The organism is Psychrobacter sp. M9-54-1 (assembly GCF_016613355.1).
GTDB lineage: Bacteria > Pseudomonadota > Gammaproteobacteria > Pseudomonadales > Moraxellaceae > Psychrobacter > Psychrobacter faecalis.
Genome location: NZ_JADGFW010000003.1, coordinates 1 through 57,671, shown reverse-complemented (window position 1 = coordinate 57,671; position 57,671 = coordinate 1). Strand labels below are relative to the sequence as shown.

Here is a 57,671-nt window from a genome sequence, read left to right as displayed (position 1 = left end):
TTTAAAGTAGGTGAGTCCATTCTTTTTTCTCCGTGGGTAATATCCCTATAAGTCTTTATTAAGTTATTGTTTTCTATCAAGCAAGTCAAAAACCATCTGAGTATTAATTTATACCTATAAAGTATAGATTTTGACGTAACTTAATAAAGGGCGGTGACATGTGGTAAAAGAGAAAAGCACCTACATATCCTTTAGATATGCAGGTGCTTTTCTTAAACCAAATGAAAGATTTAAGCTCTTATTTGTTAGACTATTTTTTTATTACTAAAAAATCTGATGGTATCCGTAACTCTATTAGTCATGAAAATATTGTTTGATTAATTGATTGAACACGTCAGGCTGTTCAATATTTGAAATATGTGAAGCATCGATAGTCGCAAGCTTAGCATTAGGGATGTGTTCGACCATATATTGACCATCGGCAACCGTCGTCACTGGATCTTTAGAACCTGCAACCACCGTAACTGGCACGCGGATATCTTTTAGCTGTTCACGTGTATCAGCGTCAGATAATGCCTCGCAGCAGCTGGCATAACCCTCGCTACTGCCAGCTACGAGAGCGTCAGATAATGCTTTAACTACATCTGGATAATCATCGATAAAACTTGCTGTAAACCAACGCGAAGCAGCTGTCGATGCAATAGGTTCTAATCCTTTCTCACGTACCAATTTTGCCCGATCTACCCAAGCATCCTCATTGCCAATCTTCGCGGCGGTATTGCAAAGCATTAAGTGATGGAAGCGGTCAGGGTAATTGATAGCTAACCATTGACCCGTCATTCCGCCCATAGAGATGCCACAAAAAGACGCTTTATCGATGTTTAGATAATCAAGCAAATCAATAACGTCTTGTCCAAGCTGATCTAAACGATAAGGGCCTTTTGGTGCGGAAGATTTACCATGGCCACGGGTATCGTAGCAGATAATAAAGTAATCGTTTTGTAAGGCATCGATTTGCGGCTGCCACATATGATAGCTAGTGCCCAAAGAGTTAGAAAATATCAGAGCAGGATTGCTGCTATCGCCAAAAGTGGCATAGTTTAGGGCAACGTCTTTGTTGTCAAATATGGGCATCATTATTATCCTTTTTAATCATGGTAATGTCATTGCAGTAGTAATGGTGGGTGGTTTGAGCGATATTTATGAATAGCACTATCTAATCGTTGACAACCCGTTCAATAATCATCGCAATGCCTTGTCCAACCCCAATACACATCGAGCAAATAGCATAACGCTTATCAGTTTTCTCAAGTTGATTGAGTGCTGTTAAAATTAAACGTGCGCCTGAGGCACCGAGTGGATGACCAAGGGCAATGGCACCACCATTAGGGTTGACGCGCGCGCTGTCATCAGCTAACCCTAAGTCACGCGTACAAGCGAGAGCTTGAGCGGCAAAGGCTTCGTTTAATTCAATGACATCCATCTCATCAAGTGACAGTCCAGTTTTTACCAGTAGTTTTTTTATCGCTGGTGCTGGAGCAAAGCCCATAATACGTGGCTCAACGCCTACCGTAGTTGAGGCCACAATACGTGCACGCGGTTTTAGATTGAACTTTTTCACCGCTTGCTCTGATGCCACTAAAAAAGCCGCTGCGCCATCATTGATACCTGACGCATTGCCAGCCGTCACGGTGCCATCTGAGGTGACGATAGGGCGCAGTTTGGTCAACTTCTCAAGCGTGGTATCAGCGCGAGGGTGTTCATCGGTATCGACAGTGATAGGCTCGCCTTTGCGTTGCGGGATGCTGACTGGAGTAATCTCATCTTTGAAAAACCCTGCCTTTTGCGCCGCTGCGGTCCGTTGTTGACTACGTAGGGCAAAAGCATCTTGGTCAGCGCGATTGATATTGAATTGTTCTGCGACATTTTCAGCAGTTTGCGGCATGGTCTCCGTGCCATACAATTCGTCAAGCTTTGGATTGATAAAGCGCCAGCCCATGGTTGTATCTTCAAGCGTTTGACTACGATCAAAGGGTTTATTTGCTTTACCCATTACCAATGGCGCACGGCTCATGCTCTCAACGCCACCTGCGATAATCAAATCAGCTTCACCGGCTTTGATGGCGCGTGCCGCTATCGCTAACGCATCCATTGACGAGCCGCATAAGCGATTCACGGTAGTGGCAGGCACTTGATAAGGTAGGCCAGCTAGTAACGACGACATACGCCCGACGTTGCGGTTGTCTTCACCGCTCTGATTAGCACAGCCGTAAATAACGTCATCTACTTGTACCCAATCGACATTGGTATTACGTTCGATTAGCGCCTTGATAGGGATAGCCCCTAAATCGTCAGCGCGTATCTGTGCTAGAGCGCCGCCGTAGCGTCCAAAAGGGGTGCGAATGGCATCGATAATATAAGCATCATTTAAACCAGTGATTGAATCAGTCATCATCCTTGTCCTTTTTATTATTTTGAATTTGTAGCATCAATTAGCGTCGCACCCGTCAATGCTTGTAAGTCCGCAAAGCTTAAGCCATCGACCATTTCAGTGACGGCTAAACCTTTATCAGTGACATCAATGACACATAAGTCAGTATAAATACGATCAACACAGTTTTTGCCAGTCACAGGGTAGGTAAGCTTGCTAACGATTTTAGGGTCGCCAGTCTTGGTGGTGTGATTGGTCATCACAAAGACTTTTTTGGCACCGACGGCTAAATCCATAGCGCCGCCAACAGCCGGTATTGCATCTGTCGCACCGGTGCTCCAATTGGCTAGATCACCATTTTCAGCCACTTGAAATGCACCTAGTACGCAGATATCAAGATGACCACCGCGCATCATGGCAAAAGAGTCACCATGATGAAAGAAGCTGCCGCCATCGAGCATTGTGACGTACTCTTTTCCGGCGTTAATCAGCTCGGGATCCTCTTCACCTTTGGCAGGTGGTGGCCCAAAAGCTAATAAGCCGTTTTCTGAATGCAAAAATACATCTTTATCATCCGGTAGGTATTGGGCAATTTTGGTCGGTAGTCCGATGCCTAAATTGACATAGGCACCATCTGGAATATCTTGTGCAGCACGCTCGGCGATTTGATCTCGGGTCAAAACGGTGTAGGAAGTATGGCTCATGATGACGCTCCTTATAGTTGGCAGTATTAAGCGGTGGCTGTAGTAGCTGTGCTAGAAAGTTAAGCGCTAGCAGCTTCAGTGCTAGCAGGCTGGATTTGCACCACATGCTGCACAAAAATACCCGGTGTAATAACGTGCTCAGGATCAAGCGCGCCAAGCTCCACCGTTTCGGAGACTTGGGCGATAGTCACGTCAGCTGCCATTGCCATGATAGGACCAAAGTTACGAGCTGACTTGCGGTACACTAAATTGCCCCAGCGATCGCCTCTAGAAGCTTTGATTAAAGCAAAATCAGCCTTGATCGGATATTCAAGAACATAGTCTTTACCATCGATTTCTCGAGTCTCTTTGCCTTCTGCGAGTAAAGTACCAAAGCCTGTGGGTGTATATACCGCACCGAGCCCCATACCAGCTGCTTGAATGCGGCAAGCCAGATTACCCTGTGGTACTAGCTCCAGCTCAATCTTGCCAGCATGATAAAGCTCATCAAATACCCAAGAATCCGATTGACGCGGGAAAGAGCAAATTATCTTACGCACAGCACCTGTTTTTAAAAGCTTGGCAAGACCATAATCGCCATTTCCTGCATTGTTATTAATGATGACCAAATCCTTTATGCCCAAGTTAATCAGGCCATCAATCAGTTCAGCAGGCTGACCCGCTGTGCCAAAGCCGCCAATCATAATGGTAGCGCCATCTTTGATTTGACTGAGTACGTCAGTGATATTTTTATCTGTTTTGTTAATCATATTAATATCCTATAAAAATCCATATGAGGTAGTGTTTTTAAAATTAATAAGCGGTATATAGGTTGAGTCATTACTCTGACACTACTTAAATTTTTTGTAAGAGAGTTACTCTTAATTGGCTTCATTATTAGAGGTCGTCAATGAGATAGATGATGTTGGTAGTAGACGTTTTTTGGTCAGAATATAGTGAGCAATCATGCCGATAAGAATGCCCCAAAACACAGAGCTTAATCCCAAAAAGCTCATACCCGATGCTGTCGCTAAAAAGGTAATTAACGCCGCATCTCTTTGCTCATCATTTTTCATAGCAATGGTGATATTGGCAGAAATGGCACCGATTAATGCAAGGCCGGCCAGTGCCGCGACAAGCTCTTTTGGAAGCAAGCTAAATACCATCACGATACTGCCAGCAAATAAACCGCCAAATAAATAGAAAATGCCATTGGCGACGCCTGCGATATAGCGCTTTTCCTTAAGTTCATGCGCATCTTTGCCAGTACAAAGCGCGGCAGTTATCGCTGCAAGCACAATAGTGATGCCGCCAACACAGGCGACGGCTAATGAAGCAAGGCTTGCGACACTCACAATAGGCTTGGCTGGCGTGTCATACCCACTTAGATTTAATATAGCCATACCGGGTAAGAATTGACCTGTTAAGCTCACAAGGATGAGTGGTATAGCAAGGTTAAACGTTGAGTTCCACGACCATTCAGGTGCAATAAAAGTGGGTATGGTAATGGCTAAATCGAAATGGACAGGGTTCATTTTGCCAAGTAAGACGCTTAAGATAACACCGCACAGTAGTACCCAGATCATCGTATAGCGCGGCGAAAAGCGTTTGGCTAATAAATAGCAACCGAGCATGCTAAAGACGATAAATGGCATGCTATCAGTGGCTTTAAATAATTCTAAGCCGAATTGAAATAGAATCCCTGCCATCATGCCAGCGGCGATACCGTTAGGAATCCATTTTAATATTTTGTCGAAGTAACCTGTTGCCCCCACGATAAATATGACAATCGCTGAGATGATATAACCGGCAACAGCTTCATTAATACTCATCTGTGGAAATAGGGTAACCAGTAAAGCGGTACCAGGGGCGGACCATGCTGTAATAACCGGTGTTTTATATTTAATGGATAAATATATACCAGGAATGGCAGCACCGATGGAGATACCCCAAATCCAAGACGCCATCATGGCATCTGATACTTGTGCGGCTTGTGCGGCCTGAAAAAAAATAATTAAAGGCCCCGCATAAGAAATAAGAACCGCTAAGAACCCTGCAACCGATGCGGAGAGCGACCAGTCGCTTTTTAAGGTTTGGATTACAGAGGCCATATTGCTTCCTTGCAAATTAGCATTCGTTACGGGGTTGCAAATTAAGATGCATGCTACTAATTGGCAGATTTATTATTAGCCTTCGTCGCCACCGCCCACAGGAATGGTACTACCAGTGATATAAGAAGACTCATCGGATGCTAAAAACAAGATGGCATTGACTTGCTCATCAATCGTGCCGTAGCGTTTCATAAAGGTGCGATCAATGGTCTGATCAACCACCGCATTCATCCATGATTTTTCATCATCAGTTAATGGTTTGGCGTTACGTGGAATCTTTCTGGGCGGCGCTTCAGTACCGCCAGTTGCCACAGCATTCACGCGTATACCATCGTTTGCATACTCAAAAGCGAGCGATGCGGTCATGGCGTTCACGCCGCCTTTCGCTGTCGAATAGGGTATGCGGTTAATACCGCGAGTAGCGATAGAGGACACATTAACAATAGTGCCTGATTGCTGTTTGACCATGGTTGGTAAAACAGCATGACAACACCATAATGTTGGAAATAATGAGCGGCTGATTTCCTTTTGGATTTCTGCTTCAGAGAAGCTGGTAAAAGGTTTCATCCATATTGCGCCGCCGACATTGTTGACCAATATATCGATACGCCCATAGCTATCAAGTGCCTTATCAATAGCCTCTTTAGCACCTTGATGGGTTTCAAGGTCAGCTTGAATGGTAATTGCCTCTCCACCATTAGCGATGATTTCAGCCAGCACCTCTTCTACTAATGGAGAAAAGTCTGCCATGACGATTTTTCCGCCTTCACTTGCCAAACGTAAAGCGACTCCGCGTCCGATGCCTTGGGCGGCACCAGTAACGATACATACCTTATTATCAAATCTTTTACTCATGACAGTCTCCTAAAAACTTGCTCATGCTCTGCTACTAAAGGGATGCCTTTAGGTTCTATTATTGCTCACTAGGTGTGAATTTCTCATAATAAAAATTACTTGGTTTTAGGTTGCTGCTATCTAACCAATTACTCACAGCATCTACCATCCCTAACGGACCACACAAGTAGACATCGACGTCACCATCGTTCAGCCACTCGTTATCAACATGACCGGTAACATAGCCTTTACGCTCATGCTGGCTGTCTTCAGTGGCGACACAGGTGCGGTAGTCAAACCAAGGGTGGTTTTGTTTGACTTCTTCTAGTTTCTGAACTTCTATAAGATCAAAGTCGTTGGTGACGCCGTAGACCATCCTGACAGGATGGTGAGCACCAGACATCTCTAAGCTTTTTAGCATCGATAGAAAAGGCGCAATACCGGTACCACCTGCTAGAAATAGGGTCGGGCGGATTAGAGGGCGCAGGTAAAAGCTACCAAATGGACCCTCAAAATTAATCTCTTGACCTATAGTCGCAGTATCAGATAAAAAGGTGCTCATTTTGCCGTTAGGAATATTACGAACGACGAACTCAGCCTGCTTGGCATTGGGCACAGAGCTGAACGAGTAAGAGCGCGTTTCGTCAGAGTTAGGAATATTAATGTTGACGTATTGTCCCGGAAGAAAGACCAAAGCCTCGGGATTATCAATATCTACACCAAAATGAATAGTGGATTCTGACAGCACATTCAGCTGTTGTAGTTTGCCTTTGAATACAGACTTGCCGACTTTACAGGCTTCAGAAGAACTTGGCACTTTGATCACGCAGTCGCTTTCAGGAATCATCTGACAGGTGAGAACATAACCTTCATCGGCTTCAGCTTCTGTCAGGGCATCTTCGATATACATATCAGGGTGCATGTCGTAGCTGCCAGATTCACAATGGCAACGGCAAGTACCGCAAGCACCATCAAGGCAATCCACAGGGATATTAAATTTTTGACGATACGCTGCTTCGGCGACCGTTTCGTCGGCTTCACATTTGATGAAGCCTGTGACGCCGTCTTCGAACTGTAGAGCAATATTATATTCCATGAGAAATATCCCTTTTCAACACGTATTAATTAAAAGCTAGTGGCTAAATAATGAGTGAATAATGTTTAGACGTGATAAACATCCATAATTTGATGCACATAGTCGTCTTTTAAGACCACATACTTATCCAAAATTTTTGGTTGTTCTTGAGTCATGTCTATTTTGTACTGAGAGTAACCCCAATAGGTATTGGTCTCATGATAGCGAAAAGATTTGTTGATCCAGTTGAAACGCACCGTCACAATACCGTCATTGTCTTCGAGTAGTTCAATATTCGATAAATTGTGCGTGGTACGCGTATCAGGAATGGTCGCTGATGAGCGCTCAGTCTCGATGCGGAAGATGCGATCTTCAAGACCACGGCGGTCCGGATAATAAATCAGCGAGATTTCTCGTTGTGGGTCGCTGATGAGCTGACCATCATCATCCCAGCTTGGCATCCAGAAAGGGCAGTCTTCATCGTAATAAGTGAGCCATTCTTCCCATTTTTTCTCGTCTAATAAACGCGCTTCACGGTATAGAAACTGTCTAATGTCTTCAATGTTAACCGTTGCATTTTTCATGATTGATATCCTTATTTTTTTGTCAGTACTACAATAAATAGCAGAGTAATAATAAAAATGTATTAGTCGCTATTAGCACCGTGTAGCTGCTGCTCTTGCTCTAGAGCTTTTTTCATCTCTTCATGCCAGTAGCGATGTTGGACGGTATATAGTCCTTCATCTTCAGTCTTAACACCACTCATTAAAGGTTTGAGGTCAATAGCGGCAGCGCCTTCATCTGCACCTTGAATCCAGTGCTCGGAGCCTCGGCACATATCATTCCATTCAAGCTTGATACCGTTATAACCTTCTTGGCATGAGCGGAACTCTTCTAAGTCATCAGGGGTTGCCATACCAGTAACGTTAAAGAAATCTTCATACTGACGGATACGGCGTGCACGTGACTCATCGCTTTCGCCTTTTGGTGCGATACACCAGATGCTAACTTCAGTTTTGTCAACCGCGATAGGGCGGAGCATACGAATTTGTGAGCCGAACTGATCCATGATGTAGACGTTTGGATATAGGCATAAGTTACGTGAGCGTTCAATCATCCAGTCCGCCATGGCTTCACCGTAGCTGGCGACATACTCATCGCGATAAGCGTAGTTTGGACGGTCTTGTGGGTTTTCCCACTGTGTCCATAACAGCATGTGACCGTTTTCAAAAGAATAAAACCCACCGCCTTGTCGACCCCATTTGCCAGCGTTCATGGCTTTGATATTGTCTTCTTTGACAGCTTCAGCTTCTTTACGGCGCGCAGTTGTCGCAGCGTAGTTCCAATGGACGGCTGATACGTGATAGCCGTCGGCACCGTTTTCAGCTTGCAGCTTCCAGTTACCATCAAAGGTATAGGTTGAGGTGCCGCGTAACACTTCTAGACCTTCTGGCGATTGATTGACAATCATGTCAAGAATTTTGGTAGAGCCACCAAGCCAGTCTCCGATTGGCTGAACATCATCATTTAAGCTGGCAAAGATAAAGCCTTTATAATTGGCCATCTTCACTTGTTTTAAGTCGTGTGAGCCTTCTTTATTGAAGCATTCTGGATAGCCTGCATGTCTTGGGTCTTTAACTTTAAGCAGCTTGCCTGAGTTGTTAAAGGTCCAACCGTGGAATGGGCAGGTGTAAGTGGCTTTATTGCCTTTCTTATGACGGCAGAGCTGTGCGCCGCGGTGTGAGCATGAATTAATCATGCAGTGCAAATCGCCTTCTTTATTGCGGGCAAGAATGACGGGCTGACGGCCAATGTATGAGGTGTAGTAGTCGTTGTTATCAGGAACTTGAGACTCATGAGCCAAATACACCCAATTGTTTTCGAAGATGTACTTCATCTCAAGCTCGAACAACTCTTCGTTAGTGAAGGCGCTACGATGCAGGCGATAAATCCCTTTTTCGCTGTTTTCTTCTAAAAAATCATCAATAGTGATGTCTGATCCTTCAGGTACTAGATTGATACGCTGGCTCATGGCTGCCTTCCTTGTATAATAACGGTGTTAAATGAGATTCAGTGTTACGCTTGATACGGCAGCTTGGGACGTACCAAACGTAGAGATTTCATATTTATAAACTACTAATATCCAATAACAAGCCCCGATTAACCTTGGGCACGGCGACGTTCGACTTCACTGCCTTGGACGTTTTGGTCGATATCTTTTACTAAATGAAAGTCGAAATCGATACTGGCATATGGTTTATCGAGACCTTTTTCTTTTAGCTTGTCCGCATCTTCGACCATCGTTACCTCTGGTACCAAACCTTCGCGACTGGCAAAAGCAAAGTCATCCCATAGGTACTCATCGCCATCGATGTTAATCTGCGTGGTCAGTTTGCGATGACCGTCAGCACTGGCAAAGAAATGAATGTGAGCTGGGCGATGACCGTGACGTCCTAGCGCGCCCAATACTTTTTGCGTCATTCCTTCTGGTGGTACCGAGTAACCTAGCGGCACGATGCTGCGGAATGCATAATTTCCGTTTTCATCGGTAATGATGCTACGACGTAAGTTGAAATGAGACTGTGATTCATCAAAGAAAGAGTAGTTACCTAAGCTGTTGGCATGCCACACTTCAACTTTTGCGTTTGGAAGAGGCTTTCCATCTTCACCATAAACAGTGCCTTGCATAAATAGCACGGTGCCATTATCAAGGTCAGTGCCATCATCTAGACGCGCAAAGCCCTTTTCTTCTGGCGCACCAGCGACATAGAGTGGACCTTCAATAGTACGTACAGTACCACCGTCAAGACCGGCTGCTTTTAAATCCTCTTCAATCATTAAATCCATGAAGTGATCAAAACCCAATCCTGGCGATAATAGACCGGCTTCTTTGCCCAAATCGCCAATAAACTCAACCCCAGACCAGTATTCGTCGGCAGTGATTTTTAAGTCATTAATGGTTTGCATAAGGTCGGTTACGATACGTAATACAATCTCTTGTACGCGTGGATTGACTTGCTCAGGGAAGTCGATTTTGCCTTTGATGAACTGAGTGGCTAATGCTTCAATTTGGCTGCGTTCCATGTCTCTCTCCTTGTTGAGGACTGTTTTATTAAGGGGTAATTACAGTGAGTATTCTTACTCAGTTTTTATAGATTCTGATATCAGCTGTACTGGCTTGCTTTAGCTGTCATCACTACGAACAGATGATGGATGACGTAACAATGGTGTCACTTCAACCTTCATGTACGGATAGAGCGGTAATGACATCATAATGTCGTGTAGCTCTTCATTACTCTCAACATCAAAGATACTGAAGTTAGAGTACTGACCTGCTATACGCCAAATATGACGCCATTTACCTTGCTCTTGGAGCTTTTGTGATAATGCTTTTTCGGTGGCTTTAAGCTCGTTGACCTTGTCGGCGTCCATATCTGTTGGGATTAAGACATCCATTCTGACGTGGTATAACATAATTATTTCCTTATATTTGATGACGGGTAATTTTTTTAGCTGTTACAGCATTTCAGTTTGAGCATTAGTGGCAAATTGCGGCTTCGATGATTTAAGTGAATTATTGATTGCTTGTTTGGCGTAGTGATAGACTTTATCGCTATCTACTTCGATACCAAGACCTGCGCCCGTAGGTACATTTAAACCAAAATCTTGATAATCAAGAGGCTGTACTAAAACGTCTTCGGTTAATAGCAAAGGACCAAATAGCTCTGTATCGAAATTTAAACTGGGGTATGTTGAGAACACATGGGCGGATGCGGCTGTACCGATAGGACCTTCTAACATGGTGCCACCATAGAGCTCGATACCTGCTAGATGTGCCATTTGTCCGATTAAGCATGCCGCTTTTAATCCGCCTGCTTGATTGATTTTCACGGCAAAGACGTCAGCACAATGATCTGCTGCTAAGGTAAAAGCATTCTGAGGATCTTGGACAATTTCATCCGCCATAATGGCCACATCGAAATGTTCGGTTAAGCGTTTTAGTGCGGCTTTATTACGCATTGAGACAGGTTGTTCGATTAAATCAACGCCGCCAGCTTGCAATAGGCTAATACCTTGCATTGCCTCAAGCTCTGTCCATGCTTGGTTGACATCAACCGTAATACGGCAGTCAGGTAGTGCTTTTTTAATGGCTAATACGTGGGCAACATCATCAACAATTGGGTTGCTACCGATTTTTAATTTAAAAATGCGATGGCGCTTTTGCTCAATCATGCGTTTAGCTTCCGTAATATCGGTCGCTGTATTGCCGCTGGCAAGCGTCCAAGCCACTTCGATACGATCGCGGACACGACCGCCAATTAGCTCACTTACTGGTAGGTTTAGACGTTTACCTTCAATGTCGAGTAGGGCAGTTTCAATCGCGCACTTTGCAAAGCGATTGCCATTGATATGAAGATTGAGCAGCTGCATCGCTTTAGCAGAGGTGGTTGGCTGCTCTTTTAATAACAGAGGCGTAAAGTAGGTATCGATATTAGTCTTGATGCTATGAGGACTTTCTTCAGCGTAGCTTAGACCGCCAATGGTGGTCGCTTCGCCCCAACCTTCATAGCCATCTTCTGTTTGAATGTGTACTAATACCAAAACTTGTTCGTTCATAACGGTACAAGCAAGCTTATGAGCCCTTATAGTAGGTATTGGTACCAATAAAGTATTAATTGAACGAATCATGACAGTCCCTATTAAGTTAATGCTGCTTCCTTATGCTTAATAAGAACTATAGTTATTAGATAACGACATGTCTAAGACCTATTTGGTCTGATATTGATACCTTTTGGGTATTTTGATAATCAACCTTCACCGTGTTATGTTCTTTAGGTATCGATAGGCTTATAGGTCACTCAAGGAATAATGTTCAATGGAATTGAGACATTTACGCTATTTTGTAGCGGTAGCAGAGGAAAAAAGTTTTAATAAGGCAGCAGAGCGTTTGTTTATTTCACAGCCCCCACTGAGCCGTCAGATAAAACAGTTGGAAGAAGAGATCGGCGTCACGCTCATTGATAGGGACAATCGCCCTTTAAAGCTTACAGAAGCTGGCGACTTTTTTTATGATCATGCGCTTCAGATAATAAAAAAATCAGATGATCTGCGGGCGATGACCTTTCGTAAAGGCAGCTTTGACAACACATTATCGATAGGTTTTGTGTCGTCGATACTGTATGGCATATTGCCGAAAGTGATTGCGCGCTTCAGAGAGTTGTATCCAAATATAGAGATTAAATTATATGAATTGAACTCTTGGCAGCAAACGCAAAGCTTAGTAGAAGGCAAAATAGATGTCGGTTTTGGGAGGCTTTTATTTGAAGACGCTTCTATTAGGCGATTATTACTAAGACAGGAGCGTTTAGTGGTTGCGGTTCCTAACAAGCATCGATTGGCAAAAGAGCAACAAAAGAGCATTCGTTTAATGGATTTAACCAATGAAAATTTATTGTTATATCCAATGGCACCTCGTCCTAGCTTTATTGATTTTGTCTTAGAGCTCTTTGAGTCACGCAATCTAAAAGCAAACTATTTTACTGAGGTACGTGAGCTGCATATTGCTTTAGGATTAGTAGCAGCAGGTGAGGGCTTGACTATTGTACCAAAAACGCTTGAGCATCTACGGAGTCAGGAAGTGACTTATATTCCTTTCGAGGACGGGCTTTTAACCTCGCCTATTGTTATGAGTGTGAGGCATTTTGACAAATCAGAGCTATTAAAAACATTGTTGGAGGTGACTTATCAGATTTATGATGAAGAAGGGTTTGATTATAAGCCTGAAAAAATTTAAGAAGATCAATTGCTTATTAATAATCTTAATATGAACTCATAATAGGATAGTTTTATGCCAGAATTCCATTACAAACCCGAAGCAGGCCCGGCGGAAGTAGCACGGCTCGTTTGTGGTAGCCCTTATTATAATCGTCGTGAATACGATTTTTCTGAACTAGAAGACTGACTATAAAGAGCTGATAAAGGTTTAACGCATGCTTAAGTAGCATTATAAATCTGCAACTTCTAAAGTTGAACTATTTTTAAATTATCAAAGAGTAAGTGCTTTGAAAGAGTGTGCTAAGCTTGGGTTTGCTAACTTACCCTAATATGATTATTCGTTTACCAGATTCCGTTATGCGCTTGATGCAGCATATCTCAGCGATATCTAAGTAAAGGTCCGCCACAGTCTTATACATTCTGAAAACCTTGAAAATACCATAAAAAGAGACTTGTCGTATCGCTGCGAACAAGCCTTTTTTTATGAAAGATAAGGAACAGTCTTAGGGTATGTGGTCAAATCTACCCAGCACGATTTTATACAAGTTTATTGAACAAAGCTTTTGGTTAATTTAGTATGTTTTTGCGAGTTGTTAAATATATGGCTTTAGAGAGTTAACATATATGGTAATTATGATTACCGTATATTGGCTATTATTCTAATAAACGTTAGTTTTAATCGTATCAATTTCATTATTTTTTAATTTATGTCTGTTAATTTACGTCAAGGATGACCCGTATGAGTATCAAAGCATTTCCAGCAAAATGGATGACTGAAGAACACGAAATGGTATATGACAGTGCGCTAAAAATGTTTCAAAGCTGGGAGGACAAAGACGAGCAGTGGCGAGAAAACGGTATGATTGACCGCGCGGCTTGGGAAGAGGCCGGCGAGATGGGCTTTTTATGTGCGTCAATACCAGAAGCGTACGGCGGCGGCGGCGGTGATTTTGGTCATGAAGCCGCGATTCTTTTGGCGCAGGCGCAGGCGAACCGAGCCAGTTATGGCGGTATGGTGCACTCAGGTATCGTGGCTCCATATATCTATAAGCTTGGAACTGAAGAGCAAAAAAAATCATTGTTGCCTAAGATGGCGACGGGCGAATATATTGGCGCTATTGCGATGACTGAGCCGACGACGGGCTCTGATCTGCAGGCCATCAAAACTTATGCGATAAAAGAGGGTGATGACTATATTATTAATGGTTCAAAAACCTTTATTACCAATGGTCAGCATGCCAATATCGTGCTATTAGCTTGTAAGACAGACCGCGATAAGGGCGCACAAGGCGTCTCGCTGATTCTTGTTGAGACCGACGATTTAGAAGGCTTTACACGTGGCCGTAACCTAAAAAAGACGGGTCTTGCTGGACAAGATACTTCAGAGCTTTTCTTTAGTAATGTGCGTGTGCCACAAAAAAACGTACTAGGCGGTGTCGAGGGGCTTGGCTTTATACACATGATGCAAGAGCTGCCGCAAGAGCGCCTGATTATTGCTTTAAGTGGCTGCGGCGCGATGAAACTGGCATTAGAGCTGACGCTTGAATATGTCAAAGAGCGTGAAGCCTTTGGCAAGCCAATTTGGCAATTCCAAAACACGCGCTTTAAGCTCGCTGAGGTACAAGCGGATTATTTAGCGGTAAAAGCCTTATGTGATTCAGCAGTTGAGGCGCAAATACAGGGTAAGCTTGACGCCGCGCAAGCATCCTTAATCAAGTACTGGGTGACAGAAAAACAGTGTAAAACGATGGATGAATGCTTACAGTTATTTGGTGGTTACGGTTATATGTCAGAGTACCCAATCGCTCGTATGTATGCCGATGCTCGCGTACAAAAAATCTACGGCGGCACTAATGAAATCATGAAAGAGCTGGCCTCGCGCTTTATGTAATCGCTTATGAGTGAGCAGAATGCGCGCTTCTCAACACTTCCTTATTTAAAACTAGCTACTTAAAAATTAAAGGGATTTATTATGACCCAGACCGCTTATATCTATGATGCGATCCGCACTCCACGTGGTAAAGGAAAAAAGGATGGCGCTTTGCATCAAGCATCGCCAATTTGGTTGACACGTACGCTACTTAAAGAGATGCAGCAGCGTTATCACTTAGATACCAGCCTCGTCGACGATATCGTGCTTGGTTGTGTGACGCCAGTCGGTGAGCAAGGCTCAGATATCGCTCGTATCGCTGCTCTCGATGCAGGCTGGGATCAACGTGTAGCAGGGGTGACATTGTCACGCTATTGCGCCTCAGGCCTTGAATCTATCAACCTTGCTGCTGCCAAAGTCATGTCCGGTATGGAAGACATGGTCGTAGCGGGGGGTGTTGAGTCTATGAGCCGCGTACCGATGGGCTCAGATGGCGGTGCTTGGTATATGGATCCACGCGTTAATGATGCTACTGGTTTTGTCCCACAAGGGGTTGGCGCTGATACTATCGCAACCCTAAAGGGCTTTAGCCGCAGCGATGTTGATGAGTTTGCCACTGAATCACATAGAAGAGCCGCCGCCGCTTGGGAAAAAGGCTATTTTGATAAATCAGTGGTGCCTGTTAAGGATATTAATGGTTTATTACTATTAGACAAAGACGAAACCATTCGTCCAAATACTGATGTTACTACTTTAGCAAAGCTCAATCCGTCTTTTGCTATGCCCGGTCAGATGGGTTTTGATAGCGTTATTTTGGATAAATACACCACGATTGAAAAAGTAAACCACGTGCATCATGCTGGCAACTCATCAGGTATCGTCGATGGTGCTGCGATATGTCTTATCGGTAGTGCGGCCGCTGGGGACAAAGCTGGACTTAAGCCGCGAGCGAAGATTACTATGGCAGCGGTCATTGGCTCAGAGCCTTCTATCATGCTGACAGGTCCGACACCAGCTTGTAAAAAAGCGCTAGATAAAGCGGGTATGCAAGCGTCTGATATCGACCTATGGGAGATAAACGAAGCCTTTGCTGCTGTTCCGATGAATACCGCTAGCGACTTTGGTATTTCATTAGATAAAGTCAATGTTAATGGCGGCGCGATTGCGATGGGTCACCCACTCGGCGCAACAGGTGCGATGCTAATGACGACGGTGCTTGATGAGCTTGAGCGCTGCGATTTAAAAACCGCCATGGTTACGCTATGCGTCGGCGGCGGTATGGGGATTGCAACTATCATTGAGCGTGTATAAAAACATTTAGCAAAAACGATTATAAAAATGATTATGGATGATTAACAAGGATTTAAAATGAGCACCAATAGCGTAGATGCCATCAATGCATTAAAGAATTTTTCTGCCCAATCTGATAATGGAATTATCACCGTCACTATCGACCAAACCGAGCGTAAGATGAATGTCATTGGAGAGGGCTTTAATGAAGCCTTTGCTACAATAACGGATGCTTTTATCAATGACCAGGACGCAAAAGGCCTAATTCTAACGTCTGGTAAATCAACCTTTGTGGTTGGCGCAGATATTGACCAATTGGCTACTATTGAAACGGCCGAGCAAGCCTTTGATCTGGTTGAAGATTTAAAAACTAGCCTGCGTAAACTTGAAACTTCAGGTAAGCCAGTCGTTGCTGCTATTACGGGTACGGCGCTTGGGGGCGGTCTTGAGCTTGCCTTAGCCTGTCATTATCGTATCGCTATCGATTCACCAAAAACCTCGTCTACAACCAAGCTGGGTTTGCCAGAAGTTAAGCTTGGCTTGCTACCCGGCGGCGGTGGTACGCAGCGTTTGCCACGTTTGATTGGTATTCAAAAAGCCCTTGAGCTGATGACCCAAGGCAAAGAGCTGCGTCCACAGCAAGCGCTAGAAATTGGCTTTATCGATGACGTGGCTCATGACAATGACGAGCTTATCAGTAAGGCAAAAGCGTGGATTAATGACAATCCAAAAGCGCAGCAACCATGGGACAAAAAAGGCTTTAAAATCCCAGGCGGTGATAGCAATCATCCAAAAATGGTGCAAGTATTTTCTATGGCCCCAGCGATGGCCAATCAAAAATCCCACGGCAACTATCCTGCGATTACCCATATTTTATCTAGCGTGTTTGAAGGCTGCTTAACCGATATCGACAACGGCCTTAAAATCGAGTCGCGTTTTTTTGTCGCCTGCGTGTTATCAGACGTATCCAAAAACATGATTAATAGCCTTTGGACGCAGCTCAATAGTATTAAAAAAGGACAATCACGCCCGCAAGGGTTTGAGCGATCTAAAGTCAGCAAAGTCGGTATTTTAGGCGCTGGCATGATGGGCGCTGGTATCGCTTACGTTTCAGCTAAAGCGGGTATGGAAGTGGTATTGCTCGATACGGCGATTGAAGGTGCCGAAAAAGGCAAAAGCTACTCTACTAAGCTGCTAGACAAAGCCATCAGCCGAGGGCGTTCAACAAAGGACAAAAAACAAGCATTATTAGACCTTATCAAGACCACCACGTCTTATGATGATTTAGAAGGCTGTGATTTAATCATTGAAGCTGTTTTTGAAGACATTGATATTAAAGCGGAATGTACGCGACAATCTGAAGCCGTTATTCCAGAGACTGCCTTTTATGCTTCTAACACCTCAACCTTGCCAATCACTGAGCTTGCTAAAGCCAGCAAACGCCCGAACCAGTTTATCGGTCTGCATTTCTTCTCACCGGTTGATAAGATGCCACTCGTTGAGATTATCGTTGGTGAAAAAACCGAAGATGCCACGCTAGCAACAGGTTTTGATTATGTTGGCCAAATTGGCAAGACGCCCATCGTTGTCAATGACAGCCGCGGATTTTATACATCACGTGTTTTTGGCACTTATGTGTCAGAAGGCATTGCCATGTTAGCTGAAGGTGTTCATCCTCGCAGTATAGAAGTGGCTGGTATGAAGTCTGGTATGCCGATGCCGCCGCTGGCACTGCAAGATGAGGTGTCACTCAGCCTGTCACTACACGTGATGGAGCAGACTAAAAAGGCAATGGAGGCAGAAGGTAAGACTTTTACGCCGCATCCTGCGATGTCAGTAGTAGAAAAAATGGTCAAAGAATTTGGCCGCGAAGGTAAAAAGGTGTCTAAAGGTTTTTATGATTATCCAGAGAATGGTGAAAAACATCTATGGTCTGATCTCACTGAATTATATCAAACGACAGATGAGCAGCCCTCGCAGCAAGACTTGGTAGACCGTCTACTTTACGTGCAAGCCAATGAGACTGCCAAATGCTATGAAGAAAACGTCGTGCGTACGGTGGCCGATGCCAACATCGGCTCTATCTTTGGTTGGGGTTTTGCGCCAAACCAAGGGGGGACGCTACAGTTTATCAACTCAGTAGGCGTCGATAAATTTGTCGCGCGTAGTCGTGAGCTGGCACAGAAATATGGCGCACGTTTTGAGCCTGCGCAGATACTAGTGGCAATGGCGGCAAAAGGCGAGGTTTTCTCAGATGACTGAATCGATGGTTAATCAAGCGGATGCTATGAAAGACTGCTTACAAGGGCTGCGCGTCATTGATTTAACGCGCAATCTGCCTGGGCCATTTGCGACCAGATTGCTTGCGGACTTAGGCGCGGACATTATTAAGATTGAACCACTCAATGGCGATCCAGCCCGCGCTTTTGGGGATTTGTTTACCGCCCTTAATCGTGGCAAAACCACTTTAAAAGTTGACTTTCGTGACTTGCAAGGTATTGAGACTATCAAAGCGCAAATCAAGGATAGCGACGTGATGCTCGATAGCTTTCGCCCTGAGGTATTAGAAGGCATGGGGCTTGATGCCAAAACCTTGCATGCCATTAATCCAAAGCTGGTCATGGTATCGATTACGGGCTATGGCATGGCTAATAGCGATGGCATCACTCATGATTGGGCGCATAAAGCCGGTCATGATATCAATTTTATGGCGATGAGCGGGGTGCTTGACCAGCTCAAGACGGCAGATGGCGAGCAGGCAATGCCCAATGTTCAGTTTGCAGACTTAGCAGGCGGCAGTGACACGGCGGTGATTGCTCTATTAGCGGCTGTATTTGCAGCCCAGCGTACGGGGAAAGGTCGCCACGTTGCGGTCAGTATGACGCACAGCTTGTATCAGCATCTGGTCATGCCAAAAGCGACTGGAAAACTGGTTGCCAGCTTTTCTGGCAAAAACCCAGAGCCGCAACAGGATTTCTTAGGCGGTTTATTGCCTTGTTATCGGTTGTACAGAACTTCCGATGATCGCCATATGGCGGTGGGTTCACTAGAGCTAAAATTCTGGCAAGGGCTGTGTGAAATATTAAAATTGGCTGAAATTAAAGATGTGCATTGGCAGCGTGGGATTATGCCCAATACCAAGAGCAGCCAAGAGGCAGCACAAATGGTTGCTGATACCTTTGCCAATCAGCCTTTAAGCCATTGGCAGCAGGTTTTTGCATCTACCGATGTGTGCGTCACGCCAGTATTGAGTTTAGAGGAGGCAAGAGCACATCCTTTATTTGCCCATCAAGATGAGTATGGGGCGACACTGGGTTGGCAGTAAGGTAATGAAGCTGAAGTAACAGCATTGTTAGTGAATCAGTTAATAGCTTAATTATTTAGCCACTTAATCTCTTAGCCATTATATTTTTAGCATCTACGGCATTCTTAAGCGACTGAAAAAACATTCCTCTTTTGCGTTAACCCCTTTATGAACTTATCACTATTGGCGCGGTAATCGACTTATTGCATGCAATTTTAGAGAAAACGGCAGTATTTCTAGGCAAATGTATAAGCAATCAAGTTTAAAGCCGTACTGACTCAAAATGATTTGTTATCTATTGTTAAACATGAGCGGATGCTAGGTATAATGCAGCCCTAGTATCGTTTTCACTCATACGTCCTTAATAAGAAGATTTTATTATGTCAAACAAGCGTCCCTTATATATTCCTATTGCTGGCCCCGCGCTATTAGAAACCTCTTTATTGAATAAAGGTAGTGCTTTTTCATCAGAAGAACGCGATAGCTTTAATTTAACAGGGCTATTACCACACAACATTGAGACGATTGAAGAGCAGTCTCTGCGGGCTTATCACCAACTGCGTTCATTTACCAATACGATGGATAAGCACATTTATTTGCGTAATATACAAGATACCAATGAGACCTTGTTTCATCATCTGGTTGAGCAGCATATTGAGGAAGTCATGCCGCTCATCTACACGCCAACGGTTGGTCAAGCTTGTGAAAAGTTCTCGCAAATTTATCGCCGGAAACGGGGCTTATTTATCTCCTACCCTGAGCGTCATAAAATCGACGATATGCTGCAAAACGCCACCAAACAAAATGTCAAAGTGATCGTTGTCACTGACGGTGAACGTATATTGGGCCTTGGCGACCAAGGTATTGGTGGTATGGGCATTCCTATTGGCAAATTGGCGTTGTACACAGCTTGCGGTGGCATCAGTCCCGCTTACTGTCTGCCTATTTTGTTAGATGTCGGTACCAATAACCAACAGCTACTTGACGATCCTATGTATATGGGTTGGAGAAATCCACGCATTTCTGGCGAGGAATACAATGAATTTGTCGATTTATTTATTCAAGCCGTTAAGCGTCGTTGGCCAGAGGTTTTATTACAATTTGAAGATTTTGCTCAAGGAAACGCCACGCCGTTATTAAATCGTTATCGTGACCAGTTATGCTGTTTCAATGATGATATTCAAGGGACTGCTGCGGTTTCGGTCGGCGCTTTGATTGCCGCGTGCCTCAATAAAGGTCAAAAACTCAGTCAGCAAAAAATAGCTTTCTTAGGGGCAGGTTCTGCGGGCTGCGGTATTGCTGAGCATATCATTCGCCAAATGCAGCGCGAAGGCTTAACCGAAGAGCAAGCGCGCAGCCAAGTATTTATGGTTGACCGTTACGGTTTGCTCATCGATAGCATGACAGAGCTACAAAAATTCCAAGAGCCACTGGTGCAAAAACAATCAGCAATTGAACATTGGGATAAGAGTCAAAAACTCGGTTTAGCGCAAGTGGTGAAACAAGCAAAAATAACGGTATTGTTCGGCGTGAGTGGACAAAAAGGTTTGTTTACTCAAGAGGTGATCGAGTCCTTATGTGCTAATACTGAACACCCAATTGTACTACCGCTTTCAAACCCGACCTCTCGTGTGGAAGCCACACCGCAAGAAGTGATGAACTGGAGCCGTGGTCGCGCCATTATCGCAACGGGTAGTCCTTTTGCTCATACCACTTTTAACGGTCAGTCTTTTGAGGTTTCTCAATGTAATAACAGCTATATATTTCCTGGTATTGGTCTTGGTGTTCTCGCAGCACGGGCGAGAGGTATCAGCGATAATATGTTAATGGCAGCAAGCCAAGCGCTTGCAGATATATCAATGGAGTACGAAAAAGCGCCCGGTGCCATACTACCGCCAATTAAAGTTATTAAAGAGATCAGTAAAAAAATAGCCTATGAAGTGGCACTGCAAGCGGTTCAAGATAAGCTGGCACTACCTATCACAGCGGAGAACCTACAGCGCCGATTGGAAGCGAATTTTTGGTTACCTGAATATCGCAATTATCGTCGTACCTCTTTCTAATTTTTAGAAGGTGTTTATAGGTAAATGATAAATAAATAGTAGATAGCTGGTTCTAGGCTAGAGCATGTCCTTGCTTGAACGCTAACTGAAATTTGCTAAATACAGTTGGTCGGTTGTGGCTGATTTGGTTTAGCATAAAAAAGCCATTAGTTCAGTAGGCGCAGCGGCATCTTTTTATAGTTATCAATTATTCATTCATTAAAACCGTAAAAGCCCTCTACGCTATATAAAATAGCGTAGAGGGCTTTTTGATTTCCTAGGTAGCTTAAGCTTATGGTTCAAACCCATAATAAGCCTCATATGTGCATCAGTATGGGTACTGTTTAGACGTAGAAGTTTTTAGATTTTTTCAGCAATACATTTAGGAATGATGTCGGCAATATTAGCAAAATCAACTATTTCTATATAGTCCGCCCTATTTCTATATCTTCTGAAAGTCCTAAAAAACTCCATAAAAAAAGGCTTGCCGCATCGCTGCGAACAAGCCTGATTTAATATGTGGTGGGCCCAGTAGGACTTGAACCTACGACCAAAGGATTATGAGTCCTTGTTTTTACAACAACAATACACAATGGATGGCGATAATTAGCTGCAATTATTGTCTGAAAGCCTTTCCTGTTAAAGGATTGGATTAAAAGATAAATATACCTATCAACAAGTAGAGATGCATATCAATAAATTTAGAGTATCAAAATAGTATCAAATTAATAGTATTGATACTCTCTAAAAGTCTAAATAGTTATGGCTGCTATCTACTGGTACTTAACAGTAAGGGACAAGTATTCAGTTCAAGGTATCAAAAAAGCTAGCAGCTAGCTGGCTTTATTTATATGTGGTTGAAATAAAGTTATTTTAGTAGGCCTCTTACAAAATTAGCAGAGTATTTTACAATAAATAGTACATTTAACACCTATTAGAAAATATGACAAATATAGAGCCGGCAATGCTATGATCTTAGATTGAAGCTATTAGACAGTATTTTTACCCTGCTTACTTACACCATTGACCTTGAATCATAATACCTTCAATAGGATTTAAACTCATTTGATAGGCAAGATCAGCAAGGCGAGTGATATCCCATAATGCTAAATCAGCATCGTAACCAACTTCTATTCTGCCTTTTTTGGCTAGACCTAATGCTTGTGCCGCGTGAACAGTTGCCCCTGCCAATACTTCTTCAGGTGTTAAATAAAATAGTGTACAGCCCATATTCATTGCTAATAACAACGACGTTAATGGGGAAGTGCCAGGGTTGCAATCTGTCGAAACGGCAATCGGTACTTGATGTTTACGTAACTCTTCAATCGGTGGTAACTTAGTATCACGTAATGTATAAAAAGCGCCTGGTAATAACACGGCCACTGTGTTGCTTACGGCCATCTTTTTAATATCTTCCTCTGCTAAGTGTTCAAGATGATCGCTTGATAGACCTTGGTATTCTGCCACCAAAGCACTAGCGCCTATATTTGATAGCTGTTCAGAATGTAGTTTCACTGGCAAGTCTAACGAATGAGCAGTATCAAAGACGCGTTTAATTTGCTCAGCAGTAAAAGCGATATTTTCACAAAAACCATCAACCGCATCTATCAGACCTTCAGCATGTAAGATTGGCAACCACTGGCAAACTTGTTCAATATAATCATCCGCACGGTCTTTATATTCAAGCGGTAGGGCATGAGCAGCTAAATAAGTGCTGCTAACATGAATGTTGTGCTTGTCACCAAGTTTGCGCGCCACTATCAGCATTTTACGTTCAGTGTCTAAATCTAAGCCATAGCCCGACTTAATCTCGATGCTGGTTACACCTTCTTTTATCAAAGCAAGCAGGCGCTTTTCACTTTGTGCAAATAATTCATCGCTACTGGCTTCGCGAGTAGAACGAACCGTTGATACAATACCGCCGCCTTGAGCAGCGATATCTTGGTAGCTAGCCCCATGTAATCGTGCTTCAAACTCATTACTGCGATTGCCGCCATAGACAATATGAGTATGACAATCAATCAATCCCGGCGTTATCCAATGACCATTAGCGTCTGTGATTTGTTGATTTTGATAGTGCGTTAGGTAGGGCGTTACTTGCGTATGTGCTCCGATCCATGAAATTCTACCATCTTTAATACCAATAGCAGCATTTTCTAGCTGACCATAAGGTGTGGCTTCATTTTGACCATTGTTTTGATTGTGGCTATAAATATCAAATCCGTAGTGTGTTGAAAAGGTTGCTAGATTGGCATTAATAATGATGTGATCGAAGTCAGCCAAGCTATTCATAGAATCTTTGGTATTGATAGATTCTTCGAGTATTTGTGCATTAGAGTGGTTCATAATAAGCTCCTGCTTAATATTTAAAAGCCTTTCTTTATTTATAAGATCAGTAAATGCTGCTCTATAATCGTCGCCAGTAGTCTTGCTGCAACTTTGCAGCTACGCGAATCAATATCAAAGGTTGGATTAATCTCAGCAATATCCGCTACTTTTACTTTCCCTGAGGACAAAATAAGTTTGACCGCGCGCTCAACGAAACTGAGCTCAATACCGTACGCAGCTGGTGCACTAACACCAGGTACAACGCTAGATGGTAAGCAGTCCATATCAATGGATAAATAAATAATATCAACGTTATCGATGAAACTGGTTATTTGAGTAGCAATTTTTTCCCACTTCTTATTGGTGCACTCTTCATCACTGATGATATGCACGCCCAATTGCTCAGCACGGTCAAAGAGAGCGGCAGTGTTGGAAAAACGACTGACGCCGATACAGCAATAATGAAAAGGCTGACCATGTTCATCAAGATGCTCAGCAATCTGTCGAAATGGCGTGCCAGACGTTGCGACATCAGACTGACGAATGTCCAGATGCGCATCAAAGTTAATAATGCCAATACGCGGCAGCGTCTTTGTAGCATTGGCAGCATTGGCAGCATTGGCAGCATTGGTAATATCTGTCGGCTGTAGCGCTTGCCACAATCCTAAAAAGCTACCATAAGCAATGGCATGACCACCACCAAGACCGATGGGTAAGCCGCCTTGTTCAATAATATGGCTTACCTTATCGGCATAATTGACTTGTGCTTGTTCTAGAGTACTCGCAGCAAAATCATCATTATCATGACAGTGAATATCACCTGCATCCCCTAATAAGGTTGGCAATTGATTATGAAAGCGTTGTTGTAATTCAGCGATGACCGGTAGCGCAGCAAATGCCTGACGAATCAAGGGCGGAGCCGCTCTTGCACCCACGCGTCCTTGATTGCGTCTGACGCCTTGATCACAAGCGAAACCGACCAGCCCAATGTGCTGGCCGTTTTGCTGACTGGTGCTATCAAAGGCATAAGGCTGCGCTATTTGATACCAGTAGCGGGCACGAGCTGTCTCAAACGGCTCTGCACGCCCTGTCCAGCGACTCATATCAGCTGCCGTATGGCTCACAGATTGCGTATGGATAATCTTGCTCGCTGCTTTATTTGTCAGAGAGGTCATTGCCAGCTTCCTTATATTATTCGCTTTTATGCTATTGGCTGTTATCAACCAGTTTTTATCAATCAGCCGTTATTTAGAATCATACCAATTACTACGTAATGACTGCCAATGCTCAGCAAGCGTACCGTCTAATACCAGCTGCTTTGCTGCTTCGATATCAGGGGCTAGATAGCGGTCTTTACCATAAAAGGTCACTTGCTCGCGCAGTTTCTGATGTGCCACTGTCAAAGGCTCTGAGGTTTCTAATCCGCGATGGAAGTCGATACCTTGACCTGCAGCCAATAGCTCAATACCGATAATAGTCGCGGTGTTTTGTGCCATCTCATATAAGCGACGGGCGCAATAGGTTGCCATCGATACATGGTCTTCTTGGTTAGCAGAAGTTGGAATGCTGTCGACACTACCAGGATGGGCGATAGATTTGTTCTCTGAGGCAAGCGCTGCTGCGGTCACATGAGCAATCATAAAGCCTGAGTTGACCCCAGCATTATCCACTAAGAATGGCGGTAAGCCACCTGATAAAGTCGCATCGATCAGCAAAGCAATACGGCGCTCAGACATAGAGCCAATCTCGGCAATGGCCAATGCTAAAATATCGGCAGCAAAAGCCACTGGCTCAGCATGGAAGTTACCGCCAGAGATAGCAACGGGACCGTCTTCATTGTTAAAAATAAGTGGGTTGTCCGTGACAGCATTTGATTCAATCAATAGCGTCTTGCCTGCTTGATTGATGATATCAAGGCATGCGCCCATCACTTGCGGCTGGCAACGTAGGCAGTAAGGATCTTGTACTCTGTCGTCTTGCTCGCCATCATGTGAGGCGCGAATAGCACTACCTTTGATCAGCTGACGGTGCGCTTTGGCGATTTCGATTTGACCATGATGACCACGTACTTCGTGGATACGCGCGTCAAATGGGGCATCCGAGCCTTTGGCTGCATCGATAGATAGTGAGCCGACGATGGTTGCCGTCTCAAGCAAATCACGTGCTAAGAAATAACCACGTAGTGCCAATGCCGTTGATACTTGGGTACCATTAATAAGAGCAAGGCCTTCTTTTGCCGCAAGGGTGATTGGCTCAAGACCATGCTGCGCTAACGCATCAGCGGCCAGTACTTTTTTACCATCAACATAAACATGACCTTCGCCCATCATCGCTAGTGTCATATGTGATAAAGGTGCGAGGTCACCAGAGGCACCTACTGAGCCTTTGGCAGGGATATTTGGGGTAATTTGATTGTTAATTAAACCCAGTAAGCTATCGACCACAGCGCGGCGTACGCCAGAGACGCCTTGTGCCAAACTGGTCACCTTCATCACCATAATCAGTCGAACCACATTGGCTGGTAACGCTTCGCCAGTGCCCACCGAGTGAGAGACGATAAGGTTACGCTGTAGCAACTCTAACTGGTCATCGCTGATACGGGTTTTTGCCAATAGACCAAAGCCGGTGTTGATGCCATAAGCGCTTTTATCACGGCTAATAATCGTTTGTACATCTTCGTGTGAGGCATCTATCGCCTTATAGGCGCTCTCAGGCAAGGTCAATATGACGGGCTGCTCATAGATATCGCGGAGTATTTCAAAGCTAAGTTGACGTGGCTGTAGGGTTAGTTTCTTGATAGCAGTCATGATGGTAGTCCTAATGTTAAAGGTTATTAGCTGTATTTATTATATGGTGGGGTAGTGATGTTGTGCTTGTATTAATAGGTGCAATCTATCCTAACTTATCCAGCCAAACGACATTGCCAAATGTCCAAAAGCTGCTGCCAACAAGATACTCAGTGCTACACGCTGGAACCAAACGATGACCATTTTGCCAACAGAGATGGGAATTTCAGTTGCTAGTACACAAGGAATCATGGCAGAAAAAAACAGCACACTGCTAATAGAGATGACACCTGCGACGTAACGGGTCAACATATCCGCTTCACTGAGCAATAATGCGGGCAAGAACATCTCAGCCAATCCTGCTGACATGCCTTTGGCAGCGACGAGCGGCTCTGGCAAACCGCCCAACCAAGTAAAGGGATAAAGTAGCAATCCTAGGGCGTCAAATACGGGCGTATACTTGGCCAATAATAAACCAGTGAGTCCAACGGCGATGATAGAGGGCACAATCGCTGCCGCCATGATCAAACCATCACGAAAGTTGCTCCATAGAATGTGTTTAAAATCCGATGCATGGCGTGACGTAGATAAACCCAGCTCATAAGCTGCTTTTAGGCGCGTGCCTCTTTTATAGTCTAAAGTTGGACGCTCTACTTCATTACCAAATAGGCTAATTGGGGGAATGCGGGCAGTGATGGCGGTGACGATAAAGGTAATCACTAGCGTTGACCAAAAAAACAGATTCCAAAATTCCATCAGCCCCAGTGTTTTGGCGACAATGACCATAAATGCGGCAGACACGGTAGAAAAACCTGTGGCAATGATAATAGCTTCACGCGCAGAATACTGCTTTTGTAGATAAACACGATTGGTAATCAATAGCCCAATCGAATAACTGCCCACAAAAGAGGCAACGGCATCAATCGCTGATGCACCAGGCGTTTTCCAGATAGGTTTCATGATCGGCTGCATCAATACACCAACCATCTCAAGCAAACCAAAACCCACTAAGAACGCCAGAATCAATGCCCCAAGCGGCACAATCATACCAACAGGTAATGCCAGTTTTTCAAACAAAAACGGCAGCATATCCTTTTCCATCATAAAGGCGGGCGCGTTACCGCTGATATACATCACGGCTAATACCAGTCCCAGCACTTTAAAAACGGTTAGGATTTTATGGGTGATATTTTTGCGCCATGAGCCATCGATAAATGGCTTACTTACACCAAATATCATCAGCATAAACAGTAAGATAACAGATAAAGTATGTTGCTGATTGACCAGATAAGTTGCGCCGTGATCGAACAAAATTGTGCTCTTCTCACCAATGGTAAAAGGAACAAAAAACATCACCAGACCAATGGCACTAAATACAATAAGCTGTATCAGCGCCATAGGCTTTGATAGCAACTTCTCAGGCGGCGTCATATCAGGTGTTGGAATGCCTAGTAGTAGGTCAGGTACTGGACTAGCTGGTGGCATAAGATCTTGGTTAGACATATTATCATCCTTGATAAAGTATTGATGATGTCCTTATGTCGATTGATATCGTGTAAGGACAAGGGCAAGTTATTTAATCATCGGTAGCTTTAAGCCATAATCTTTGGCAGTTTGAATCGCTAGCTCGTAGCCTGCATCTGCATGACGCATAACGCCAGAACCACAATCATTGACTAATACTCGTGCCAAGCGTTTGGCTGCCGCATCAGTACCATCAGCGACGATGACCATGCCTGAGTGCTGCGAGTACCCCATACCTACGCCACCGCCATGATGCAATGATACCCAAGTAGCACCGCCTGCGACATTGAGCATGCCGTTCAATAGTGCCCAATCTGACACCGCATCTGAGCCATCTTTCATACTTTCTGTTTCGCGGTTCGGGCTGGCAACAGAGCCAGTATCCAAATGGTCACGACCGATAACGATAGGACCTTTTAATTCACCGTTTTTGACCATCTCATTAAAAGCAAGACCTGCTTTGTCACGTTCACCAAGACCTAACCAGCAGATACGTGCTGGCAAACCTTGAAACTGAATGCGCTCTTTTGCCATGTCTAACCAGCGATGAATATGCTGATTTTCAGGGAACAGCTCTTTAATCTTTTGATCGGTTTTGTAGATATCTTCTGGATCGCCTGATAATGCTACCCAGCGGAATGGCCCTTTACCTTGGCAAAACAGCGGACGAATATAAGCGGGCACAAAACCCGGGAAATTGAAGGCATTTTTTACCCCTTCATCAAAGGCAACTTGACGAATGTTATTGCCATAATCAGTCGTTGGAATGTCCATTGCTTGCAAGTCTAGCATCGCCTGTACGTGTACGGCACAAGACGCAGCGGCATCTTTGGTTAAGGCGGCATGTTGGTCTGGATTTTCTTGTGCCGCTTTCCATTCTTCAACTGTCCAGCCACTTGGCAGATAGCCATTGATTAAGTCATGAGCGGAGGTTTGGTCAGTGACCAAGTCAGGTTTTATCTCGCCTGCGTTGGCGCGCTTGACCATCTCAGGCAAGATGTCTGCCGCATTGCCAAGTAGGGCGATTGAGACGGCTTCGCCAGCATCAGTATGTTGTTTAATCAGCTCATAAGCGTGGTCAAGATTGTCTGCTTGCTTGTCGACGTAGCCTGTTCGCAAGCGGAAATCAATACTAGACTGCTGACACTCGATATTTAGTGAAGTTGCTCCGGCAAAGGTCGCGGCGAGTGGCTGCGCGCCGCCCATACCACCAAGACCAGCAGTCAAAATCCAACGTCCCGTCCAGTCGCCGTTATAATGCTGGCGACCTGCTTCGACAAAGGTTTCATAAGTCCCTTGAACGATACCTTGGGTACCAATATAGATCCAACTACCTGCTGTCATCTGACCATACATAAATAAATCTTTACGATCCAGCTCGTTAAAATGCTCCCACGTTGCCCAGCGCGGTACGAGGTTTGAGTTGGCAATCAGCACCCGCGGCGCATTTTCATGAGTTTGAAAGACGCCAACAGGCTTGCCAGATTGCACCAGTAAGGTCTCGTCATCTTCTAATTCTTTCAATGACGCCAGGATTTGATCATAGCTTTCCCAGTTACGGGCTGCGCGTCCGATACCGCCATACACAACCAAGCTTTTTGGGTTTTCAGCGACGTCAGGGTGTAAGTTGTTTTGCAGCATGCGATAAGGCGCTTCAGTTAGCCAGCTTTTGCAGTTTAATGTGCTGCCAGTAGGTGCAGCGATATTGCGACTCTCGTCACGGCGGGTGAATTTATTATTTTTGCTTGTGGTGTTTCTGCTCAATCCATTATCGGTAGTCATGCTCAAATCCTTGTGATTGTTTATACAGTTTGCTAGTTGCCGTTTTTTGGCAGCATTATTTGGTGGTATTATTAATTTGTATATACAAATTATCAAAGATAATTTTTTCATGCAAGCGTTTTTTTATCAGTAGCTAAATTATTTATAAGTCTGCTTTATTCGATAGGCGGTGCTAATGGTGATGATGATAATTGTCATGATATTATGTCAGCACTTGCATAGTTGCAGTCGGTGGTTAAAGATAAGCATGACAAAGGGGAAGCGTGATATGACAAAAACAGTTCCAGCCTATCAGCGGATTAAAAACGCAATCTTAGATAATATTCATTCTGGAAAATGGCAGGCGGGCGCAGCTATCTCCACCGAAATGGCGCTGGCAGAAGAGTTTGGGGTATCGCGAATGACAGTAAACCGCGCCCTAAAAGAACTAAGCGAGGAGCGAGTATTAGAGCGTCGGCAAGGGTCGGGGACATTTGTCGCGCAGCAGCAGTTTAATCATACCTTTGTCGAAGTGCGCAATATCGCTCAAGATTTAAAGTCGGCCAATCGCGATTATCAGGTACAAGTGTTGAGCAAACGCGCTATTACCGCAAGCATGTTAGATGATGAGATGCACCGTAAGTTTGACATTGATGAAGCAGCCTTTTCTTCTAATGCAAATGAAACTGATAACAATACTAATAGCGCTGAAGCAGCGATTTTATATGAAGTAAAAATCATCCACTTTGCGGATGGTCAGCCGATACAGTTTGAAGAGCGCTGGGTCGATGCGACAAAAGTACCAGAATTTATTGAGCAAGATTTTAGTGTGGTCAATACCAGCGATTATCTGATTGCTAAAAGTCCGCTTGAGCGTGGTAGCTATACTATCCGAGCTTTAGCAGCGCCTGATGAGATTGCTGATGCACTACAGATTGCCCCGCAGTCACCGACGTTAGTATTGTGTCGTCAGACTTATTCGGCTGGTCAAGTATTGACCTTTGTGAAGATGTGGCATGCAGGAGATCGTTATCAGTTTGCAGGAGAGCTGTAGGCTTTATTTTTAAATAAAGCTTTCACTGACGAATCTGGTAATCTCTTAGTATAAGATTTTTGATTTCGAGCCCTATAAATCAACTCTCCCATCTATTTTTATCGATAGCGTATCTAACTAGGGCGTTTCCTCATTTTAGAAATGGTGATAAAAATGAGATAAATTGCCGCCAAATATAAGGAAAATAGCGCAGTTAATATCGGGATATTGCCCAGCTATGCAAGCAAAATTTGTACCAGTCTAGCGTATGTATTCAAAGTATGTATCTTATTTAGCATCTTCTATAACCAATTACCGTATCTCCTACGCGTTATTTATTCTGCAATTAATCCTCACTGATTCTTTTATTGTAGCTGTCTTCTGGACAATTTTTGCTACAGGAATGATTTCAATTTTATTTCTTAAATAGACTTAACAAATACTGATTTATTGGGTATTAGCAATACTTATATTCGCTATTAATTTATAACGTTTGACTGTGACTTTTTGGCAACATATATTAGATAAATATTAATTAGTGATATGATTTATATCGTTAACGATAATTCGTTTTGAAAAGCGCATTAGAAATTTTAATATAAGCCCTTAGGTTTATTAAGAGATATAGATAATTTTGGTAGAAAGCTCACACGCTTATCAATCGAAAAAATAAGTCTTAGAAACTGGATCTTAGAAACTGAGTCTTAGAAATAAAGGAATGTATAGCATGAAAATTTATAGTCATGAAAATCAAAAACTTCATCATCCAAAGTCTTACTTCTCGCGTGGACAAATGCGTGAGCCTCAAGAAAAGCCTGAGCGATTGGTTGAGCTTTTAAAGGCACCAGAAGAATTAGGCTTGGCAGTAACGACTGCTAAAGATATAGGTATTGCGCCGATTTTAGCCGTGCATGATTTGGATTATGTTGATTTTCTAAAGCATGCTTATGATGAATGGATGGCAATAGATGAAGAGATGGGCGAGGAGGTTCAGACAACCGTTTATATTCAAAATAATAACCCTGGTCTTGGTATCTTAGCAAAAGCGGCGAAATATCAAGCCGATGGTAGTGCACCAATTGGCAAATACTCATGGACCTCCATTTATTGGTCAGCTCAAACGGCACTCAATGCTGCTGACACTTTATTAAACGATGAAGACAGTCAAAATAATGTACAAATATGTCTGACCAGACCTGCAGGCCATCATGCTCGTAAAAACGCCGCAGGTGGCTTTTGTTATTTAAATAATGCGGCCATCATTGCTCAGCACCTCCGTCAAAAATTTCAAAAGATCGCCATCATAGATACGGATATGCACCATGGTCAAGGTATTCAAGAAATATTCTATGACCGTAAAGATGTGCTATACACCTCTGTACACGGTAGTCCCATCAACTTTTACCCTGTAGTCGCTGGTCATGAGCACGAGAGAGGTGAGGGCGAAGGCTATGGCTATAACATCAATTTTCCGATGCCGCACGGTACTAATGAAGCTGGATTTTTTCATTATGTCGATCGCTCAATCGAGTCCTTAAAAATATTTGACCCAGATGTCATCGTTCATGTCTTAGGATTTGATGTCTATAAAGACGATCCACAAGCCAAGTGTCACGTTAGTACGGAAGGCTTTAAAACCCTCGCACAAAAACTTAAAGCGTTAAATAAACCCATTATCGTGCTGGTTGAAGGAGGATATTGCATAGAAAAGCTCAATGAGAACCTACAAGCTTTTATCTCTGGGTTTACCTCAGAAAAATAATAATTATCAAACAAAAGTAATTTTTTAATCGCTACCCACATAAAGGATTTATTAGGGTAATTGCTCGATTAACTCACAACAACAGGGATGTTTAATATGAGTGTTTCAATTATCAAAGCGATCAGCTATGCCGGTGTGTATGTTGGTGCAGTCATTGGTGCAGGCTATGCCAGTGGACAAGAAGTGCTGCAGTTCTTTGCAGGCTATGGCTTTATCGGAATGTTGGGCGCTGTCATTACTATGATTATGTTGGCATGGTACGGTACAGTGTTTATGGAATTGGGTCATCAGCTTGAAACCAATAGCCATCGTGTGGTTCTCAATTATTTATGTGGCAAAAAAATAGGTTTTTTTGCTGATTATATTCTTTTATTTTTCATGTTTGGCGTCATTAGTATCATGTTTTCAGGTGGTGGTGCAGCTATCCATCAGTACTGGGGTCTACCATCCGTTGCTGGCAAAATAATTATCGCCTTAATGACACTATCTACTGTAATTTTTGGTTTTACCTCCTCTGTTAGGGCGTTAGGAATCATATCTCCCTTAATGATTTTGGCCGTCGTTGTTATCTCTGTCATTACCTTCACTACGCACGCCGATCAACTAGCAACTGTGGACGCTACTATTCAAACGCTTAAGCCCGATACAGCCACTACTTTTTGGTGGACATCAGCGATAGTTTATGTTTCATACAATGTCATTCCAGGCGTATCCACTTTTGCCTCAATTGGCAATAAAGAGCCAAACTTAAAGACAGTTAGAATGGCGGGCATAATCGGTGGAATGACCTTAGGTATTTGTTTGTTATTCATTATTATGGCGCTCTTATCTGATCTTGAAAATGTGATGAGCTATGAGCTTCCGTTCTTAGAAATAGCGCGTGGTATTGGTCCGACTACTGGGTTTTTATTTAGCATCGTGCTTGTGGTTGCTGTATTTACAACGGCGGTTTCTAATCTTTATGGCTTTGTGATCCGCTTCTTTGATTCAGATACGGAAACGTCGAAGTTTCGTATTTTAACTATTGTGGTCGTTGTGCTCTCTCTGCTTGCTTCACTATTCCCATTCAGCACATTAGTAGGCACATTGTATCCAGCTTTAGGCATTCTCGGAATGTATGTTCTGCTCTGTGCTTTATATAAGACTTTTAAAGGTCAGATATTTATGGCTGAACGACCAAAGTTGTAATAAAGAAAATGAAGGGGAATGGTATGCGATACAAAGTAATTGTGATTGGTGCTGGTATGGTGGGTACGTCCATCGCTTGGCACCTACAAAAAAATAATTCTCAGGTTCTATTATTAGATAAGAAGCCACCGGGATCAGAGACATCGTATGGTAACGCAGGGTTGATACAGCGAGAAGCAATTCATGTGCATCCATTTCCCAGACATCTTGCGGAACTCATTAGAGTGTTACCGAATCAGAATACAGATATACGTTATCGCTGGCCTGCGGTCTTCCGTTATCATCAGGCTTTGTTAAAGTACTGGCAGTTTTCTGCGCCTTCTTCTGTCCAAAAAATAGAAAAAGAGTGGAAGACTCTGATTGAGCATTGCACAAGTGAGCATCAGGAAATGATTACGGCAGCTGGTGCTGAAGACTTGATAAGACGAGATGGCTGGATTGAGATGCATCGAGACGAGGATAAACTTAAAACAGCGAGCGTAGGTGCTGAAAGTTCACAGCAACAAGGTATCGAGCACAAAGTTTTATCCATTGCCCAATTAAAAGAATTAGAACCCAATGGTAATTTCGATGACTTTATCGGCGCTATTCATTGGTCTAACTCTTGGCAGGTATCAAACCCCGGAGCCTTGGTAAAAGCCTATGCAAAAAGCTTTCAAAGCATGAATGGGACAATAGGCGAGTCTACGGTTAAAGAAATACGATTAGATGGTGATGGCTGGCAAGTGATGACGGATCATGAGACTTTTTATAGTGATGACGTTGTTATTGCGGCAGGCCCCTGGTCTAATCAATTGATAAAGCCTTTGGGATATGATTTGCCTTTATTTCCTATGCGCGGCTATCATCAGCATTTTGAGACGACTCCACAAAACACGATTCACCACAGTCTGGTAGATATGGATAAAGGCTTTGTCATGGGACCAATGCAGCAGGGTATTCGTATTACTACCGGTGCTGAAATGACGACCATGGACGCACCAAAGAATTTTGATCAATTGAACGCTGTGTTGCGTTTTGCGCAAGCTGTTTTACCTTTGAATCAACGAGTAGAGACAGAAGCGTGGGCAGGCTCACGGCCGTGCATGCCTGATATGAAGCCGATTATCGGAGCCGCTGGTAAGCATAATAATTTATGGTTTGCCTTCGGACATGGTCACCAAGGCTTTACTTTAGGACCTATCACTGGACGTATTATGGAAGAGTTATTACATAAAAAGCCTACAGTAGTGGATATTAAACCTTTTAATGCTCAACGATTTTCTAACACTTAATACATATTTTTTTAACTATTATATTTTAAAAACATAAGGATGAATAAACATGAAGAAACTTCACAGTAACCAACGTATGAGCCAAATCGTTACTCATAATCAGACGATATATTTATCAGGCCAAGTTGGCGCTATCGATGAAGATGTGGCTGCCCAAACGTTAAGCTGTCTAAATAAAGTTCAAGGTTTATTAGAAGAGGTAGGTAGTGATAAATCAAAAATTCTGACGGCAACCGTGTGGTTAAAAAGCATGTCAGACTTTGAAGCGATGAACGAGGTGTGGGATAGGTGGTTTGCAGATACGCAGCCACCTGCTCGAGCTTGCGGTGAGTCAGTATTGGCACATCCTGACCTATTGGTAGAGATTACGGTCATTGCTGCTGAGTGAGCCATTTAGATACTTAAAAAGAATAAAGACTTTTATTAATATAAAAAATATTAAGGGACTAATAATGAAGAATATCATCCATGGTGGTCAAGCGATCGTAGATAGTCTGCAATTACATGGAGTCAGTCGCACCTATGTCGTTCCTGGTGAGAGTTATCTCTCGGTATTAGATGGATTATACAACGCTGATATCCAAACAATTATATGCCGACACGAAGCCGCTTGTACCTATATGGCAGATGCTCATGGTAAGTTTACGGGTCAACCAGGTATTGCCATGGTGACCCGTGGACCGGGCGCTGCGCAAGCTTATACTGGTATCCATACTGCATGGCAGGATGGTGTGCCACTTATATTATTCATTGGACTTATCCCTGTTGCTGATAGAGATCGCGAGTCATTTCAAGAGTTTGACCCTAAGCAGTGGTTCTCTAGTCAGTGTAAGCGTGTATTCATATTAGATGAAGTTTCAAGAGCATCTGAGATTGTGGCAAAAGCATTTCATGCGGCTTTAGAAGGACGACCAGGTCCTGTCGTTGTGGGACTGCCTGAAGATATTATTCAGCAGGAGTTTCACGGGCAATTGCATCCAGTGATACCTGTTGCTGAAGGTTCTATATGCGATGATAAGCTTGAGGTAATATTAAATGCGTTATCGAATGCTGAAAAGCCGCTGATTTTTGCAGGAGGACAAAATTGGACGACAGAGGCTTCTGTACAGCTAACAAAGTTTGCCGAAGATAATTGTATTCCTGTTATTCATGATTGGCGAGCCTCAGACAGAGTGACTTTTAACTCTCCTGCCCACGCAGGCTATCTAGGTTACGGGCGCTCGGATGAGTGTGCTGCTCTTATCGAAACGGCTGATGTGCTGCTGACGATAGGTACTGTGTTAGGTGATGTCGCTAGTGATGGCTATAAATTGCGACAGTCTTTTGATAAACCTAACTACATTGTCAATTTAGATACTAGTTTGCGCGGTCATAGTGGCTCAGTTACTGCGCATATTGTCTCTAGCCCTATTAGTTTTGTTAAAGCGATGAGTAAAATGTCGTTGGCAAAATCAGCGTCTCGTGAGACTTGGTTTAATTATTGTCATGAACAACAAAGAAAGGATTGTGCTTTTCCAAAAAAAGCAACAGAAACTCATCACATCACTGATGTAGCCGCTGATCAAAATTATGCCAGTATGACGCAAGTGATCCAGCAGGTCACTAAGCAGTTACCTAAAGATGCCGTATATAGTTTTGGTGCCGGTAATCACTGCTTATGGGCGCAGCGTTATCTGCCTACGCATACTTTCCCAAGTCAGCTCAGTACTAGAAATGGCGCGATGGGCTATAGCTTGCCTTCAGGTATTGTTGCTGCTTTAGAGTCGCCAGAACGCCTATCGATTGTGGTCACTGGCGATGGCGAATTTATGATGAATGAAGCGGAATTATCAACATCCATTCGTTATGATGCCCCTGTTTTAATTATTTTGATGGACAATCAACAGTTTGGTACTATCCGCCAGCATCAAGAAGCACATTATCCTGACCGGGTGTCTGGTACGCAGCTACAAAATCCTGACTTTGCAGCACTCGCTAACGCCTTTGGTGCTCATGGCATACGAATCACTAGTAATAACGATATTAAAGCGAGTGTCACTGAGGCGATGCAGGTCGTCACAGAAGAACGTAAAACGGTATTGTTGCACGTGATTACTGATCCTGAGGAGCTAATGCCCTAGCTGTTAATTTAATTAATATCTTATGCTAATAATTATTCATAACAAGGAAGTATGATGACCAGCTATCAAGTAACGAATCCGGCAACTGGAGAGATAGAAAAGCAATATACCAATCATTCTGATCACGAAATACAGGCTATCATTACCGAATCAGATGATGCTTATCAGGTGTGGCGTACAAGTGACATCAACTCGCGTGTACGAATATTAAATAATATTGCTGATCTGTATGACAAGCAACGGCAAGCCTTAGCGAGAATTATGGCACGCGAAATGGGTAAGCCTGTGGCGCAAGGTGAGGGGGAGCTTGCATTAGTCAGTGATATATTTCGCTATTATGCCAAGTATGGTGAGCAGTTCTTAACGACAGCAGATTTGCCTAATGCTCAAAACGCCGTAGTAAAAAAAGAACCTATCGGAGTATTGCTGGGCATCATGCCATGGAATTATCCTCATTATCAGGTAGCACGATTTATTGCACCGAACTTGATGCTAGGTAATGCGATGGTGTTGAAGCATGCGCCTTCATGCCCAGAGTCGGCTGTAGCTATTACTACTATATTGGCACAAGCATGCTTACCTAAAGGTGTTTATAATAATATTTTTGCAACTAATGACCAAGTTACATCGATCATTAATGACAAGCGTATTCAAGGGGTTTCCTTAACAGGATCGGAGCGGGCAGGTGCGGCTGTTGCACAGACAGCAGGTGCGGCACTGAAAAAGGTAGTGCTCGAATTAGGAGGTTCGGACCCATTTATAGTCTTAGCAGATGCAGATATCGATCAAGCAGTAACCTGTGCATTCATTGGTAGATTTGGTAATGCTGGTCAAGCCTGTAACGCGGCAAAACGTATTATTCTACAAGCGGATATTTATGAGGAATTTGTAGAAAAATTAACCCATAACGTTGAGTCGTTAGAGCCTGCTGATCCATTATGTAAAAAGACTTTTTTAGGACCATTATCTTCTAGCCAAGCTTTAGAAACACTTCAAGCACAATACGATAATGCCATAACGCAAGGTGCTACAGTACTAGTAGCGGGTGGACAGATAGAAAAATCGGGGGCATGGTTTAAACCTGCGCTATTAGCTGACGTAACCCCAGATATGCAAGCCTATTATGATGAGCTGTTTGGACCAGTAGCTGTCGTATATAAAGCGCTTGATATTGAGGAGGCTATAAGGCTTGCTAACGATACGCCATTTGGTCTAGGAGCATGTATTCATACGCAAGATATGGCACGTGGACAAGCAATCGCCGAGCGGCTGAATGTTGGTATGGTGACGTTTAATCAAGCACCGGGGACAGCAGCTGAAATGCCTTTTGGTGGTGTTAAGCGCTCAGGTTTTGGCCGCGAGCTTGGTCCTTGTGGGATGAATGAGTTCGTAAATTTTAAGCTATATAATAAATAAGCGTTTATACAGTCCCGTTATCTCTAGCTATATTGTATTATGAGCTGAGGACAATGATGAAAGGTGCGTTAAACATTCACAGGCTGGATGAGTATCATAAAAACTAAATCCTCTGTGTTTTTAGCAGGCCTTTCATGTTGATTGGTTATCAATATATCTAGAGTATAAGTGCTGAAACTACCATGCTGCAACAGAAATTAGCCGATAGCTTGAATTGGACATTACTTCATGTATTAATTGTTATCTATGAGGAAGGGAGTATTAGTACAGCTGCAAATCGCTTAAATATCACCCAATCAGCGGTCAGTCAAAACCTTAAAAAGCTTGAAGAGCAGCTCGAAAGTCAGCTGGTCATTCGTAATACCAAACCGTTAGAGCTTACACCCATCGGGCATTACTGTCTTCAAGTTGCCCAAACGATATTTACAGAAATAACCTCAATTGAGGCTATGAAGGGTAGCAATTCACATCTCTTAGAAGGCGAGATTAAATTGCTGGTCGCCAGTCGACTCCATAATCCAAAATACAATGATTTTTTAGTATATTTCAAAAAAAAATATCCAAATATAACTTTAGATTTGACAGTAAAATCAAGTATGGATATTTTAAATAACCTCAAACAAAAGACGCCTGCTGTAGGTATCTGCTTAGCCCGACATATCCCAGAAATCCTTAATCACCAATTATTATTTACTCAGCGGTATTACCTATACTGCGGCTATCACCATCCTCTGTTTTCAGTGCCTGATTTGAGTTTTGATGACTTGTTGACGGAGGATTATATCGCTTTTAGTAGTGAAGATATTGGGGATGTTCTTTCGCCAATTACGGTATTTAAAGAAAACCATGATATCACTGGCCGCATTAGTGCTTATACCAACAATTTAGATGAAGCGGTCCGTTTGATTTATACTGGCTATGGAATCGGCGCGCTACCAGATCAATTTATTGCTGCAACGCACCTAGAGTTTAAGCTGAGACGTTTACCGCCAAACGAAGGTATCGCTGATATACCCGTTTATCTTTTTTGGCATAAAGACCGCGCTTTATCACCTATCGAAGCTAAATTTATTGAAGAGATTATAGAATTTGATGTTTCTCTTTAATTAAAACCCTCAAACCCCAATATTAACAACACCATCTGAGAAAAGTGATTTCATACCTAAACCTTCTAGACTATACAAACGATAGTATTTAGGTCTTTTTTGAATCATCAGTGTAAAATAAATCCATTGTAATGGAAAGGTTAATGATATTTCGGGCACCATAGTATTGGGTGTATGCCACCTAATAAATGATAGTTTTAAATTAATATTGGGTTTACTCTAGGGCGTGTCTTCAATTCAATCGATGGACATCTAAATGAACTAAAAATGGCTAAATTTTGCCAAACTTCATCAAATAGCTAGGTAATATCCCGATATTAACGGCGCTATTTTCCTTGTTTGACTGCAATTTATCTCATTTTTAAAATGAAGACACGCCCTAATATTGAATCTTTCTTCGCTATCGATATTAACTTTAAAGCTATCCCTTAATAAGAATAAATATCAGTTCAAAAGTTTTCTTTTTAGGTGATATTAACATCATTGGGGGTCTGACTATATATACTAATATATTCAACGAATTCTTTTATTTGCTATAACGCCTGTTATAAAAACAAAAGTTAGCCCCTTATACAGAGATTTAACTACTAGCATAGCTCAGATATCTAAATTAGTTGACCCTTACACCTTTTCAACCTTTTTAATTTAATTAAAGGAAGTCAATGTATTTAGGTCATAAGTTAGATATCTGAACGTAATTCTCTATTAATTAACCCGTATTGCGTAGACCCGCTGCCAAAGCATTGATACTACGTATTAATGGATCTTCAACAGCAAGATCATCGTCATTATCTGTAGCGTCTTTTTGTCTGGCACGTTTTAATAGCTCAATTTGGATATAATTAATCGGATCTAAATAAGCATTTCGCCATTGTAGGGACGCGGCAAGGCTTTGCTGATGCGCCAATAACGATGTCTGGTTAAGCAAAGAGTTCAAACCTGAGAAGGTTAGATGATGCTCATCGATTACCGCTTGCATAATCTTTTCACGTAATCCCTCATCTTCACATAACTGGCTATAAGCCTGAGCAATGCTCATCTCAGATTTGGTAAACGCCATTTCAATATTGCTAATAAATACGTTAAAAAATGGCCAGCAACTGTTCATCTCCCTCATTAAAGCTTCGTCTTGTTTAACGCTATGAAGAGCACTACCTACGCCATACCAAGCTGGTAGGGTAAAGCGCGCTAAAGACCAACCAAATACCCAAGGAATCGCCCGCAAGGTTGTCTTACTTGGCAGACCTTTGTTGCGGTGCGCTGGGCGTGAGCCGATATTTAATAAAGAGATTTCCTGCACTGGCGTCACTTGTGAATAGAACTGATAAAACCCTTCGGTATGGTCCGTAAGCGTACGATAACTTTGTTCACCCGCATCTGCTAGACGCGCAAAGAGTGCTTCATAATTTGGTAGTTCAGGCGGTTGCACCACAAATCTTGTTGAGCACGCTTTAAGCGTACCAGTGATGCCCATGGTAAGCTCAAATACAGCAGTATCGGTGTTGGCATATTTGGCATAAAGGACTTCACCTTGCTCAGTGACTTTAATTTCTCCATGCAGTGTCCCTGCGGGCTGAGCGGCAATTGCATTATGCGTTGAGCCACCGCCACGACTGACAGAGCCACCGCGCCCATGAAACAGGCGTGTTTTGATACCATATTCAGCAGCGATACGGTTAATGGTTTGCTGCGCGCTATAGAGCTGCCATGCAGACGTAATAATACCGCCATCTTTCGATGAATCTGAATAGCCTAACATGATTTCTTGGGTATTATCTGAGTGCGCAAGCAACCCTCGATATAGCGGATTGTCCAACACGGCAGGTAAGATCTTATCGATATTTTTAAGATCTTCAATGGTTTCAAACAAGGGTGCGACGGGTAAGTCAGCAGACAGCTGACCTGCATCATCAACCCTGCATAAGCCTGCAAAACGCATCAGTAGTAAGACTTCTAATAATTGACTGGCATTATTGGTCATCGAAATGACATAACTGCCAAACGTATCTTGCCCGACCAGCTTACGTAATGTTGCCACTGAGTTCATCAAGGCTAATTGTTCACGGGTTTTATCAGTCAAGTTATCGGTATAAATGAGCGGTGTACCAGGCTTTGCAAGTAAACGCGTCAACCACTCTTGGCGCTCGGTTTCACCCAGAGTCTGATAGTCTGGTAAATTTGAGGCATTGGCGAAAATATCGGCGATCACATCGCTATGATAAGACGACTCTTGGCGGATATCGAGCGCTGCTAGATGAAAGCCGCAGGTTTTGACCAGACGAATCGTATCGAGTAATAGCCCTTCGCCATGAGCCTTGTCATGAGTATTGACACTTTTTCGAATGATACGTAAATCTTCTAACAACTCTTGTGGGTTGGCGTAAGCATCGTGTGCGGCGTCGAGGTCTGTACCTTTGCTTTGAATGTGGCGATTGGTCGCTTTTATTTTGGCAAGGATAATCGATAGCAACCTACGGTACGGCTCATTGTTGTAATCGTCAGGATTATAATAAAATACTTTTTGCTCGAGAGTGGCATACTCCTTTATACGAGCATAAACGTCTGGCGCAATCTTAATAATCGTATCGCTATGAATAAGTTCACGACGCAGTTTTTTTAGCAGTACTTGATAATGACGCAGCACGGTATCAGCATGCATCAATACCGCCATTTCTGTAGTGTCATGAGTGACAAAGGGATTACCATCTCTATCGCCACCTATCCAAGAGCCAAAGCTCATGAAAGCAGGTAACGGGTAGTCTGTTAGCTCTGGATAGATGTCAACAATGGCGTCTTTAATATTGCGATAAACCTTTGGAATGGCATTGAATAAACTGGCATTAAAATAATGCAGGCCATTATTTATCTCATCATAAACTAAAGGCTTACGCGTACGCACTTCATCCGATGACCATAATAAATCAATCGTCTGCGCCGTTTTCTCTTTCGCTTGTTCGTAGGCAAAGCTGTCTTCTGCAAGATTGTTTAAGGCGTCGCTATGAGTAAATAGACTCTGCAATAGATTCATGGTCGTACGGCGGCGCGCTTCAGTAGGATGCGCGGTAAATACGGGTATAAATTTCAGCTGCTCAATCAGCTCTTGCATTTGGGCAGGTTCAATATTGCGTTCGCGACATTCTAGTAAAGTACGGCGAAACGAGCCTTCCCAGCTTTGATCGGATTGCATACGCAAGGCATGACGCTGCTCGCGTAAGTAATTTTCCTCACTTAGATTTGCTAAAAAGAAATAGATAGAAAAGCTGCGGATGACATTTTTTAAGGTTCGATTATCTAACGAGGCGATGAAGTCGATAAGTTGTCGCTTATTCGTTTCGTTAGGCTCACGGCGTTGTTGAATAAAACCTTTACGCAGGGTTTCAATCGTATTAAGTGTTTCTTCGCCCGTCTGGCGAGAAATCGCATCTCCTAGGAATGAGCCTAATAAGCTGATGCGCTCACGTAATACGTCGTTATTTATAGTCATCCTTAACCTTCTCGTTAAATTAGTGGGTGAAATAGTCCTGATAGGCTAATTTATATCGCAGTCTATTGTTTAAAACAATAGGTAAGACCATTATTTATGACCATGTTCATCACTGTAGCCTATCCAGAAGTCTGCATTATCCACGCCAGCCTTTCTGGGATCAAAGATAGGATTAACCCCTGTTCCGAAAGTACGGCGCAAATCATGTGGAGTAATATATAGGTTTGCTTGATTACCTATGGCCTTATAACTACCGCTTAAATCTTTTATATGGTCATCGCTGGCTTGCAAGTCACTTGGGAATACCCATTGCTTGCCTGAACTCAACCTCCGCCTTTCCTCAAGTAGAGCCTGTAGTATATTACTAGTAGGCATATGATAATCAGAACCATTTTTTGTATCTTTAAATACTATCCGGCCAGCTTTAAGGTCGATGTCAGACCACTTTAAGGACTGCGCTTCATTCAAACGTACACCAGTGAACATAAAAAGTAGCATGATATCTCGTGCATTATTGCTATGAGGTGCTTGCATGTGTGAGCTTCTATCAACATAATTTAAAAGTGTTTTGAGGTACATACCTAAATATTCTTCTTCAATATGCTTGGTACGTGGCTTAACTTTATTCCAATCTTTCTTGGCGTTAAGTATGCGTACTGGTTGCTCTTTAATTAAAAAATCTTCATCATCATCTAAAAAGCTATCACGGCAATAATTCCAAACTGACCTTAGAGCTCTCATAGTTGCGTTAGCCTGAGCTTCACTATGTTTACTTATCTCTTTATGCTTATCACTTATCATTGACTTAGTAATATCATTTAGAGAAATATTTAACCAGTCTTTCAGCTTCTGTAGTATTTGACGATCATAAGTAGTAATAGTGCCTTTAGCTAAGCCAGTCTTTGTTGATTTAAAGTAGTGATAAGCTTCTTTAAGTGTCGGTACATTATTGGTCTTATCTTTCGGATCTTCCAAGTTCTCGTGAAGGCCATCGTAAACATGCATACCTTTTTTTATGTTTGCCATCATTATGCTGGCTTTTTCACGTGCTTCGGTTAGCGTAATTAAATGCGCTTCTTCTACCTCGTTTCTATGCAGCTTTCCGTTGATGCGCTTATGCAATGTATAGCGCTTTGATTGCTTTCCTACACGTAGTGCAAAACCAGTTAGTACATCGTCCATGTAGATTTCAGTACCTTTAGCGGTATAGTCTACTGAATCGATAAATTTTTTGGTAAGTTTAACCTTCATATATCACCCATGCAGCAGTATATAACCATAGTGTTAGTAGTATCATACTTTAATTACTATAAGGGTCAAAGTATCAAGATAGTATCAAAAAACCAACTAAGTCCATGCAGTCACATAAATTTTAGACAATAAAAAACCCTTACAAGTCAATGACTGTAAGGGTTTGAATATGGTGGGCCCAGTAGGACTTGAACCTACGACCAAAGGATTATGAGTCCTCTGCTCTAACCAACTGAGCTATGGGCCCTAACGTTAGACGCACAATGATACCCGATTTTTTTAAATTTTCAAGTAAAAGATGGCCTGTCAGACAGATATTATTCAAAAAGCCACTTTTTTCCTGGTCAAACACCACCGCCAGCCAATGTCAGGCTGCGACCACCATCGACAGTAATTATTTCACCCGTCACATAACGGGCGTGCGCCAGATAAAGCACACTATGGGCAATTTCCTCAGGTTTGCCTATCCGCTGCATAGGAATGGAGTCGATGATGCTTTTTTGCTGCTGCGGGTGAAGTGCTTGGTCGCTATCTGCTTCTGGTAGGATGTTCACGCCAGGAGCGATGCCATTGACACGTACCTCTGGCGCCATATCAAGCGCAAAAGACTGTACCATCATGCGATGCGCCGCCTTTGCCATATTGTAGATGGCATAATCTTTAAAAGGTTTATTATGCGCATGGATATCGAGTAGGCTAATGATACAGCCCTGCCGGGTCCGTAGATAAGGATATAGCGCTTGGCTTAATAATAAGGGCGCTTTGGCGTTGGTTAAAAATAAATCATCCCATTGCTCTAGATCTATATCACCAAGTGGACTTGGATAAAAGCGAGAGGCGTTATGCACTAGGACATCGAGTTGCCCAAATGCTTGTATAATATTTTGAGTAAATTGCTGTAGCATCTCGCTATTGTTAACAACCGTCAAATCTGCAAGGACGACGACCGCGCTATCAGGACGACTGTGATTCAGCGTATCGGCTAGGTCATTGGCTTCTTGCTCACTATGATGACAATGAATAATGACACGGTAGCCTTGCTCATGGGCGGCACGGACAATAGCCGCACCAATACGCTTAGCGCCACCGGTGACTACCATTACGGGCGCTGAGGTATTAGAATATTTTGATTGGCTTAAGCTAAATTCTTGGTTCATATTAAAGGTATTTTTGTTATTTAAATTGCTGGTTGAAAGTGCTTGTTTACAAGACAGGTTATGTTTGTAAATGCTCAATTCTACGTCGGCGTAATGCTTCGCCTATCGCTGGGCCTTTTAGTTTCTGGTCAATATTATCCATGCTGATTGCATGAAAGCTATTTAAGGCGAGCATCATTTGGCGGTGCTGTATGGCCAGTTTTAAGACATGACTGGTGACCAAGAGCTGCGACAGTTTCTCGGGCGCTTTATGAGCGCTACAAGCTTGAATAAGATCGATTTTCTCGGCGGCGCTCAGCTGGTCTATGCGGCTAAGATTTTTCGCTTGCTGCACAAATAAAGTGGCAAACTGGCTATGCGCTTTTGGCACCTTTGTACTGTTTCCTATCCCATGAATACCTTTAACCGCTGCCTCTATATTAACCGAAAGAGTTTCTGTAGAGTTTAAAGTAAATAAATCTGTGTTCAGACTGGCCATTAATAACGCCCAGCGCTGCGATAAATTTAATTGCATTTGACCGGCGAAATACAATGCGGTTTGTACAATCTCTCGTATTTGATCGTACTGTTTATCATTCCAAACTTGCTGTAGTGGAGCAAAATACTCCGTCAACGCCCCAATCTCAAACAGCTGTTGCCAATATACCTGCGGCGATACTTGCATCATAGCACGGCTCGATTCTTGCCAAATACGCTCACTACTTAGATGCGCAAGCTCGCCTGAACGCACCAACTCACGCATCAATAGCAAGGTTTCATCGGCAATACTAAAGCCCAAATCATAATAGCGGCCATAAAAACGGGCGGTGCGCAGTACCCGTAATGGGTCTTCACTAAACGCGCTTGATACATGACGCAAGGTTTTGCTATGAATGTCGTTCAAACCGCCATAGTAATCGACAACGTCGCCACTTATCGGCGTATCATCCATAAGGCTTTTAACTTCTATTGCCATAGCGTTGACGGTCAAGTCGCGACGTTGTAAGTCTTCACGTAACGTCACATCAGGGCTGGCATGTACGCTAAAGCCTTGATAGCCCCGCCCTTGTTTGCGTTCTGTACGCGCCAGCGCATACTCTTCATGACTAATAGGATGCAAAAATACTGGAAAGTCTGCGCCCACTTGCTGAAATCCTGCATCCAGCATATCTGCGACCGTCGCGCCAACGACGACAAAATCCTTGTCTTTGATAGGACGACCCAATAATTGGTCACGGACAGCGCCGCCGACGAGATACACTTGCATAATAGTCTCTTTATAATTATTCAATATTTGCCATATTATTCTACCCAAAAAAAACCAGTCAACACCGATATAAGTATTGACTGGTTTTAGTATAGCAGACGGTTTCTATAAATGAACGCTAGAAGACCGTCGTAATAAGGCGTTTATATATGACATAAACGACTATTTTTGCTCATTGATTAAGTCTTGAGCTTCAGTAACTGCAAGCGCTGTCATATTGACCACACGGCGTGCTGTCGCTGATGGAGTTAGGATATGCACAGGTTTGCTCGCGCCTAGCAAAATAGGTCCAATAGACGCACTGCCAGTTGCCGTTTTTAGTAGGTTGAAAGCAATATTTGCTGAATCAAGCGTTGGCAAGATAAGCAAGTTTGCTGAGCCTTTTAGGTTGCTTGATGGTAAGTCATTGGCACGGATATGCTCATCAAGTGCTGCATCCCCTTGCATCTCACCGTCGAAGTCAAAGTCCACATTCATTTCTGTCAGTAGCTCATACACTCGACGCATTTTTACTGCGCTTTCGCGGTCTGAGGTACCAAAGTTTGAATGCGAAACCAAAGCCACACGCGGCGTAATATTAAAGTGACGTAACTGATCGGCTGCAAGTACCGTCATTTCAGCCAACTGCTCAGCCGTTGGGTCTTCATGGATGTAAGTGTCGGCAATAAAGATATTACGATCTTGCATCAATACCGCGTTCATCGCATAAAAATCGCTGACGCCTGCTTTTTTGTCGATAACTCGGCTGACGTATTTTAAATGCAGATGATAGTAGCTAAAAGTACCACAAATCATGCCATCAGCATCACCGTTTTCAACCAGTAGGGCACCGATTAAAGAAGTCTTACGGCGGACATCACGGCGCGCAAGCTCAATACTGACACCATTACGTTTATTTTTCTCGTAGTAGCCTTGCCAGTAGTCTTTATAGCGTGGATCATCGTCTTGATTAATAATGGTGATGTTTTCGCCATCTTTTAGACGCAGCGCTAATCTTTCAATGTTCTTTTCAATGATGGCAGGGCGACCAACCAAGATTGGATGCGCCAATTGCTCATCAACGACCACTTGTACGGCAAGCAGTACGTTGCGGTCTTCGCCTTCACAGTAAACAATGCGTTTAGGATCGGCTTTCGCGCGGGCAAAGATAGGCTTCATCACGAACGCTGAGTTATAAACAAACTCAGACAAGCGTTGACGATAGGCTTTCATATCAGAGATAGGCAGGGTTGCTACGCCAGAATCCATCGCGGCTTTGGCAACCGCAGAGGCGATTTCGATGATTAGGTTTGGCTCAAGAGGGCCTGGGATAAGGTAATCACGGCCAAAGCTTGGCGTACTCTCAACGTTTTTCACGTTATTCATTGGTGTCGCTTCAACATGCGCCATAGCCGCGATGGCTTTTACGCAAGCGATTTTCATCTCTTCATTAACCGCTGTCGCCCCAACGTCAAGTGCACCGCGGAAGATATAAGGGAAGCATAGCGCGTTGTTTACTTGGTTTGGATAATCTGAGCGACCGGTTGCCATGATAACGTCTGGACGTACGGCGTGCGCCACTTCTGGCATAATTTCAGGCGTTGGGTTGGCAAGGGCAAAGACAATTGGGTCTTTTGCCATACGGCGCACCATGTCTTCAGTCAAGGTGCCAGGCATTGATAGGCCTAAGAACATATCGACATCATCCATCACTTCTTCGATGGTAGTGGCGGTGGTATTGCGCGCATAACGCTGCTTGGTTTCATCAAGGTTTTCACGGCTGGTGGTAATGATACCGCGTGAGTCTGATACAAAGATATTGTTTTTATCTACGCCAAGCGCACAAATGATATCCAAGCAAGAGATGGCTGCCGCACCTGCGCCAGAGCAGACCACTTTAATCTCTTCGATTTTTTTGCCAGTGATGAGCAAGGCGTTTAGCATCGCCGCGGCAACAATGATTGAGGTACCATGTTGGTCATCGTGGAATACCGGAATATTCATGCGCTCACGCAATTCGCGCTCGATTTTGAAACATTCTGGGGCTTTGATGTCTTCAAGGTTAATACCACCAAAAGTAGGCTCAAGCGAGGCAACCGCTTCGATGAACTTATCTGGATCATTTTGGGCAATTTCAATATCAAAAACGTCAATACCAGCAAATTTTTTGAATAAAACCCCTTTACCTTCCATGACAGGCTTAGACGCCAATGGACCAATATTCCCTAAACCAAGCACCGCAGTACCGTTGGTTATCACGCCAACCAAGTTGCTACGAGCAGTATATTTAGCCGCTAACGCTGGATCTCTTTGAATCTCAAGACAAGGTATCGCAACCCCTGGAGAGTAAGCAAGTGCCAAATCGCGTTGGTTGGCCAGTTGCTTGATAGGCGTAACTGAGATTTTACCGGGGCGCGGAAACTCATGGTAGTGTAAGGCAGATTGTTCAAACTGCTCTTTTTCCGTAGTAGGGGTGTCCGTATTCAAAGTGATATCGTCATTCATAATAATTGCCATGGTTGGAATAATTGGAATAAAGTAAATGGTGATAAAAACCAATGTCTATGCTTCATTATCATGACTATGATAATTAAGGCACATTTATACTAAAAAGGTCGTGCTCGGCGACTAGACATCAGCGTAAAAACAGCAATCTCACAGGAAGCGTTATTCTAGCACTATTGGTATTTCACTGCCTAGTCAAGTCATCTCAATTAGGTGAATAATATAATAAAATGATATTCGTTATTTCGCTGTTTGATAATGGCAAAAAACGCCCCTCGATATCAACCATAATTGCCTAATGTTTCAAAACATTACAGAATAGCAGCTTGTCCGTATTCTCTTACGAAGAACAGCTGATTGGCATTTGCGGCGCATGTGGCGCGGGCGGCATGGTATCGAGCTCAGTGGCGATGTCTTGGACGTTGTAAGGATTGGCAAGTAAGTCAAAGACTCGATTTAACTCTTCAAATTGGCCTTGTTCCGCCACCGTAATCGCCCGCTGTGCCACACTATTACGTAGTACATAAACCGGATTATTGCTATGCATTTGTTCAATAGAGGCTTCGCTAGATAACGGCTCTAGCGCTGCTAAATACCTTGTTGACCATTGTTGCCAAACGTGCTGTGCCTCATTATTAAACTCAGCAGTCATTTTTGCCAGCAATTCTTGCTCATACGGATATTCATTTGGCGCGACCAAACCCAATAGCGCGCGGAAACTGTTGCTATAGTCGAGTAAATTATTCTCTAACAAGGTTAACCACTCAAAAGCGAGAGCCAAACTTTCTTTACTATGCGGCAGCCCAAGCTTACGGCAGAGGCCTTGCTGATAATGCTGCATAAAGGTGGCTTCATACGGCGCTAGGCAATCAGCCAAGGTATCGCGTGTTACGCCGTCCAAGCGCATAAAATGCGGTAGCCAAATATTTAAGTTCCAATGACCGATAGCAGGTTGGTTTTGATAGGCATAACGTCCAGTATGATCAGAATGATTGTTAATCCAGGCAGGGTTAAAGCGCTCCATAAAACCAAACGGCCCAAAGTCTAAGGTACTGCCCGTAATCGATAGGTTGTCAGTATTCATCACCCCATGGGCAAAGCCAATCAATTGCCAATCGGCAATCATACGTGCGGTTCGCTCAACCACCGCTTGTAAAAATGTTAAGACTGGCGTCTCGCTATCACGGCATTCTGGATAGTAAGTATCAATCATATAGTCGGTAAACTCGCCAAGCAGGTCGGGCGCAAAGCTTGCAATCCACTCAACATGACCCAAGCGAATATGGCTGTCAGCGACGCGCATTAATGCCGCGCCTGCTTCCATACGCTCACGGCGAACTTTAGTATCCGATACCACAAAGCCCAAGGCATTAGACGAAGGGATGCCAAGTTGTGTCAGCGCATGACCGCACAAATACTCGCGAATGGTACTACGCAGCACCGCACGCCCATCGCCCATGCGTGAGTAAGGGGTCAGACCAATGCCCTTTAAATGCAAATCTTGTAATTTATCATTATTATCGAGCACTTGCGCCATCAGTAAACCGCGACCATCGCCCAATTGTCCCGCCCACTGTCCGAACTGGTGACCAGCATAGGCCATCGATAGCGGCCGAAACTCAGCTGGCACGTATTGACCACCCAATATCTCAACCCAACGCGCCATCAGCTCATCGTCATCGAGCCAGCCTAATTGCTTGGCAACTTCGGTGTTAAAGTGACCAGCGCGCGGATTATCAAGCGGTGTCGGCTGCTGTTCATGATAAAGGCGAGTATCTAATGTGACGTAAGTATTTTGATAGCGCATAGGTGCGTTCCAATATAAAGGTATGTATTTTTAATATAAAAACTTAAGGTTAAAAGCGAGTAATGAAAGCGTGTAAAGAGAGTAATAAACTTACTATAGCATAGCCTTAATAATGCCGCGTTTCACTCTGTCCATCTCTTGTAATTGCTGTATAAACAATGAGTGAGCAAAAATAATAAGTGCGTAAACGAGCAGCGCACAACTCATGGCTGAAAAAAACCCCCTATCTTTACAGATAGAGGGCAGGAGAAACGTACAATAAAAGCTAAGATAATAAATCTATAAACGCTTATGCCGCTTTTGGACTTTGACCGATAGAGCGAAACGCCGTTTTTAGATTGCTGTTATGCGCCAGTATCTTTTGCTCAACTTTGGCATAGTCGTGCTTTAGCATCTCTTCAACTTCATGCAGGCGATCAGCAAACTCGGTCTTTTTTAGCTCAATAGTTTTGGCTTTTAGCGCTTTCCATTCTTCGACCGTTTGCGTAAAGGCATCATATTCAAACTTGATACGATCTTGGAAACTCTTCATCGCATGCGGAATATCAAGTCCGTTTGCGGTAGCGTTATCAATCTGCTGTTGGGCTTTTTTGAACTGCATTTGCACTTCAGCATGCTTAATAGTAGTGTCGTCAACCGTACGCAATTCACTGGTTAGCCCAAGTTTAGATAAGCCCAAGATAAGCCATTTAGTTGGATCATATTGCCACCATTTCACACCATTACGATAGTCGTATTGGAAGAAGTGATGATAGTTATGATAACCCTCACCCCACGTAAAGATAGCAAGGAAAAAGTTATCACGTGCACTATTGGTATCCGTATAAGGACGCGTACCAAACATGTGGCATAGCGAGTTAATAAAGAAGGTAAAGTGGTGGGTCAGTACCAAGCGCAGTAGACCTGCCAATACTAGCGTGCCCCAAACGTCACCTATTAACCAACCAATTGCCGCAACCATCGCAACGTTGGTAGCCAGTACCCATAAACCATAGTATTTATGCTGAATCTGTAGCACTTTATCTTTGGTCAAATCAGGAATGTTTTTATAATCAAAGCGACCACTAGGATAATTGCGTAACATCCAACCGATATGACTGAACCAAAAACCACGCCTTGCTGAATAAGGATCTTCCATGCGGTCATCAACATGACGATGATGCGTACGGTGGCCCGATACCCAGTCAAAAGCAGAGCCTTGAACCGCAAGGGTTGAGCCAAGTAATAGGAAGTTTTTTACCAAGGGGTGGGCTTTATAAGCGCGATGCGACAATAGGCGGTGATAGCCTGCGGTAATACTAATACCGGTCCACACCATAAAGGCACCAAATACACCCCAAACCGGCGCACTAACTTGATGGGTCAACAGGTACCATGGCGTAATAACGGCAGCAGCAATAGGCGTTGCAATCAGAAAAATCGCTGGAACCAAGTTGATTGGCGACTTTTGAAATTCAAGCTCAAGCGGATCGATACCCTCATAGTTAGCGACTGCATTGGCATCTTTATAACCGCTCGTCGTCGCAAACTGCGTATCGGCAGCCTCATCAGTTTTGCTTTTGCCAGTATCAAGCCACGTCTTCACGCGCAGCGCCTGAGTACCAGCATGCTGTATAAGCGTATCACCCGACTTCATGGCGAAACGCAAGCCCTTAAGTGGTAAGCCTATTACTTTTTTAGCAATCATGTAATAATCCTAATGATATTAATTTCAGCCTCCATATTAACCTAAAAGACTAGTAAAGTGAACAGTTATACACTAGAAAAATATTTCTAAATAACAATAACTTGTAGGAGTTATGGTAGCGATTAACCCAAATAATCCCTTACTTATCAGCAGTTAAGTGAAAGTGTAAGCAAAAAGATAAATATGTGTGCGATAAAAATGTATAAACGACTATCGAGCCAATTAATTAGCTGGCTTTTTTAAGCCATTTTCAAGCAAGTTTTTTGAAATATGACAAAAAGATAGGTAAGAAGCTCCCTTACTTAGCGCATGAGAAAATAGGTTGGATAATCGGTGATGATGACGTCGACTTGCCACGTAATAAGCTGTTTAATCGTTTCGCTATCATTGACGGTCCACGCGCTGACTGGCAGGTGATAACGATGACAGTGCTTAATGACAGCTTGAGTCAGCAATGGATAGTGAATACCTAGCTGGACGCAGCCAAGTTGCAAGGCAGTTTGTGGTGCGCTTAGCAAAGTTTTAGGGCTGCGAATCAGTAAGCCACGCGGAATATGTTGTAAGGTTTTATTGCGTTGCAGCCGCGCGTGTAATTCGACATCAAAGCTGGTCAGCGCTATGGGTAAGCTGGCAAGCGGACTGTCGGTTAAATCGTGCATTAACGCCTTGATTAGTTTGCTGTAATCGGTGCGCTCATGCGTCTTAATTTCCAGCTCAATATAGCCAAAACCTGTTAGTACAGAGGCTATTTCGGCTAAGGGCGTAATCTGATGACCGGACTGTAAATAGCGTCCAATCTCGGCAAGACTCAACTGGTCGATGCACGATTGCTGGGCGCATAGGCGTTGTAAATTATCATCATGAAAGACCAGCAAGTGACCATCGGCGCTTAATTGCACATCAAATTCAACGCCTATTAAACCCGCGCTTTGTAGGTTTTGCGCCAGTTTAAAGCCTGCTAAGGTGTTTTCTAATGCTTCACCGCGCGCCCCGCGATGGCCCAATAAAAGGGTATTTTTAAAATTTATCATTATTAATAGCTATCAAAAATTCTTATCGCTATCATATCGTCTGTGCAAAATGGGGTCTAATAAAATATTTATCTGAGAACAGAAGCATTACTTATATAGCGTACGTAGGAGCTGCAGCTACGATATAAAATATGTCTTTGTAGCTTTTTTGCAACCAAAGCAAGGTTTTGTACACAATGTTGGACGTTATTTGTATATCAATAGGCTACACTGATGACCATTTAAATCAAACGCCGTATAATAACGTGGTTTTCAAAACTTGCATGACGATTGTTAACATTTAAATGTCATGATGCGCATGTAAGTTTTTGAATGTTAAAACACTGTCCGTCAGTGGCGGTACGAATCAGGAAATTGGAGCAAAAAAAGATGAGCGTAGCAAACAAGAGTTTGAGTAAGTGGTATAAGGTTGCTGGTATTGGTATCGCCTGTAGTTTGGTACTTACAGGCTGTAACCGCTCAGAAAAAGAAGAGACCACAGAAACTGCCGAGCTAACCGAAGAGACCGCTACTAATGAAAACGCGGCTGCTACAGCGGTAAGTTGTGATGATCCAATGGTACAAGATCGCCTCAAATCAGCCTTAAAAAATACGCTCAATCAACAAGCGCAAACCTTGGCAGCAAGTTACGCTAACGATGCTGAAATTGCTTTAAGTAGTGGCGTTGTCACTGGTAAAACCAATGGTATCGTCATCGATGTGCAAAACGCTGCGGTATTACAAGCCACAAATGATAATGGCATGACCACCTGTCAGGCGAGTGTCAGCATGACTTTGCCAAGTGAAGACTTATACCAAGCCAGCCAACTGCAAGCCGCTAACAATCAGCCAAGCTTACAATCACGCCTAGCCAATGACAATATCCGTATCAATAACAACATGCTTGTTGACGATGCCTTTACCTATGTCGTTGGTACCCAAGGCGGTCAAGTACGTACGCGTATCGCTGGACAGCCAGCGCTGCTGACCGTAGTATCAGAAGTAGTGGCAGGCTCAGCCTTTCAGACAGCGCTAGAAGAGCAGCGTGCCGCGCAAGCAGCCGAACGCCGCCCTCAAGCGGCACAAAACAATAGCGAAAACCAAACTCGCCAACCAAGACCGGTAACGCCAGCGGCCCCTGTGCGTCCAGCTGAGCCTGCTACGCCACCGACTGTCAATCAAAATAGCAGCAGTCAAAACAGTAGCCAGAACACGAGTAATCAGGATAACCAAAGCAATAACCAAGCTGCCCCAACGCCTAGTACTTCAGCGCCTGCGACTCCAGCTGCACCTAAGTCAGTCCCTAAAGATGACAGTATCGATATGGTGATTATCGAAGATAAAGACGCGACTTATTAATAACCTCTCAGTTTTTTAATAAAATGTCAGTATCGATTATTTAAGCCTAGCGTTTGAAATTTAAAAGCCCGCAACTTATGATATTTGCGGGCTTTTTGCTTGCATGGATTTTTAGCGGTCAATTTTTGAAGGTCAGTAAAAGCTAAACTATTTATTCTCAGCGAATTTTTGTAATACTTGACTGTCCCATAGCACTTCAGAAACTTGCTCAGGGTCAGTGCAAAAACGCGCAGCAACAAACAGCCAGTCAGACAGGCGATTGATAAAGCTAACTGCCGTTGGACGAATAGCTTCTGGTCGCTGCTGCTGCAATAGCACCGCTTGACGCTCAGCTCGGCGACAGACGGTACGGGTGACATGCAATTGGCTGACCAACACTGAACCTGTTGGTAGGATAAAATCTTTTAGCGCCGGCAAAGTGCTATTCATCGCGTCAATCTGTTGCTCTAACCATGCAATGTGCGCGCTATTCACGCCTTCATATTCTGGCATGGCAAGCTCGCCACCGATATTAAATAGCAGATGCTGAATAATCACTAATGCTTGGGCAAAGTCGGCTTCTTTTGTCGCGTCAGTCGAGTTTTGCGCCAACTGCGCGCGTACCAAACCAATATGTGAGTTGAGCTCATCGACATCACCCATGACGCTAAATAGATTGTCCGCTTTACTCACGCGGCTGCCATCTGCCATGCCTGTGGTACCGTCATCGCCAGTACGTGTATATATTTTGCTTAAACGATTGCCCATGTTTTATCCTTAAAGGTTAGTGTTTGTTAAAAAGTCAGTATTTTTTAGCATTGCGAATGTTAGTTATGCGCTCATTGTAGTATTTTACGAGCATTTTCGCTAAGATAATGGGTTAAGTTTTATACTGCTACTTTTTCAAAAATAATAATGACGCTAAATATTGTTATAAATAAGCGTTTTCATTATTTAAGTGTGCAGTAAGAATATTTTCGTTTCACTCTTATCTTTTTTATCAAAAGGCTTTTTTACTATGACCACACCTCTTGCAGACGCGATGTCTCAGCTTGCCATTTATGACTCACTCAACGGACGCAAGCGGTCATTTAAGCCGCTGGTTGCGGGCAAAGTCGGCATGTATGTGTGCGGAATGACGGTCTATGATTATTGTCATATCGGTCATGCGCGGGTGGTGGTTGCTTTTGATATGGTGGTACGCTGGCTTAAGCAATTGGGTTATGAGGTTAATTATGTGCGGAATATCACCGATATAGATGACAAAATCATCGCTCGCGCAGCCGAAAACGGCGAAGAGATTGGCGCATTAACGCAGCGCTTTATCACCGCGATGCACGAAGATTTTGCGGCACTGGGCTGCTTAGCACCCGATGCTGAGCCACGTGCGACCGATTATATCGACGAGATGCAGCAGATGATTGGCAATTTGGTCAGCAATGACTATGCGTACACTGGCGATAATGGCGATGTCTATTATGCAGTCGATAGCTTCCCTGATTATGGCAAATTATCCAAGCGCAATTTGGACGATATGCAAGCGGGCTCGCGCGTTAATGTCGAAAATGACAAGCGCAATCCGTTTGACTTTGTCCTATGGAAAGCGGCAAAACCTGGTGAGCCACAATGGGCATCGCCATGGGGTCAAGGGCGTCCGGGCTGGCATATCGAGTGCTCGGCGATGTCGACCAAATGCCTTGGCAATACTTTTGATATTCACGGCGGCGGCCATGACTTACAGTTTCCGCATCATGAAAACGAGATAGCGCAATCTGAGGCGGCGACGGGCTGCGAGTACGCACGTAATTGGATGCATGTTGGCTTTATCAATGTTGATGGCGAAAAGATGTCCAAATCGCTAAATAACTTTTTTACCATTCGCGATGTGATTGCCAAGTATCATTCTGAAACGGTGCGCTTTTTCTTGTTATCAAGTCACTATCGCAGCCAAGTCAACTTCTCAGACAAAGCCTTAGATGAAGCGCACAATAGCCTAAGCAGACTATATCAAGCATTAAAAGCGGCTGAACAACAAAAAGGACAAACACTCACTATCGATGATGCGCTAACAAACTCTGCTTATGATAGCGCGGCAGGACAAGACTTTATCAAAGCCATGAATGATGATTTTAATAGCTCAACGGCTATTAGCGTATTATTTGGGCTGGCACGAGATATCAATAAAGCGCTCAAAGGCGAAGATGCAGAGGCTGCATGGCAGTTAGCGCAGCAACTAAAAGCTTTGGCACAGACATTAAATATATTGCAGCTGCCGGTACAGCAGTTTTTACAAGCGGTCGTGGGTGAGGCGCAAGAAGGTGGTTTGTCCGATGACGCTATCGATGGATTAATCACCGAGCGTGCCGATGCCAAAACCAATAAAAACTTTGCCCGTGCTGATGAGATACGTGAGCAGTTAAAAGAGGCGGGAATTGAGCTTGAAGACAGCCGTGCGGGTACGACTTGGCGCCGTGCTTAAATCATATTCTTGCTATAAGCAATTGTATCAATTAACATTTTACCGTTCCAAAAATCTTACTCAAACCTAGCCAAT

The 57,671-nt window shown here is 43.5% G+C and carries 43 protein-coding genes and 1 tRNA gene (1 of these 44 running past the window's edge); 16 read left to right on the top strand and 28 right to left on the bottom strand.

The window, feature by feature from the left end:
• The 13 genes from IQ457_RS00985 to IQ457_RS00925 all read right to left on the bottom strand — a co-directional run.
• On the bottom strand, positions 1-20 hold the beginning of the coding sequence (locus tag IQ457_RS00985; protein WP_102076542.1) for an MFS transporter. Its footprint begins 1,345 nt before the window's first position; the window shows 20 of its 1,365 coding nt (coding positions 1-20); it begins with the start codon at positions 18-20; the stop codon falls past the left edge of the window.
• 274 nt (positions 21-294) lie between these two features.
• Positions 295-1,074, bottom strand: a complete 780-nt coding sequence (gene pcaD / locus IQ457_RS00980) for a 3-oxoadipate enol-lactonase (RefSeq protein ID WP_102076543.1) — start codon at positions 1,072-1,074, stop codon at positions 295-297.
• Between the two features lie 82 nt (positions 1,075-1,156).
• Entirely contained in the window at positions 1,157-2,392 is a 1,236-nt protein-coding gene (pcaF, locus tag IQ457_RS00975) for a 3-oxoadipyl-CoA thiolase (RefSeq protein ID WP_200661754.1), read from the bottom strand.
• 17 nt (positions 2,393-2,409) lie between these two features.
• Entirely contained in the window at positions 2,410-3,075 is a 666-nt protein-coding gene (locus IQ457_RS00970; RefSeq protein ID WP_144296331.1) for a 3-oxoacid CoA-transferase subunit B, read from the bottom strand.
• A 59-nt stretch (positions 3,076-3,134) separates the two neighbouring features.
• Entirely contained in the window at positions 3,135-3,824 is a 690-nt protein-coding gene (locus IQ457_RS00965; protein ID WP_200661721.1) for a 3-oxoacid CoA-transferase subunit A, read from the bottom strand.
• A gap of 111 nt (positions 3,825-3,935) precedes the next feature.
• A complete protein-coding gene (gene benE, locus IQ457_RS00960; RefSeq protein ID WP_200661720.1) occupies positions 3,936-5,165 on the bottom strand; it encodes a benzoate/H(+) symporter BenE in 1,230 nt (409 codons plus the stop codon).
• 75 nt (positions 5,166-5,240) lie between these two features.
• Positions 5,241-6,020: a 1,6-dihydroxycyclohexa-2,4-diene-1-carboxylate dehydrogenase gene (locus IQ457_RS00955; RefSeq protein ID WP_102076547.1), complete on the bottom strand. Its 780-nt coding sequence runs from the start codon at positions 6,018-6,020 to the stop codon at positions 5,241-5,243.
• 58 nt (positions 6,021-6,078) lie between these two features.
• The gene (gene benC, locus IQ457_RS00950) at positions 6,079-7,095 is read right to left on the bottom strand and encodes a benzoate 1,2-dioxygenase electron transfer component BenC (protein WP_200661719.1); all 1,017 of its coding nucleotides are present in this window, start codon (positions 7,093-7,095) and stop codon (positions 6,079-6,081) included.
• 65 nt (positions 7,096-7,160) lie between these two features.
• Positions 7,161-7,658 (bottom strand): benzoate 1,2-dioxygenase small subunit, encoded by a 498-nt coding sequence (gene benB / locus IQ457_RS00945; RefSeq protein WP_200661718.1) that lies wholly within the window; start codon positions 7,656-7,658, stop codon positions 7,161-7,163.
• Between the two features lie 62 nt (positions 7,659-7,720).
• Complete coding sequence (benA, locus tag IQ457_RS00940; protein ID WP_200661717.1) at positions 7,721-9,106, bottom strand: benzoate 1,2-dioxygenase large subunit; 1,386 nt, start codon at positions 9,104-9,106, stop codon at positions 7,721-7,723.
• 128 nt (positions 9,107-9,234) lie between these two features.
• Positions 9,235-10,158: a catechol 1,2-dioxygenase gene (gene catA, locus IQ457_RS00935; RefSeq protein ID WP_200661716.1), complete on the bottom strand. Its 924-nt coding sequence runs from the start codon at positions 10,156-10,158 to the stop codon at positions 9,235-9,237.
• Positions 10,159-10,257: 99 nt separating this feature from the next.
• Positions 10,258-10,548 carry a muconolactone Delta-isomerase gene (gene catC, locus IQ457_RS00930; protein ID WP_011513602.1) on the bottom strand — a complete coding sequence of 97 codons (291 nt, stop codon included), beginning with the start codon at positions 10,546-10,548 and terminating at the stop codon, positions 10,258-10,260.
• Positions 10,549-10,590: 42 nt separating this feature from the next.
• On the bottom strand, positions 10,591-11,763 hold the full coding sequence (locus IQ457_RS00925; RefSeq protein ID WP_200661715.1) for a muconate/chloromuconate family cycloisomerase: 1,173 nt from the start codon (positions 11,761-11,763) through the stop codon (positions 10,591-10,593).
• 187 nt (positions 11,764-11,950) lie between these two features.
• Between IQ457_RS00925 and IQ457_RS00920 the strand changes: the two genes are divergently transcribed.
• The 6 genes from IQ457_RS00920 to IQ457_RS00895 all read left to right on the top strand — a co-directional run bounded on the left by IQ457_RS00920 (position 11,951) and on the right by IQ457_RS00895 (position 21,376).
• A complete protein-coding gene (locus IQ457_RS00920) occupies positions 11,951-12,868 on the top strand; it encodes a LysR family transcriptional regulator (protein WP_200661714.1) in 918 nt (305 codons plus the stop codon).
• A gap of 720 nt (positions 12,869-13,588) precedes the next feature.
• Positions 13,589-14,740: an acyl-CoA dehydrogenase family protein gene (locus IQ457_RS00915; protein ID WP_144296321.1), complete on the top strand. Its 1,152-nt coding sequence runs from the start codon at positions 13,589-13,591 to the stop codon at positions 14,738-14,740.
• 81 nt (positions 14,741-14,821) lie between these two features.
• Positions 14,822-16,030, top strand: coding sequence for an acetyl-CoA C-acetyltransferase (locus tag IQ457_RS00910; protein WP_200661713.1), 1,209 nt, complete (start codon positions 14,822-14,824; stop codon positions 16,028-16,030).
• 57 nt (positions 16,031-16,087) lie between these two features.
• Positions 16,088-18,271 carry a 3-hydroxyacyl-CoA dehydrogenase NAD-binding domain-containing protein gene (locus IQ457_RS00905; RefSeq protein WP_200661712.1) on the top strand — a complete coding sequence of 728 codons (2,184 nt, stop codon included), beginning with the start codon at positions 16,088-16,090 and terminating at the stop codon, positions 18,269-18,271.
• 4 nt (positions 18,272-18,275) lie between these two features.
• On the top strand, positions 18,276-19,334 hold the full coding sequence (locus IQ457_RS00900; RefSeq protein ID WP_200661753.1) for a CaiB/BaiF CoA transferase family protein: 1,059 nt from the start codon (positions 18,276-18,278) through the stop codon (positions 19,332-19,334).
• Between the two features lie 359 nt (positions 19,335-19,693).
• A complete protein-coding gene (locus tag IQ457_RS00895) occupies positions 19,694-21,376 on the top strand; it encodes an NAD-dependent malic enzyme (protein WP_144296318.1) in 1,683 nt (560 codons plus the stop codon).
• Positions 21,377-22,366: 990 nt separating this feature from the next.
• Here IQ457_RS00895 and hutI read toward each other — a convergent pair.
• The 5 genes from hutI to hutU form a co-directional block, all read right to left on the bottom strand.
• Positions 22,367-23,701, bottom strand: coding sequence for an imidazolonepropionase (gene hutI, locus IQ457_RS00890; RefSeq protein ID WP_200661711.1), 1,335 nt, complete (start codon positions 23,699-23,701; stop codon positions 22,367-22,369).
• Between the two features lie 38 nt (positions 23,702-23,739).
• Positions 23,740-24,858, bottom strand: a complete 1,119-nt coding sequence (gene hutG, locus IQ457_RS00885; protein ID WP_200661710.1) for a formimidoylglutamase — start codon at positions 24,856-24,858, stop codon at positions 23,740-23,742.
• Between the two features lie 69 nt (positions 24,859-24,927).
• Positions 24,928-26,490 (bottom strand): histidine ammonia-lyase, encoded by a 1,563-nt coding sequence (gene hutH, locus IQ457_RS00880; protein ID WP_200661709.1) that lies wholly within the window; start codon positions 26,488-26,490, stop codon positions 24,928-24,930.
• Positions 26,491-26,580: 90 nt separating this feature from the next.
• Positions 26,581-27,972 carry a YjiH family protein gene (locus IQ457_RS00875; RefSeq protein ID WP_242465306.1) on the bottom strand — a complete coding sequence of 464 codons (1,392 nt, stop codon included), beginning with the start codon at positions 27,970-27,972 and terminating at the stop codon, positions 26,581-26,583.
• A 69-nt stretch (positions 27,973-28,041) separates the two neighbouring features.
• Positions 28,042-29,775, bottom strand: a complete 1,734-nt coding sequence (hutU, locus tag IQ457_RS00870; protein WP_200661708.1) for a urocanate hydratase — start codon at positions 29,773-29,775, stop codon at positions 28,042-28,044.
• A 268-nt stretch (positions 29,776-30,043) separates the two neighbouring features.
• Between hutU and IQ457_RS00865 the strand changes: the two genes are divergently transcribed.
• From IQ457_RS00865 to IQ457_RS00830, 8 genes are all read left to right on the top strand, one after another.
• The gene (locus IQ457_RS00865; RefSeq protein ID WP_242465305.1) at positions 30,044-30,808 is read left to right on the top strand and encodes a UTRA domain-containing protein; all 765 of its coding nucleotides are present in this window, start codon (positions 30,044-30,046) and stop codon (positions 30,806-30,808) included.
• Positions 30,809-31,514: 706 nt separating this feature from the next.
• Complete coding sequence (locus tag IQ457_RS00860) at positions 31,515-32,549, top strand: histone deacetylase family protein (protein ID WP_200661706.1); 1,035 nt, start codon at positions 31,515-31,517, stop codon at positions 32,547-32,549.
• Positions 32,550-32,645: 96 nt separating this feature from the next.
• Positions 32,646-33,737, top strand: coding sequence for a YkvI family membrane protein (locus IQ457_RS00855; RefSeq protein ID WP_200661705.1), 1,092 nt, complete (start codon positions 32,646-32,648; stop codon positions 33,735-33,737).
• Between the two features lie 23 nt (positions 33,738-33,760).
• Positions 33,761-35,011: an NAD(P)/FAD-dependent oxidoreductase gene (locus tag IQ457_RS00850; RefSeq protein WP_200661704.1), complete on the top strand. Its 1,251-nt coding sequence runs from the start codon at positions 33,761-33,763 to the stop codon at positions 35,009-35,011.
• A gap of 49 nt (positions 35,012-35,060) precedes the next feature.
• Positions 35,061-35,399, top strand: coding sequence for a RidA family protein (locus IQ457_RS00845; protein WP_193031438.1), 339 nt, complete (start codon positions 35,061-35,063; stop codon positions 35,397-35,399).
• Positions 35,400-35,463: 64 nt separating this feature from the next.
• Positions 35,464-37,131, top strand: a complete 1,668-nt coding sequence (locus IQ457_RS00840; RefSeq protein WP_200661703.1) for a thiamine pyrophosphate-dependent enzyme — start codon at positions 35,464-35,466, stop codon at positions 37,129-37,131.
• Between the two features lie 51 nt (positions 37,132-37,182).
• Positions 37,183-38,547: an NAD-dependent succinate-semialdehyde dehydrogenase gene (locus IQ457_RS00835; protein ID WP_242465304.1), complete on the top strand. Its 1,365-nt coding sequence runs from the start codon at positions 37,183-37,185 to the stop codon at positions 38,545-38,547.
• A gap of 182 nt (positions 38,548-38,729) precedes the next feature.
• Positions 38,730-39,653: a LysR family transcriptional regulator gene (locus IQ457_RS00830; RefSeq protein WP_200661701.1), complete on the top strand. Its 924-nt coding sequence runs from the start codon at positions 38,730-38,732 to the stop codon at positions 39,651-39,653.
• A gap of 709 nt (positions 39,654-40,362) precedes the next feature.
• Here IQ457_RS00830 and ppc read toward each other — a convergent pair.
• The 9 genes from ppc to IQ457_RS00785 all read right to left on the bottom strand — a co-directional run bounded on the left by ppc (position 40,363) and on the right by IQ457_RS00785 (position 53,800).
• Complete coding sequence (ppc, locus tag IQ457_RS00825; RefSeq protein WP_200661700.1) at positions 40,363-43,137, bottom strand: phosphoenolpyruvate carboxylase; 2,775 nt, start codon at positions 43,135-43,137, stop codon at positions 40,363-40,365.
• 90 nt (positions 43,138-43,227) lie between these two features.
• The gene (locus tag IQ457_RS00820; protein ID WP_242465303.1) at positions 43,228-44,388 is read right to left on the bottom strand and encodes a tyrosine-type recombinase/integrase; all 1,161 of its coding nucleotides are present in this window, start codon (positions 44,386-44,388) and stop codon (positions 43,228-43,230) included.
• Positions 44,389-44,558: 170 nt separating this feature from the next.
• A tRNA-Ile gene (locus IQ457_RS00815) sits at positions 44,559-44,635 on the bottom strand.
• 97 nt (positions 44,636-44,732) lie between these two features.
• Positions 44,733-45,545: a pteridine reductase gene (locus IQ457_RS00810; protein ID WP_200661699.1), complete on the bottom strand. Its 813-nt coding sequence runs from the start codon at positions 45,543-45,545 to the stop codon at positions 44,733-44,735.
• Positions 45,546-45,603: 58 nt separating this feature from the next.
• The gene (locus tag IQ457_RS00805; RefSeq protein WP_200661698.1) at positions 45,604-46,791 is read right to left on the bottom strand and encodes a tRNA nucleotidyltransferase; all 1,188 of its coding nucleotides are present in this window, start codon (positions 46,789-46,791) and stop codon (positions 45,604-45,606) included.
• A gap of 162 nt (positions 46,792-46,953) precedes the next feature.
• Entirely contained in the window at positions 46,954-49,275 is a 2,322-nt protein-coding gene (locus tag IQ457_RS00800; RefSeq protein WP_200661697.1) for an NADP-dependent malic enzyme, read from the bottom strand.
• A 340-nt stretch (positions 49,276-49,615) separates the two neighbouring features.
• Positions 49,616-51,082, bottom strand: a complete 1,467-nt coding sequence (locus IQ457_RS00795) for a protein adenylyltransferase SelO (RefSeq protein ID WP_200661696.1) — start codon at positions 51,080-51,082, stop codon at positions 49,616-49,618.
• Between the two features lie 289 nt (positions 51,083-51,371).
• Positions 51,372-52,769 (bottom strand): acyl-CoA desaturase, encoded by a 1,398-nt coding sequence (locus tag IQ457_RS00790; RefSeq protein WP_242465302.1) that lies wholly within the window; start codon positions 52,767-52,769, stop codon positions 51,372-51,374.
• Between the two features lie 302 nt (positions 52,770-53,071).
• Positions 53,072-53,800, bottom strand: coding sequence for a glycerophosphodiester phosphodiesterase (locus tag IQ457_RS00785; protein ID WP_200661695.1), 729 nt, complete (start codon positions 53,798-53,800; stop codon positions 53,072-53,074).
• Between the two features lie 369 nt (positions 53,801-54,169).
• On the opposite strand from IQ457_RS00785, the gene IQ457_RS00780 reads away from it, so the two are divergent.
• Positions 54,170-55,138, top strand: a complete 969-nt coding sequence (locus tag IQ457_RS00780) for a hypothetical protein (protein WP_200661694.1) — start codon at positions 54,170-54,172, stop codon at positions 55,136-55,138.
• 147 nt (positions 55,139-55,285) lie between these two features.
• On the opposite strand, the gene IQ457_RS00775 is transcribed toward IQ457_RS00780, so the two are convergent.
• Entirely contained in the window at positions 55,286-55,885 is a 600-nt protein-coding gene (locus IQ457_RS00775; protein ID WP_144296310.1) for a cob(I)yrinic acid a,c-diamide adenosyltransferase, read from the bottom strand.
• Between the two features lie 250 nt (positions 55,886-56,135).
• Between IQ457_RS00775 and cysS the strand changes: the two genes are divergently transcribed.
• Positions 56,136-57,596 carry a cysteine--tRNA ligase gene (cysS, locus tag IQ457_RS00770; RefSeq protein ID WP_200661693.1) on the top strand — a complete coding sequence of 487 codons (1,461 nt, stop codon included), beginning with the start codon at positions 56,136-56,138 and terminating at the stop codon, positions 57,594-57,596.
• The last annotated feature ends 75 nt before the right edge of the window (positions 57,597-57,671 follow it).

What these genes read in the sequence shown, in the direction of transcription:
- benB (WP_200661718.1), bottom strand. Translation starts at nt 7,658, where the DNA reads ATGAAAAATGCAACGGTTAACATTGAAGACATTAGACAGTTTCTATAC.
- IQ457_RS00855 (WP_200661705.1), top strand. Translation starts at nt 32,646, where the DNA reads ATGAGTGTTTCAATTATCAAAGCGATCAGCTATGCCGGTGTGTATGTT.
- IQ457_RS00845 (WP_193031438.1), top strand. Translation starts at nt 35,061, where the DNA reads ATGAAGAAACTTCACAGTAACCAACGTATGAGCCAAATCGTTACTCAT.
- IQ457_RS00830 (WP_200661701.1), top strand. Translation starts at nt 38,730, where the DNA reads ATGCTGCAACAGAAATTAGCCGATAGCTTGAATTGGACATTACTTCAT.
- IQ457_RS00780 (WP_200661694.1), top strand. Translation starts at nt 54,170, where the DNA reads ATGAGCGTAGCAAACAAGAGTTTGAGTAAGTGGTATAAGGTTGCTGGT.
- benC (WP_200661719.1), bottom strand. Translation starts at nt 7,095, where the DNA reads ATGGAATATAATATTGCTCTACAGTTCGAAGACGGCGTCACAGGCTTC.
- IQ457_RS00925 (WP_200661715.1), bottom strand. Translation starts at nt 11,763, where the DNA reads ATGATTCGTTCAATTAATACTTTATTGGTACCAATACCTACTATAAGG.
- IQ457_RS00875 (WP_242465306.1), bottom strand. Translation starts at nt 27,972, where the DNA reads ATGTCTAACCAAGATCTTATGCCACCAGCTAGTCCAGTACCTGACCTA.
- IQ457_RS00850 (WP_200661704.1), top strand. Translation starts at nt 33,761, where the DNA reads ATGCGATACAAAGTAATTGTGATTGGTGCTGGTATGGTGGGTACGTCC.
- IQ457_RS00795 (WP_200661696.1), bottom strand. Translation starts at nt 51,082, where the DNA reads ATGCGCTATCAAAATACTTACGTCACATTAGATACTCGCCTTTATCAT.
- IQ457_RS00970 (WP_144296331.1), bottom strand. Translation starts at nt 3,075, where the DNA reads ATGAGCCATACTTCCTACACCGTTTTGACCCGAGATCAAATCGCCGAG.
- hutU (WP_200661708.1), bottom strand. Translation starts at nt 29,775, where the DNA reads ATGACTACCGATAATGGATTGAGCAGAAACACCACAAGCAAAAATAAT.
- IQ457_RS00820 (WP_242465303.1), bottom strand. Translation starts at nt 44,388, where the DNA reads ATGAAGGTTAAACTTACCAAAAAATTTATCGATTCAGTAGACTATACC.
- IQ457_RS00810 (WP_200661699.1), bottom strand. Translation starts at nt 45,545, where the DNA reads ATGAACCAAGAATTTAGCTTAAGCCAATCAAAATATTCTAATACCTCA.
- IQ457_RS00775 (WP_144296310.1), bottom strand. Translation starts at nt 55,885, where the DNA reads ATGGGCAATCGTTTAAGCAAAATATATACACGTACTGGCGATGACGGT.
- catC (WP_011513602.1), bottom strand. Translation starts at nt 10,548, where the DNA reads ATGTTATACCACGTCAGAATGGATGTCTTAATCCCAACAGATATGGAC.
- cysS (WP_200661693.1), top strand. Translation starts at nt 56,136, where the DNA reads ATGACCACACCTCTTGCAGACGCGATGTCTCAGCTTGCCATTTATGAC.
- IQ457_RS00835 (WP_242465304.1), top strand. Translation starts at nt 37,183, where the DNA reads ATGATGACCAGCTATCAAGTAACGAATCCGGCAACTGGAGAGATAGAA.
- hutH (WP_200661709.1), bottom strand. Translation starts at nt 26,490, where the DNA reads ATGACTGCTATCAAGAAACTAACCCTACAGCCACGTCAACTTAGCTTT.
- IQ457_RS00955 (WP_102076547.1), bottom strand. Translation starts at nt 6,020, where the DNA reads ATGAGTAAAAGATTTGATAATAAGGTATGTATCGTTACTGGTGCCGCC.
- ppc (WP_200661700.1), bottom strand. Translation starts at nt 43,137, where the DNA reads ATGACTATAAATAACGACGTATTACGTGAGCGCATCAGCTTATTAGGC.
- IQ457_RS00910 (WP_200661713.1), top strand. Translation starts at nt 14,822, where the DNA reads ATGACCCAGACCGCTTATATCTATGATGCGATCCGCACTCCACGTGGT.
- benE (WP_200661720.1), bottom strand. Translation starts at nt 5,165, where the DNA reads ATGGCCTCTGTAATCCAAACCTTAAAAAGCGACTGGTCGCTCTCCGCA.
- IQ457_RS00865 (WP_242465305.1), top strand. Translation starts at nt 30,044, where the DNA reads ATGACAAAAACAGTTCCAGCCTATCAGCGGATTAAAAACGCAATCTTA.
- IQ457_RS00800 (WP_200661697.1), bottom strand. Translation starts at nt 49,275, where the DNA reads ATGAATGACGATATCACTTTGAATACGGACACCCCTACTACGGAAAAA.
- IQ457_RS00790 (WP_242465302.1), bottom strand. Translation starts at nt 52,769, where the DNA reads ATGATTGCTAAAAAAGTAATAGGCTTACCACTTAAGGGCTTGCGTTTC.
- IQ457_RS00805 (WP_200661698.1), bottom strand. Translation starts at nt 46,791, where the DNA reads ATGCAAGTGTATCTCGTCGGCGGCGCTGTCCGTGACCAATTATTGGGT.
- IQ457_RS00920 (WP_200661714.1), top strand. Translation starts at nt 11,951, where the DNA reads ATGGAATTGAGACATTTACGCTATTTTGTAGCGGTAGCAGAGGAAAAA.
- IQ457_RS00785 (WP_200661695.1), bottom strand. Translation starts at nt 53,800, where the DNA reads ATGATAAATTTTAAAAATACCCTTTTATTGGGCCATCGCGGGGCGCGC.
- IQ457_RS00965 (WP_200661721.1), bottom strand. Translation starts at nt 3,824, where the DNA reads ATGATTAACAAAACAGATAAAAATATCACTGACGTACTCAGTCAAATC.
- hutI (WP_200661711.1), bottom strand. Translation starts at nt 23,701, where the DNA reads ATGAACCACTCTAATGCACAAATACTCGAAGAATCTATCAATACCAAA.
- benA (WP_200661717.1), bottom strand. Translation starts at nt 9,106, where the DNA reads ATGAGCCAGCGTATCAATCTAGTACCTGAAGGATCAGACATCACTATT.
- catA (WP_200661716.1), bottom strand. Translation starts at nt 10,158, where the DNA reads ATGGAACGCAGCCAAATTGAAGCATTAGCCACTCAGTTCATCAAAGGC.
- IQ457_RS00905 (WP_200661712.1), top strand. Translation starts at nt 16,088, where the DNA reads ATGAGCACCAATAGCGTAGATGCCATCAATGCATTAAAGAATTTTTCT.
- pcaD (WP_102076543.1), bottom strand. Translation starts at nt 1,074, where the DNA reads ATGCCCATATTTGACAACAAAGACGTTGCCCTAAACTATGCCACTTTT.
- IQ457_RS00915 (WP_144296321.1), top strand. Translation starts at nt 13,589, where the DNA reads ATGAGTATCAAAGCATTTCCAGCAAAATGGATGACTGAAGAACACGAA.
- pcaF (WP_200661754.1), bottom strand. Translation starts at nt 2,392, where the DNA reads ATGACTGATTCAATCACTGGTTTAAATGATGCTTATATTATCGATGCC.
- IQ457_RS00860 (WP_200661706.1), top strand. Translation starts at nt 31,515, where the DNA reads ATGAAAATTTATAGTCATGAAAATCAAAAACTTCATCATCCAAAGTCT.
- hutG (WP_200661710.1), bottom strand. Translation starts at nt 24,858, where the DNA reads ATGACCTCTCTGACAAATAAAGCAGCGAGCAAGATTATCCATACGCAA.
- IQ457_RS00840 (WP_200661703.1), top strand. Translation starts at nt 35,464, where the DNA reads ATGAAGAATATCATCCATGGTGGTCAAGCGATCGTAGATAGTCTGCAA.
- IQ457_RS00895 (WP_144296318.1), top strand. Translation starts at nt 19,694, where the DNA reads ATGTCAAACAAGCGTCCCTTATATATTCCTATTGCTGGCCCCGCGCTA.
- IQ457_RS00900 (WP_200661753.1), top strand. Translation starts at nt 18,276, where the DNA reads ATGGTTAATCAAGCGGATGCTATGAAAGACTGCTTACAAGGGCTGCGC.